The 56,372-nt window shown below is 54.5% G+C and carries 54 protein-coding genes, 1 tRNA gene and 2 pseudogenes (2 of these 57 cut by a window edge); 26 read left to right on the plus strand and 31 right to left on the minus strand.

The genetic code is table 11. The annotated features are described in order from the left end of the window. From ACQG22_RS00270 to ACQG22_RS00280, 3 genes are all read right to left on the minus strand, one after another. On the minus strand, nt 1–292 hold the start of the coding sequence (locus tag ACQG22_RS00270) for an efflux RND transporter permease subunit (protein WP_029881863.1). Its footprint begins 2,819 nt before the window's first position; only the first 292 of its 3,111 coding nucleotides appear in the window; the start codon lies at nt 290–292; its stop codon lies off the left edge, out of view. Next, nucleotides 292–1,413 (minus strand): efflux RND transporter periplasmic adaptor subunit, encoded by a 1,122-nt coding sequence (locus tag ACQG22_RS00275; protein ID WP_058678984.1) that lies wholly within the window; start codon nt 1,411–1,413, stop codon nt 292–294. The genes ACQG22_RS00270 and ACQG22_RS00275 overlap by 1 nt, the downstream gene beginning before the upstream one ends. Before the next feature lie 148 nt (nt 1,414–1,561). Continuing rightward, nucleotides 1,562–2,131 (minus strand): TetR/AcrR family transcriptional regulator, encoded by a 570-nt coding sequence (locus tag ACQG22_RS00280; protein ID WP_013094828.1) that lies wholly within the window; start codon nt 2,129–2,131, stop codon nt 1,562–1,564. 188 nt (nt 2,132–2,319) lie between these two features. On the opposite strand from ACQG22_RS00280, the gene ACQG22_RS00285 reads away from it, so the two are divergent. After that, complete coding sequence (locus ACQG22_RS00285; protein WP_020686446.1) at nt 2,320–2,739, plus strand: GNAT family N-acetyltransferase; 420 nt, start codon at nt 2,320–2,322, stop codon at nt 2,737–2,739. A 205-nt stretch (nt 2,740–2,944) separates the two neighbouring features. Further along, complete coding sequence (nlpA, locus tag ACQG22_RS00290; protein WP_335279076.1) at nt 2,945–3,745, plus strand: lipoprotein NlpA; 801 nt, start codon at nt 2,945–2,947, stop codon at nt 3,743–3,745. 12 nt (nt 3,746–3,757) lie between these two features. Here nlpA and ACQG22_RS00295 read toward each other — a convergent pair whose 3' ends face one another. Both ACQG22_RS00295 and ACQG22_RS00300 read right to left on the minus strand, forming a co-directional pair. Continuing rightward, nucleotides 3,758–4,438 carry an EAL domain-containing protein gene (locus ACQG22_RS00295; protein ID WP_335279077.1) on the minus strand — a complete coding sequence of 227 codons (681 nt, stop codon included), beginning with the start codon at nt 4,436–4,438 and terminating at the stop codon, nt 3,758–3,760. Nucleotides 4,439–4,507: 69 nt separating this feature from the next. After that, entirely contained in the window at nt 4,508–5,119 is a 612-nt protein-coding gene (locus ACQG22_RS00300; RefSeq protein WP_013094832.1) for a helix-turn-helix transcriptional regulator, read from the minus strand. Nucleotides 5,120–5,566: 447 nt separating this feature from the next. Between ACQG22_RS00300 and ACQG22_RS00305 the strand changes: the two genes are divergently transcribed. Then, complete coding sequence (locus ACQG22_RS00305; protein WP_020686451.1) at nt 5,567–6,232, plus strand: LuxR C-terminal-related transcriptional regulator; 666 nt, start codon at nt 5,567–5,569, stop codon at nt 6,230–6,232. A gap of 41 nt (nt 6,233–6,273) precedes the next feature. On the opposite strand, the gene ACQG22_RS00310 is transcribed toward ACQG22_RS00305, so the two are convergent. The 4 genes from ACQG22_RS00310 to ACQG22_RS00325 are packed head-to-tail and all read right to left on the minus strand — an operon-like array spanning nt 6,274 to nt 11,191. Next, nucleotides 6,274–7,338: a fimbrial protein gene (locus ACQG22_RS00310; protein ID WP_013094835.1), complete on the minus strand. Its 1,065-nt coding sequence runs from the start codon at nt 7,336–7,338 to the stop codon at nt 6,274–6,276. Between the two features lie 12 nt (nt 7,339–7,350). Beyond that, on the minus strand, nt 7,351–9,846 hold the full coding sequence (locus tag ACQG22_RS00315; protein WP_108453701.1) for a fimbria/pilus outer membrane usher protein: 2,496 nt from the start codon (nt 9,844–9,846) through the stop codon (nt 7,351–7,353). Nucleotides 9,847–9,861: 15 nt separating this feature from the next. Next, on the minus strand, nt 9,862–10,554 hold the full coding sequence (locus ACQG22_RS00320; RefSeq protein WP_013094837.1) for a fimbrial biogenesis chaperone: 693 nt from the start codon (nt 10,552–10,554) through the stop codon (nt 9,862–9,864). Nucleotides 10,555–10,606: 52 nt separating this feature from the next. Continuing rightward, nucleotides 10,607–11,191 carry a fimbrial protein gene (locus tag ACQG22_RS00325; RefSeq protein ID WP_013094838.1) on the minus strand — a complete coding sequence of 195 codons (585 nt, stop codon included), beginning with the start codon at nt 11,189–11,191 and terminating at the stop codon, nt 10,607–10,609. A gap of 374 nt (nt 11,192–11,565) precedes the next feature. On the opposite strand from ACQG22_RS00325, the gene ACQG22_RS00330 reads away from it, so the two are divergent. The 14 genes from ACQG22_RS00330 (at nt 11,566) to ACQG22_RS00395 (ending at nt 25,780) form a co-directional block, all read left to right on the plus strand. After that, a complete protein-coding gene (locus ACQG22_RS00330) occupies nt 11,566–12,366 on the plus strand; it encodes a winged helix-turn-helix domain-containing protein (protein WP_149896764.1) in 801 nt (266 codons plus the stop codon). 4 nt (nt 12,367–12,370) lie between these two features. Next, a complete protein-coding gene (locus tag ACQG22_RS00335; protein WP_013094840.1) occupies nt 12,371–12,856 on the plus strand; it encodes a hypothetical protein in 486 nt (161 codons plus the stop codon). 229 nt (nt 12,857–13,085) lie between these two features. Beyond that, nucleotides 13,086–13,709, plus strand: coding sequence for a common pilus major fimbrillin subunit EcpA (locus ACQG22_RS00340; RefSeq protein WP_013094841.1), 624 nt, complete (start codon nt 13,086–13,088; stop codon nt 13,707–13,709). Nucleotides 13,710–13,754: 45 nt separating this feature from the next. Next, entirely contained in the window at nt 13,755–14,432 is a 678-nt protein-coding gene (locus tag ACQG22_RS00345; protein WP_020686458.1) for a fimbria/pilus periplasmic chaperone, read from the plus strand. 6 nt (nt 14,433–14,438) lie between these two features. Beyond that, nucleotides 14,439–17,033, plus strand: a complete 2,595-nt coding sequence (locus ACQG22_RS00350; protein WP_369706844.1) for a CS1-pili formation C-terminal domain-containing protein — start codon at nt 14,439–14,441, stop codon at nt 17,031–17,033. Then, entirely contained in the window at nt 17,011–18,609 is a 1,599-nt protein-coding gene (locus ACQG22_RS00355; protein WP_020686459.1) for a hypothetical protein, read from the plus strand. The genes ACQG22_RS00350 and ACQG22_RS00355 overlap by 23 nt, the downstream gene beginning before the upstream one ends. A 6-nt stretch (nt 18,610–18,615) precedes the next feature. After that, entirely contained in the window at nt 18,616–19,269 is a 654-nt protein-coding gene (locus ACQG22_RS00360) for a hypothetical protein (protein WP_013094845.1), read from the plus strand. Between the two features lie 72 nt (nt 19,270–19,341). After that, nucleotides 19,342–19,536 carry a hypothetical protein gene (locus tag ACQG22_RS00365; RefSeq protein ID WP_013094846.1) on the plus strand — a complete coding sequence of 65 codons (195 nt, stop codon included), beginning with the start codon at nt 19,342–19,344 and terminating at the stop codon, nt 19,534–19,536. Between the two features lie 22 nt (nt 19,537–19,558). After that, a complete protein-coding gene (locus tag ACQG22_RS00370; protein ID WP_013094847.1) occupies nt 19,559–19,744 on the plus strand; it encodes a hypothetical protein in 186 nt (61 codons plus the stop codon). A 64-nt stretch (nt 19,745–19,808) separates the two neighbouring features. Then, nucleotides 19,809–21,905: a peptidase domain-containing ABC transporter gene (locus ACQG22_RS00375; protein WP_020686461.1), complete on the plus strand. Its 2,097-nt coding sequence runs from the start codon at nt 19,809–19,811 to the stop codon at nt 21,903–21,905. Continuing rightward, on the plus strand, nt 21,902–22,651 hold the full coding sequence (locus tag ACQG22_RS00380) for a hypothetical protein (protein WP_058678560.1): 750 nt from the start codon (nt 21,902–21,904) through the stop codon (nt 22,649–22,651). Before ACQG22_RS00375 ends, ACQG22_RS00380 begins: the two co-directional genes overlap by 4 nt. A gap of 6 nt (nt 22,652–22,657) precedes the next feature. Next, complete coding sequence (locus tag ACQG22_RS00385; RefSeq protein WP_013094850.1) at nt 22,658–23,908, plus strand: HlyD family secretion protein; 1,251 nt, start codon at nt 22,658–22,660, stop codon at nt 23,906–23,908. Nucleotides 23,909–23,997: 89 nt separating this feature from the next. Next, nucleotides 23,998–24,777 carry an MBL fold metallo-hydrolase gene (locus ACQG22_RS00390; RefSeq protein WP_023621567.1) on the plus strand — a complete coding sequence of 260 codons (780 nt, stop codon included), beginning with the start codon at nt 23,998–24,000 and terminating at the stop codon, nt 24,775–24,777. Between the two features lie 25 nt (nt 24,778–24,802). Beyond that, nucleotides 24,803–25,780 carry a GlxA family transcriptional regulator gene (locus tag ACQG22_RS00395; RefSeq protein WP_369706845.1) on the plus strand — a complete coding sequence of 326 codons (978 nt, stop codon included), beginning with the start codon at nt 24,803–24,805 and terminating at the stop codon, nt 25,778–25,780. Nucleotides 25,781–25,840: 60 nt separating this feature from the next. Here ACQG22_RS00395 and ACQG22_RS00400 read toward each other — a convergent pair whose 3' ends face one another. From ACQG22_RS00400 to ACQG22_RS00420, 5 genes are all read right to left on the minus strand, one after another. After that, on the minus strand, nt 25,841–26,572 hold the full coding sequence (locus ACQG22_RS00400; RefSeq protein WP_369706846.1) for a carbonic anhydrase: 732 nt from the start codon (nt 26,570–26,572) through the stop codon (nt 25,841–25,843). A gap of 115 nt (nt 26,573–26,687) precedes the next feature. Further along, nucleotides 26,688–27,776: an AAA family ATPase gene (locus ACQG22_RS00405; RefSeq protein WP_013094854.1), complete on the minus strand. Its 1,089-nt coding sequence runs from the start codon at nt 27,774–27,776 to the stop codon at nt 26,688–26,690. Between the two features lie 145 nt (nt 27,777–27,921). Then, nucleotides 27,922–28,881 (minus strand): YbgA family protein, encoded by a 960-nt coding sequence (locus tag ACQG22_RS00410; protein WP_369706847.1) that lies wholly within the window; start codon nt 28,879–28,881, stop codon nt 27,922–27,924. Nucleotides 28,882–28,983: 102 nt separating this feature from the next. Beyond that, nucleotides 28,984–29,394: a hydroxyisourate hydrolase gene (uraH, locus tag ACQG22_RS00415; RefSeq protein ID WP_369706848.1), complete on the minus strand. Its 411-nt coding sequence runs from the start codon at nt 29,392–29,394 to the stop codon at nt 28,984–28,986. A gap of 99 nt (nt 29,395–29,493) precedes the next feature. After that, complete coding sequence (locus ACQG22_RS00420; protein ID WP_020686466.1) at nt 29,494–30,219, minus strand: MerR family transcriptional regulator; 726 nt, start codon at nt 30,217–30,219, stop codon at nt 29,494–29,496. Between the two features lie 123 nt (nt 30,220–30,342). Here ACQG22_RS00420 and ACQG22_RS00425 point away from each other — a divergent pair, with 123 nt between their 5' ends. After that, nucleotides 30,343–30,867, plus strand: a complete 525-nt coding sequence (locus tag ACQG22_RS00425; RefSeq protein WP_029881878.1) for a lipocalin family protein — start codon at nt 30,343–30,345, stop codon at nt 30,865–30,867. Between the two features lie 3 nt (nt 30,868–30,870). Here ACQG22_RS00425 and ACQG22_RS00430 read toward each other — a convergent pair whose 3' ends face one another. From ACQG22_RS00430 to ACQG22_RS00455, 6 genes are read right to left on the minus strand one after another with little or no spacing between them, the layout of a single operon-like run. Beyond that, a complete protein-coding gene (locus tag ACQG22_RS00430) occupies nt 30,871–31,881 on the minus strand; it encodes a fimbrial protein (RefSeq protein ID WP_369706850.1) in 1,011 nt (336 codons plus the stop codon). Then, nucleotides 31,881–32,396: a fimbrial protein gene (locus ACQG22_RS00435; protein WP_023621018.1), complete on the minus strand. Its 516-nt coding sequence runs from the start codon at nt 32,394–32,396 to the stop codon at nt 31,881–31,883. Before ACQG22_RS00435 ends, ACQG22_RS00430 begins: the two co-directional genes overlap by 1 nt. Next, the gene (locus ACQG22_RS00440) at nt 32,387–34,909 is read right to left on the minus strand and encodes a fimbria/pilus outer membrane usher protein (RefSeq protein ID WP_369706849.1); all 2,523 of its coding nucleotides are present in this window, start codon (nt 34,907–34,909) and stop codon (nt 32,387–32,389) included. Before ACQG22_RS00440 ends, ACQG22_RS00435 begins: the two co-directional genes overlap by 10 nt. 23 nt (nt 34,910–34,932) lie before the next feature. After that, on the minus strand, nt 34,933–35,610 hold the full coding sequence (locus ACQG22_RS00445; RefSeq protein WP_023621016.1) for a fimbrial biogenesis chaperone: 678 nt from the start codon (nt 35,608–35,610) through the stop codon (nt 34,933–34,935). 53 nt (nt 35,611–35,663) lie between these two features. Further along, entirely contained in the window at nt 35,664–36,248 is a 585-nt protein-coding gene (locus tag ACQG22_RS00450; RefSeq protein WP_161657547.1) for a fimbrial protein, read from the minus strand. Between the two features lie 52 nt (nt 36,249–36,300). Continuing rightward, complete coding sequence (locus ACQG22_RS00455; RefSeq protein WP_048972229.1) at nt 36,301–36,903, minus strand: LuxR C-terminal-related transcriptional regulator; 603 nt, start codon at nt 36,901–36,903, stop codon at nt 36,301–36,303. Between the two features lie 710 nt (nt 36,904–37,613). On the opposite strand from ACQG22_RS00455, the gene ACQG22_RS00460 reads away from it, so the two are divergent. The 5 genes from ACQG22_RS00460 (at nt 37,614) to ACQG22_RS00480 (ending at nt 41,637) form a co-directional block, all read left to right on the plus strand. Next, the gene (locus ACQG22_RS00460) at nt 37,614–38,405 is read left to right on the plus strand and encodes a winged helix-turn-helix domain-containing protein (protein WP_023621014.1); all 792 of its coding nucleotides are present in this window, start codon (nt 37,614–37,616) and stop codon (nt 38,403–38,405) included. A 1-nt stretch (nt 38,406) separates the two neighbouring features. Then, entirely contained in the window at nt 38,407–38,889 is a 483-nt protein-coding gene (locus ACQG22_RS00465; RefSeq protein WP_161657546.1) for a hypothetical protein, read from the plus strand. A 238-nt stretch (nt 38,890–39,127) separates the two neighbouring features. Then, nucleotides 39,128–40,015, plus strand: a complete 888-nt coding sequence (locus tag ACQG22_RS00470; protein WP_038982500.1) for a GlxA family transcriptional regulator — start codon at nt 39,128–39,130, stop codon at nt 40,013–40,015. 85 nt (nt 40,016–40,100) lie between these two features. Next, the gene (locus ACQG22_RS00475; RefSeq protein WP_038982502.1) at nt 40,101–41,099 is read left to right on the plus strand and encodes a class I SAM-dependent methyltransferase; all 999 of its coding nucleotides are present in this window, start codon (nt 40,101–40,103) and stop codon (nt 41,097–41,099) included. Nucleotides 41,100–41,196: 97 nt separating this feature from the next. Continuing rightward, a complete protein-coding gene (locus ACQG22_RS00480; RefSeq protein ID WP_023621008.1) occupies nt 41,197–41,637 on the plus strand; it encodes a GNAT family N-acetyltransferase in 441 nt (146 codons plus the stop codon). Here the strand turns inward: ACQG22_RS00480 and ACQG22_RS00485 are convergent. After that, nucleotides 41,634–42,671 carry a virulence RhuM family protein gene (locus ACQG22_RS00485; RefSeq protein ID WP_250181769.1) on the minus strand — a complete coding sequence of 346 codons (1,038 nt, stop codon included), beginning with the start codon at nt 42,669–42,671 and terminating at the stop codon, nt 41,634–41,636. The genes ACQG22_RS00480 and ACQG22_RS00485 overlap by 4 nt on opposite strands. A 59-nt stretch (nt 42,672–42,730) precedes the next feature. Further along, entirely contained in the window at nt 42,731–43,072 is a 342-nt protein-coding gene (locus ACQG22_RS00490) for a SymE family type I addiction module toxin (RefSeq protein ID WP_347500467.1), read from the minus strand. Between the two features lie 136 nt (nt 43,073–43,208). Here ACQG22_RS00490 and ACQG22_RS00495 point away from each other — a divergent pair, with 136 nt between their 5' ends. Next, nucleotides 43,209–43,382, plus strand: a complete 174-nt coding sequence (locus ACQG22_RS00495) for a toxin-antitoxin system HicB family antitoxin (protein ID WP_347500466.1) — start codon at nt 43,209–43,211, stop codon at nt 43,380–43,382. A gap of 487 nt (nt 43,383–43,869) precedes the next feature. On the opposite strand, the gene ACQG22_RS00500 is transcribed toward ACQG22_RS00495, so the two are convergent. From ACQG22_RS00500 to ACQG22_RS00520, 5 genes and pseudogenes are all read right to left on the minus strand, one after another. Continuing rightward, nucleotides 43,870–44,292, minus strand: a complete 423-nt coding sequence (locus tag ACQG22_RS00500) for a hypothetical protein (RefSeq protein WP_347500465.1) — start codon at nt 44,290–44,292, stop codon at nt 43,870–43,872. Continuing rightward, nucleotides 44,289–46,160 carry a DEAD/DEAH box helicase gene (locus ACQG22_RS00505; protein ID WP_347500464.1) on the minus strand — a complete coding sequence of 624 codons (1,872 nt, stop codon included), beginning with the start codon at nt 46,158–46,160 and terminating at the stop codon, nt 44,289–44,291. Before ACQG22_RS00505 ends, ACQG22_RS00500 begins: the two co-directional genes overlap by 4 nt. A 30-nt stretch (nt 46,161–46,190) precedes the next feature. Further along, nucleotides 46,191–46,359 (minus strand): annotated as a pseudogene (locus tag ACQG22_RS00510) (integrase); the annotation flags it as partial. A gap of 6 nt (nt 46,360–46,365) precedes the next feature. After that, a pseudogene (locus ACQG22_RS00515) lies at nt 46,366–46,546 on the minus strand (Arm DNA-binding domain-containing protein); the annotation flags it as partial. Between the two features lie 151 nt (nt 46,547–46,697). Further along, a tRNA-Sec gene (locus ACQG22_RS00520) sits at nt 46,698–46,792 on the minus strand. A gap of 328 nt (nt 46,793–47,120) precedes the next feature. Between ACQG22_RS00520 and yicI the strand changes: the two genes are divergently transcribed. Next, nucleotides 47,121–49,439 (plus strand): alpha-xylosidase, encoded by a 2,319-nt coding sequence (gene yicI / locus ACQG22_RS00525; protein WP_369706812.1) that lies wholly within the window; start codon nt 47,121–47,123, stop codon nt 49,437–49,439. 60 nt (nt 49,440–49,499) lie between these two features. On the opposite strand, the gene ACQG22_RS00530 is transcribed toward yicI, so the two are convergent. Both ACQG22_RS00530 and ACQG22_RS00535 read right to left on the minus strand, forming a co-directional pair. After that, nucleotides 49,500–51,203 carry an AsmA family protein gene (locus tag ACQG22_RS00530; RefSeq protein WP_369706813.1) on the minus strand — a complete coding sequence of 568 codons (1,704 nt, stop codon included), beginning with the start codon at nt 51,201–51,203 and terminating at the stop codon, nt 49,500–49,502. 119 nt (nt 51,204–51,322) lie between these two features. Then, the gene (locus ACQG22_RS00535; RefSeq protein ID WP_369706814.1) at nt 51,323–52,714 is read right to left on the minus strand and encodes a nucleobase:cation symporter-2 family protein; all 1,392 of its coding nucleotides are present in this window, start codon (nt 52,712–52,714) and stop codon (nt 51,323–51,325) included. A gap of 225 nt (nt 52,715–52,939) precedes the next feature. Between ACQG22_RS00535 and gltS the strand changes: the two genes are divergently transcribed. Beyond that, nucleotides 52,940–54,142, plus strand: a complete 1,203-nt coding sequence (gene gltS / locus ACQG22_RS00540; RefSeq protein ID WP_013094878.1) for a sodium/glutamate symporter — start codon at nt 52,940–52,942, stop codon at nt 54,140–54,142. 2 nt (nt 54,143–54,144) lie between these two features. On the opposite strand, the gene recG is transcribed toward gltS, so the two are convergent. Together recG and trmH are read right to left on the minus strand one after the other, a co-directional pair. Next, complete coding sequence (gene recG / locus ACQG22_RS00545) at nt 54,145–56,226, minus strand: ATP-dependent DNA helicase RecG (RefSeq protein ID WP_014830141.1); 2,082 nt, start codon at nt 56,224–56,226, stop codon at nt 54,145–54,147. 3 nt (nt 56,227–56,229) lie between these two features. Beyond that, nucleotides 56,230–56,372: the 3' end of a tRNA (guanosine(18)-2'-O)-methyltransferase TrmH gene (gene trmH, locus ACQG22_RS00550; protein WP_369706815.1), read on the minus strand. The gene runs 547 nt beyond the window's last position; 143 of the gene's 690 nt are visible here — the last part of the coding sequence; the start codon falls outside the window, past its right edge; its stop codon occupies nt 56,230–56,232.

Genomic DNA, 56,372 nt, shown 5'->3' on the forward strand with positions numbered 1-56,372 from the left:
CCTGTTCAAAGGTGACGGTAATGCTCACCGAGCCGTCCGAACTGCTGGTGGAGGTGAAGTAGAGCAGGTTATCCAGCCCGGTGAGCTGCTGCTCAATCACCTGCGTCACGCTGTTTTCCAGCGTCTGCGCGGAGGCACCGGTGTAGGTGGCGGAGATCTTGATCGACGGCGGGGCGACGTCCGGGTACTGCGCAACCGGCAGCGTGCGGATCGCCAGTATCCCGGCGAGCATGATGAGGATGGCGATCACCCAGGCAAAGACCGGGCGACGCACGAAGAAACGGGAAAACATCAGGCATTTCCTCCGTTGGATTTCATCTCTTCGGCCTTCACCTGTTGGCCGGCGGTGACTTTGTCAGTGCCTTCCACAATCAGCCTGTCACCCGCCTTCAGACCGCTCAGCACCAGCCATTTATCGCCGTAGGTGTCACCCGTTTCCAGCTGACGTAGCTCCACCTTGTTGCTGGCGTTCACCACCAGCGCAGTGGCTTTGCCTTTGGCATCACGGGTAATGCCCTGCTGAGGGGCCAGGATCGCGTCATTCATGATGCCCTCGTCCACGCTGGCGCGGACAAACATTCCCGGCAAAAGCTGATGCTGTGGGTTCGGGAAGACGGCGCGCAGGGTGACCGAGCCGGTCGATTCATCCACCGCCACTTCGGTCAGCGCCAGACGACCCTTTTCGCTGTAGGTGCTGCCGTCTTCTAGCTGCAACGTGACGCTGAGCGTATCGCTGTTCGAGGCGAGGGTTTGTTTGCGTAATCGCAGCAGATCGGCACTCGAACGCGTTAAATCGACATACATGGTGTCCAGCCCGCGAATGGTGGCCAGCGCGGTGTCCTGCTGAGCGGTCACCAGCGCGCCGGGCGTGACGGAGGAGATGCCGATGCGTCCGGCAATCGGCGCGGTGACGGTAGTCCAGTTGAGGTTAATGCGCGCGCTCTCCTGCGCGGCTTTCTTTGACTCGACGCTGGCCTTGTCCTGCGCGCAGGTGGATTTCGCGTCTTCCGCATCCTGGCGCGACACGCCGTCGTCTTTCACCAGCTGCGCATAGCGCCGGGCTTTCTGGCAGTCGGCCTGCACCAGCGCTTGCGCCTGTTTCAGCGCCGCGGCGGCTTCATCAAACGCGGCGCGGTAGCTGGAGGGATCGATCTGATACAGCGCTTGTCCGGCTTTCACGGTATCGCCTTCGGTGAACAGCCGTTTCTGGATAATGCCGCCCACCTGTGGGCGAACTTCGGCGCTCATTGCGGCGGTGGTACGCCCGGTCAGTTCACTGACGACGGACACCGGCTGGCTCATGAGTGTGACAATCCCCACTTCCGGAAGAGGACGTTGGGGAGCAGATGTTTGCGCATTATCACACCCTGTCAGGAGGAGTAATGCGGCGATGGAGGTTGTTATCTTTTTCATCATCTTTTTCCAGGGTGAACGATGCCCGCCCTGTTAATGGCTTAACAAGGAGGAGGGCGTTTTAAAGGCACAGCGATACCGTATCTCTGGCAGAACCAGAAATGGTAAACCGGGAAATTACCTGTTCCCGTTAATTATTCACATGCGATTACTTCGCAGTGAAAAGCATATTTAAAATATTCTGATAAATCGGCTCTAATTGTTCTGACGGCACGTTTAAAGGCGTAAGCCGACGGTAAATTGTGCCTTCGATCATCACGGCGGTAATCTCCACGCAGCAGCGAATATGTTCATCACTTAAATGAGGAAACTGCTTTTTCAGGTGCGCACAGGCGTTGCTAAACATGCGGGCCTCGGCTGCGGTTAACATGGCGGCCACCTGCGGATTACGCGTCGCCTCGGCGGACATTTCGAGCATCAGCGCATCGTCGTCTTCGTTAATCGTCTGACGCCAGGCGAGCGCCTGCGGCATGCCTTCCACCACCGTTTTGTCCTGCATTCCCTCGATACGGGAATCGATAATACGGCGGATCATCTCTTCAATAATCGCGTCTTTGTTACTGAAATAACGGTAAATTTGCCCGACGCTGAGTTTCGCCTCGCTGGCGATTTGCGACATACTGGCCGCATGAAATCCACTGGCGCGAAAGCAGCGGCGCGCGGCGGTGATGATCTCGTCCTGACGTTGTTTCTGCCGTTCTTCCAGTTTTGTGCTCATCGTCGATTACCGGGTAAAAAAGTGAGAATGATCGTTCTCATTATACGTTTTGGGTGCGTATTGGAAAGGCTTTTTTTATTTACATATTGAATGAATATTTCAGGATTTAAAAAATGGAGGAAATAAGGAGTTTTTATGAAGGTTAACCTGTGAGATATTCAGATTGCGTGGAAAATAAGGAGAAGAATATGCACCTGAGCATAACAGAAAAAGTCACACCCGCAGAAAAAGAAGAGTTATTTGTGGGATTAAGAGCTTACAACGCCCAGTTTTTAGATATGACGAACTTTAGTGGTGATATTGGCGTTTACATGCGAGACGAAAAGGGCGTCATGCTGGGTGGATTAATCGGCGTGCGAAAAGGTGAATGGCTGAATATTGATTATCTCTGGGTGAGCGATACCGTGCGGGGAACCGGCGTGGGCAGCCAGCTTATCAAAACGGCGGAAGAAGAAGCCAGACGTAAAGGCTGCACACATGCCCTGGTCGACACGGTCAGCTTCCAGGCGCGTCCGTTTTATGAAAAACAGGGGTACCAGCTGCAGATGTCTTTGCAGGATTACCCGTATCCAGGCATGCAGCGTCATTATCTGACGAAAGCGCTTTAGGCCCGGCAAGCATCGAGATTCATCGCCCGGTGGCGCTACGCTTACCGGGCCTACACATCCTCCGCCAGGTAGGCCGGGTAAGCGCAGCGTCACCCGGCAATAGACCGCATATAACCTATCCTTCTTATTGATTCCTTTTCGGTTTTTATTTCACCGCCTCGTTGCCGATATAGTCACTGAAACGTTCATCAAAAGGATAGGTCTTGTGAAACTTCGATTGGGTGCTCTGGTTCTCGCGGGTCTGCTGCTGGCAGGATGCGATCAAAGTGGCAGCGATGCCAAACACATTAAAGTCGGCGTAATCAACGGCGCGGAGCAGGATGTGGCTGAAGTCGCCAAAAAAGTGGCAAAAGAGAAATACGGTCTGGATGTGGAGCTGGTCGGGTTTAGCGGTTCGCTGCTGCCCAACGATGCCACCAACCAGGGAGAACTGGATGCTAACGTCTTCCAGCATCGTCCGTTCCTTGCAGAAGATAACAAGGCGCATAACTACAAACTGGTTGCCGTAGCGAATACCTTCGTCTTCCCGATGGCCGGTTATGCCCGCAAAATCAAATCCGTGTCTGACCTGAAAGACGGGGCGACCATTGCCATCCCTAATGACCCCACCAACCTCGGTCGCGCGCTGCTCCTGCTGCAAAAAGAGAAGCTGATTACCCTGAAACCGGACGTGGGCCTGCTGCCAACCGCGCTGGATATCACCGCTAACCCGAAAAAACTGAACATTATGGAGCTGGAAGGGGCGCAACTGCCGCGCGTGCTGGATGACCCGAAAGTGGATGTTGCCATCATCAGCACCACCTATATCCAGCAAACCGGGCTTTCCCCGGTGCATGACAGCGTCTTTATCGAAGATAAAAACTCGCCGTACGTGAACATCGTGGTGACGCGCGAAGACAATAAAGACGCAGAGAACGTAAAGGAATTTATCCAGTCCTATCAGTCACCGGAGGTAGCGAAGGCGGCGGAGACCATTTTTAACGGCGGAGCGGTGCCGGGCTGGTAATGCCCACGGAGTTTACACCGTCACGCTGGCATCTATCCGGCTTTCCGGCCAGAGGAAACCCTGGCCAAACCGTGCCCCTGAGGCGCAGGCTCGCTGTAAGTCCTGCGCGGTTTCAATGCCTTCGACGACAACAGCCCGGGCAATCTTCTCTCTGACGAAGTGAACCAGTGTGTCAAAGCGGGCGGGAGAGCTCAGCTCTGAGCGGTCCAGCTTGATGCCATCTACCGGCAGAGCAAGACGCGCATAGTCGTCTGCCAGTTCCTGAGTCAGATCATCCAGCCAGACTTTCCAGCCCGCCGCCTTAAGCTGAAGCAGGGCGTGATGGATGCCGCGTTGATCTGCGGCACTCATGCGGGTCACGGTTAACGGATCCTGAATTTCTATCGTTAAGCGCTGCTGGTGACGTAGCGCAAGCAACAGGTCGATGGCTTTAGCATCAAGCAGCTGGTCTGCCGGGAGATTAAGCCAGTACTGGCCTTTGTCCGGCATCTGCAGCAGCGTATTGGCCTGCCAGAAAAAAATTTGCAGCGCGCTGCGGGTGGGCAGTGAGGCGAAGAGTGCGTCAAGATTTACGTTGTGGATCTCCACCAGAACCTCATGCGCCACCGCCTGGCCGGAATGCAAATCGACTAAAGGCTGAAACCGCAATCCGGTGATGGCATGCAGCAGGGGAGAGGGAAGCACGGTGTACATGACAAGACCTGCAGAAAAAAAGGTTCCCGCGGACACGGGAACAAAGGCAAACGACACACGGTCGGGAAGTTAATTCAGGATCCAGCGAATGCTCTGATAGAACGAGGGGCCCCGCACGGCCTTCAGCTTATTCATGGCATTGTTTTTGTAGAAATAAACCAGCCTGACGTTGCAGCCGAGCTGACGGGCAATTTGCTTGGTTTTCAGGTTACATGAATAGCCCCGCAGCACGCTCGCTTCCTCGTTGGAGAGCCTTGCAGGGCGCTGCCGCGTCGTAATGCTCACGTTGTAATGGTTTAACGCTTTTGGCGTCTGGCTCATCAGGATTTGCCACATCGCCTTGATATCCCCCAGCGACACGCGCTTATTGATGACCCCATCCACATGCTTAAATTTCAGAAAACCGACGGATAACGAATAGATATAGATCCTCGCCGCTGGCTGTTTTTCTTTAATGCGCAGAATATCTTCATTGGGCGTAATCATAAAACTGCCGATATTCAGTGGATCATAAATGACGATGTCCCAGGTTCGTTCGCTGAGGAGAAAATCTTCAATATTGCTGAACCCATGGAAAATAACATCCCGATGCGCGTCAGGTTCACGGTTGCCAAGATATTGCAGGCCAATCATTGTGAACTCACAACTATCAATAACGGCCACATGTATTGTTTCTTTCATGGTCATTCTCCTTTAGTTGGGCACCCGGTCCGTGTAAGAGAAACAGTAATTTGAATCGTGCGGTCACCCATGCCTTTGTCGCGAGACATGGCATAAAATGTATGCCAGGAGAATGTATTGCGTAAAGCCAATCCCTTTTATTATCGAAAGATAAAATTCAAAAAATATTTTAAGGTGAGATCTAATATTTTTAATCTTCTTATAATATTAGAGATAGATTTTTATCCTGAGAAATGGCGTTTGTTAAGGTTTGATATGGATAAAGCACTCTTTTTATGGGGTTTTCAGGCGGGGTTTTAGCACGTTTTGGGTGTTGGTTCGCCACTTGTGTTGCTTCGCCAGGAATTTTAGCCACCCGGGCGTTAAAATCCTGGTGGGAATAAGTTGTGAGCATGGGCTTATTACACTACTATCAGTCTCCTTTTATCGTGTTAATAATGAAATAATATGATTTTTTCTGAATTCACTCTCAGGATTATTGTGTTTTATCGGGTCAATATTCTGCAGGAGATGATAAGCGATGCGCTGCGTAAATTACTGCCTGAATATTCTCTGCAAATATCAATAGTGGAATCAACAGAACAGCTCTTTGATGCCATTAGCGACGGTCAGGTCGATATTGTTATGGCCGAGTTCAGTTATCTGTTTAACCATAAATCGTGGAGCGTACAGACCAGTAACCGGCTCAATATGTTATGTCATACGCACCACGTTAAGCGTGTACTTTTTGTGCCTGAATTACAGTACGGATTATTAAAAAGGGTGCTGGAGATGAAATACGAGCTGACCCTTTCCCTGCAGGACGAGCCCGGCGAGCTGAAAAGAGAATTACAGGCGCTGCTCAGAGCAGAAGAGGCCAGGCCGCGTGTCTCATCGTATCTGAAGGGAATGATGCGCGCCGGCGCGCGCTCGCGTTCGGTGCTTTCTGCCCGGGAGTGGGAGGTGCTGCATCTTCTGGTGGAAGGCTACACCGTGACCGAAATTGCCCAGCTGCGAAGCCGCTCGGCCAGTACCATCGCCACCCAAAAGCACAATGCGATGAAAAAACTCAACCTCACCAACCACAGCGAACTCATCAAATACCTGCAGATGGCGGGCCGGATCGGGAGTTAAGCATCGATTCGCCGGAACGACAGCGTCCCGGCAGATGCGCATCAGGGGTAGATAATATTCAGCGTCGCCGTCGTATTGAGTTTGCCCTGACTGACCTTCGCCGGTGCCCAGACATAATAGGACGCCGCCATGGGCAGGGTGAACGTCTTGCTCAGTGCCCCGCCCGCCGCCACGTTGAACAGCAGCGTGGCATTTCCGCGGCTGGTGGTAGAGGTCGAGAAGATGACCGGCTGTTGCGGGTTATTCCGCTGAATCAGCCGCAGCCCCACGCCCTGTGCGGCACCGCTGCTGGTATCAACCAGTACGGAACTGTCGGTCGACAGCAGTTGCGTGCTGGAGAGGAACATCTCAATCGCCCGGTCAGACGTCCCGTTTGTCCCCAGATTCTGACAGCTCATATTGAGCGTAAAGGGCGTCAGCCCTGGCTGGGCAGAGGCACTCAACTGTGGGATACCCAACGTAGGTAAATGAACCGTCAGCCCCGCGTTGTCGAAAGAGCAGGTGGTCAGCTTCGGCGCATATTTGATGGTCATCGGCTGGCCAAACATATCCCGGTTATCGTATGGCCACTTAAAGCCGTTAAACAGCCACTGCACGATTTTCACCAGCTGATTGATCGGCCAGGTAATGATCTCCCAGAACGACATGCCGCTCATATCGCTGACGAACAAGACATCGCTCATGGTCGCCGTGTCCCCCGAGAGGGTCGTACCACTCTGATCAACCAGCGTAAAGCGCACGGTAAACGGCGTATTCAGTTCTGAAGCCGTATGGTTACCGCTCGCGCTCAGCGTCTTGTTGGGATGCGTGCTGGTGATCTCCGCCCGCACCCTGTATTTGTCATTGCTGAAGCCCAGAATGGTGGCGTACTTACTGTCGGTCGAGAGGATCGGCGTGTAAGAAAACTCGCTGTTGCCGGTTGAGCAGTTAAACGAGCCGCTGTACTGGGTGCTGAAGCTCCCGGTCCAGGTCGGCGTGGCGGGCGTCAGCTTATCCGACAGATCGACGCTGATCGGCGGGCCATAGGAAATACTGCCCCCGGAACAGGTGGCATAGCTTGCCCCGCTGACGCAGGCGAGAAACAGAAAGGTCAGTAACCGTATCATGTTGATGTTCCGTTAGTAATGGCAAACAGAGGACGGGCTTTCCAGTCCCCACGCCGGTGCGGCGATAGTGCAATTTCCGCCACGCAAATGAACGCTAAGCTCACGTGGTGGTTGTTCCGCGCGAATGTAGAGCACGCTGGCCTGGCCGACATAACCCACCGACTCGCCGCGCTCGTTCAGCACTTCGGTACCAAACGGCAACGGTGCCCCGTCCGGGCGGGTGGCGCGCAGCATCCAGGACTGGCGCTGGTCGGTATCGAAGCGGATATAGTTCACCGCGCCATCGTAAGGGGCGACGTTAGCGATGTTGCCCAGCACTTCTGCCCCGCGGCTGTTCGCCGTTTCGGACAGGGTGATGGCATTTTTACGGTACGGCGTGGCGTAAGGGACTAGCGCCACGCCATCACGGTTGGTCACGATACTTTCGTCGCCGTTAACCATCAGCCCTTCCGCCTGCGGCGCATCGACAATGGTCATGGTGGAGCCGGTTTCGTTGGAGGCAAGCAGATGCCACGGCACGGCCACCAGGCTGCCGCGCCCGTTCAGCCCCATCTGGCGGTAGTCGGAAGATTCACTGTAGGAGCCACCAAGCGTCGCGAAGTTTGCCCGGTATGCGGTGTTCACGCTGGCGGTGTTGTTCCCGCCCCGCGCATTGCTGCCGGAGAGCGTATAGCTCAGGCGGTTCGACGCCAGCGCGTTGCCGCTCATGCTGATATTGCTCTGTTCATAATGCGAGTCGCTGGCCGTCAGGCTGGAGGTGACCCACGCGTTGTTATCAAACAGCGAGAAGGGCAGGCTGAGGGAGAGGTAAAAACGCGTCTCTTCTTCACGCTCGCTGTTGCGCACCCGGCTGGCGGAGACGGTATAGCTTGCCCGGCCGATGGCGTTGGAGTAGCCGGCCTGATATTCGCGCGAGGTTTGGCGGGAATTCCAGTAGTCGCGCTGTGTACCAGAGACAAACACCGTGCCCCAGTTATCGGGCAGACGCTGGTTCAGGTTAAGCGTGAAGGTGTTTTTAGGCTGTGCGGCGCGCAGTGCATCCCAGGTGCTCATCGTCATCTCCGGGGCGACCCCGAAGCGATCTTCATACTCGTCATACTGTGCTTTCAGGCGTTGATACCCTTCCCGGGAGTAAAGCGCGTCGCTAAAGCTGTAATACCCTTTCGTGGAGTAGCGGTAGGCCGCCAGCGTGAAGTTGGTGGCTGTGGTATCGATAAATTTACTGTACGACACGCGAAAGCTTTGGCCGCTGTCGGTTCTGTCCTGCAGCGTGGTTTTGGCGTGGGTGACATCCACGGATACCGCGCCAAAGGGCAAATTCCAGCCGGTGCCGATAAGCCCCGCCTGATAATTATCGCTCACGATCGTGCCCGTATAGCCGGTCATCAGGTTATTAAAGCCATAGCGCAGCGTGGCCTGCAGGAACGCCGGGTCCGCCTCAAGGGTGTTTTGATGAACCTTTCCCGCCACCACGCTGTACTCGCTCACACCCTCTTTGAGCATGCCGGGCACGGCAGAGAAAGGCACCGTGAATGATTGCTGGGAACCGTCCGCTTCGCGCACGACCACCAGCAGGTCGCCCGCTGAACCGGTCGGCTGAATGCTGTCGAGGGTGAACTGGCCCGGCGGAACGTTCTCCTGATAGATGACGTTACCGTTCTGCATTACCTTCACCAGGGCGTTAGTGCGCGCCACGCCGTGTACCACCGGTGAAAAGCCCTGCTGCGAGTTAGGGCGCATTTTCATATCGGAGGCCAGCGACACGCCGCGCACACGAAGGGAATCAAACAGATCGCCGGGAATATAAAAGTCGCCCAGCGTCAGGTTGGATTTCAGCGCCGCCAGCGGGCGGCGAAGGTAGCGGGTGTTATTCTGCCAGCTGCTGTCACCGCTGGCGGATTTGCGCCAGGTACTGCTGTCGCGAAACTGCCAGCCGAGCAGGTTGGCCCCGGAATCCAGCCCGGCGTAAAAATCATCGTTGGTCTCTTTGGCGGAGCCTTTTGTTCGCGTGTTGTACCAGGTGGTGTTCCAGGAGAGCATCAGCGCCGGGATCCCTTCGTCCCAGAACTGAGGGGCAACATAGCCCTCTTCGGTACGTAAGACGGCCGCCTGTGGCACGGTGAGTGCCAGACTCAGCGTGCTGGTGTCCGTTTTTACCTCGCCGCCCTGAACCAGATCGTGCAGCTGCACCTGGCCGTCAGTAATGGCGGGGGCCGGAATCGCTTTGGTGTTGATCCCCAGCATAAGCGCGTCTTTCCAGGCAAGGCGAACGTCATCCTGTTGCTCGCCGTAGGTCACCGTATAGCGCCCCTTCCAGTCTCCGTTGACGTAAATATCCATCTCCTGGGGACCGGCTGGCATGGCGTTGTTTTCGTAAAAGCGTGACAGATCGGACTCACCGGATGCGCCAGCAAGCAGGGAGGTATCAAACGTTACCGCACCTGATTTATGCGAAAGCAGAAGCGAGCAGACAGCCAGCATGCAGAGCCTGTTTTGTTTCATTTTCATGGTGAGTCTTTCCGATCACTGGCTGGTGAGCGTGCGGGTTTTATACGCACCCAAATCATCCACATACATCAGCTGGTAGGTTTGGCCGCGTTTCACCGCGTTTTTTGTTGCGACGGTGAGTTGACCAAATGGCGCGACCATCGGTGATTCCTGCAGTAATTTGGTTTTGCCCTCGGAAATATTGGCAACCGTAATATGGAAAGGGCTGTCATTAACGATGCGGAACTGTTTACCGCTGGCAATCAGCGTCAGTTTCCCCGTTGCGTTATCCAGCGTGCCGGTTAACGAGGCCGGGCGATAAAACATTTTGATGCGTGATTTAATCGCCAGCTGAACGGTATTCTGGTTTTGTATATTTTCCGGCTTTGGCGGAATGTCGAGCACGTTCAGGAAAAAGACCGATTCGCGATCGCCCGGTAAATTCGCAGGCAACTTTTTTATCCGCAATTGCTGACCATTATGTTCGCTGACCTTCACCACCGGTGGCGATAACAGAAAAGGAACGTTTGCCGTTTCCGGGGTGGAGTTAATATCGCCGTCATCAATCCAGGATTGCACCAGCGCAGGGGCATCACCCGTATTGATTAACTGAACAATGACCTCTTTGTTATTCTCAGGATAAAGAACACGCGTGCCATTAATCACAATATTGGCCCATGCGTTGCCCGCGCTGAGCAGCAGAGATGCCAGCATAATAATCTTACGCATATTGGTAACCTTAAATACAGGCTTCGCCGGGACGAAGCCTGATTAACTGAAATTACAGGTAGGAAATGGTGTAGGTCACGTTAGAGCTCAACGCACCGACCGTTGCAGCAGCGGCGTTGGTTTTATAGTAATAAACGTCCAGCGTCAGCGTTTCTGAATCTGGCGCCGCTGAGGTACCCATAATGCTGGTGGTGTAAGCCTGGTTCAGCGTAACCGGCGTAGATTTACCTGGTTCAACTAAGGCGAAACCGACATTACGCGCCACGCTGGCGTCGTTTTCATTAACGCTGTTATTCAGCAGGTATTTGCCGTCGGTAGAAATATTATCGGCGCTGGAGAAATACACTTTCAGCGGCGTACCGGTCGTACCTGCTGCTGGCGTACAGCCAGAGAAGGTTAACGAAATGGATTTTTTATTTTTTGTAATCAGGCCAACCGTTGTTCCGGCATCCTTAACCGAAATGGGGGAGAGGGCGACGGTCATATCCGCGCTTTTCCCGCCATTAATCGTACAGGTGGTATCGGTAATAGCACCGGTAAAGTTAATTACGCCACCCGCTGAGTTATCTGCGGCAATGGCGTGAGTAGAGGCAATGGCTGCGCCAAGCACAGATACGGTCATGATCGTTTTGAACATGATAAACTCCATAATATTTTGTTTTATCTAAGAAAGAATGTTTCCCGGCTGCGCAACACACTGTGACAGGCTTACGCGCATCGCGACCTGAGTACGAGCCTTGACGATATTATGTTGCATCAAAAAGATACATAACAAAACATTATTCCGTTAATATTAAAATAATGAGATTATAATCTTGCTATAACGTTCTTTTAAGGATCATAACCTAAATGCCTTCATTCGAAGGTCTTAATTAATGAATTAATAATTGTTAATTTATGAAGTTTTCTATGCGGCGTGCTCAAATAATATTTGATGACTTGACCACACCCTCTTTAGACCTATTATTGCGAGGGAAATACAGTCGTTTATAACAGTGGTGTAACAATCATATGAAGTATCTTATTGATCTCGCAATGCTTTATGAAGTGGACTCCGGTGTGATCATGATAAATGGAGAAGAGGAATCTTCCATTAAGTTATCAAATCAGGCGGCACGTTTGTTATATGAACTCATCATTAATAATGGTAAAACCCTCGACAGGGACGACCTGATTAAGAAAGTCTGGGAAGACCGGGGTTTTTCCGGCTCCTCGGTCAGTCTTAATGTTGCCATAAGTGAAATTAGAAAAGCTTTTCGGAGTTTAGGACGTGACCCGCTACTGATTAAGACCATTCGTGGAAAAGGTTTTAGTCTGGCCGCGCATATTGAACATCACACTGTCAGGCCGCCCGTGGCCGCTCCGGAAAAAATGGTGGCGGAAACCGTCGATATTGTGACGCAGCAGCGAGACCCGCCTGAAGGTTTGCGTCGTCGGGACAGCGGCTTTACCACCCTGTTCGTGATGGCGTTGGTGGCAATAATGGGTATTGCCGCGCTGCTGTTCTATCAAAATATGCGCGTCGCCGATCGTCCGAAGGAGTCCGATATCTATCGGCTGGGCAAAATTGACCGCTGTACGGTTTATCTTATCGATAAGAACATGTATCAGCCGCTGCAGGTCTATCTTAACCGCGCTAAAGAGGCGATCGTCCGTCAACATATCGACTGCGAACATCAGGCTGCTGATGCCTATTATTCAAAATTTAAAAAGTCACAGCTGGAAAATGATTTTTTGGCCGTCTGTTATCTGCAGGATGGCGCCGATAGCTATAAAAATTGTATCTCTTACAGAAGCCTGACAGGGAGTTAAGATCATGTCGAAGAGACAGATGGGTATATTATTGGGCGTGGTACTGCTGCTTTCCGTTATCGTCATTGCCGTGCTTTACCCGAAAAGAACTCAGGAAGTGGGATTTGGCTGTCAGTCTGATACGGTTTCCAGGAAAAACTATTCCACGGGAGAGTCGACCGCCCTGTCGTTAACCACGCTGTTTCTTTTTAATGGCAGCGATATTGTCACGGTGATCCATAAAGGGGTATTCACCCGCGGCGACAAACGTTATTTGATTGACCGAAACTATGTCCTTAACGTTGAGAAAGTTGCTGGCAGTGATATTTACTATATTAAAGGAAAAAAACTGCAGAAATCTGATGATGACATTGCCCCGGATGGAATTGTCAATGAGCTGCTAATGGACAGTATCGACTTCTTTTATGTTACCCGGGTTAAAGGTCATGCCTGGCTAATTAAAGGGCTGGTATTACCAATAATGATGTGCGTGGCTGTACCCACATCCTGATATTCTGCAGAATGACCAGAATAGATGTTTATCTATTCATCAAAAAGTCTCAATTTTATTCATTATGTAACAACAAGATGCAAAAGCAGGCGGATATTTTTCATCTTTTGCTTTAAAGGGAATGAAATTTTCTGTATTGCCTCGTTATTTTTCGGGTGACTATACTTCGCCCCGAAAAAGGGGCTCCCCTTTTTTAAACATCTGGATTCTTTTTTGAAGGACTAAATAAATGAATAAACTGAACGCTATCGTTCTGGGCTCACTGCTGTCTCTTTCTGCCCTGAGCGTTGCTCATGCAGCGGAAACTACCGCTTCTGCAACCTGGCAAGCTTCTGCAACGAAAGACAGCGATTCCGATCTGGTTGTCACCCCAACACGCGCACTGAACTTCGTTTATAGCGCAAACACGAAAGCCTTTAACACCGACACCGGTCTGTTTGATGTGGCTATTCGTGGCGATCACTCTTCTGCAACCAGCTTCAAACTGGAAGCTATCGTTGATGACTCTGACAACACCCTGTTCAGCGTTGGCGGCGAAGCAACCAAACTGAAAGTGGGCGCGCGCTTTGGCGGGACCGATCTGGGCTCCATCGGTGGCACAGTGGGTACGAAGTCAACGGCATGGACTACCCTGGTTGACTCTTCAAACAACACCGGCGTCTCTTCTGGCCTGTGGAACCTGACCACCAGCGCAGGCGCGACGGCAAACACCGAAGTGACCGGCCAGGACAAGTTTGTGTTCTACGTCGATTCTGCACAGGACAGCACCGGTGCGGCGAAAGAGTTCAAAGACCTGACCAACAGCCTGTGGGAAGGTACTGTCTCCGTTGCGTTCCGCGCAACCTGGGGCTAAGAGCTGACAGTTACAGGGGCGTAAGCCCCTGTTTAGGGAAATATCATGTTTAGCCTCAAACCCATCTTCTTCTCTTTATTATTTATTTCCTCCTCCGCGCTGGCGATTAATGTTGGCAAAGTCACCACCATTATTCCTGCCGATGCGGATTCCACCGCCAAGGAATTAAAAAACGAAGCGGACAGCGTGCGCATTATTTCCATCAGCGCCCAGCGTATCAGCAGCCCGATGGATGAAGGCGTGGTGATTAATCCAGAGCAAACCGACGAGCTGCTGCTGACGCCCACGCGCATGGTCATGCCCGCCGGAACCAGCAATATCGTCAAATTTTACTATCACGGTAAGGCCGACGATCGGGAGCGCTATTACCGCATTACCTTCATTGATGAAGGGGTCAGCGAAGATCTCGACAACGGCACGCAAAAGAATGGCAAAGGGATGACCCGCGCCGTGGTGAGCACCATTCTGGTGGTCCAGCCCCGGAAGAAGAACGTCGATTTCGTCTACGTGGCCGGGAAGATCACCAATAAGGGCAATACCGCGTTTCGCGTGAACGCGAGCGGAACTTGCCTGAAACCCAACCCGGAATCGCCGACCACGCCGTGCGTCAAAAACTTTTACCTGATGCCGGGCACTTCCCGCGCGATCGACGATATCAACGTAACGGACAGCCATTTTCATCTCGGAATTTGGGACCTGAAACAGTTCATTCCTGTTAAGTAAGGATGCATGGTGAAAAATAAATTAGTGTTGCCGGTGATGATGGCGTGCACATCCGGCCTCTTGCCCGCGTATGCGCATGCGGCCTCCAGCTCCGTGGTTATCGCTAATTACCGTTTTCCCGACTCGCTCTATGCCCTGCTGGAGCAGGGGATCAAAATCCCCGTTTATCTGGTCAATACCCGCCCGGGTGCAGCGCAACAGGCGAGCAGCACCGGTGACGTGAGCGAGTATGTCCGTATTGGCGACGTAACGATCTACGCAGAAGACCGGCAGCTCGGGCTGCGCGATGTCCAGGTCCAGGAGTCAGACAACGGTATTCGCCTGTCAAAAGAGATGCGGACGCTGCTGCAAAGCATCAACGGCAAGCAGTTTGACGACCATATGCGTATTCCGGTGAGCGCCGGGTCGGCGTTCGAGTTGGATCAGAAAAAAATGCGCCTGCTGCTGAACCTCTCCCAACGTGACTACGGGGTCAATATTCGTCCGCGTGAAGTGGATATCGATGCCCCTGAATCAGACGATCTGAGCGGCACGCTCTCCTATAACCTGGGGGCGTATCACACCGAGAGCGGCTACGGCGACAGCTGGTCATCCGGCTATCTCAACGCCAAAAGCTGGGTCTCGATGGGGGTCGATCACCTGCTGGTCGATGGCTCGGGCTACGTTAACGAGAACAGCAGCGACACCCAGATGAACGCGGTGATGTGGGAACGTGACTATCAGGGCATGCGCTACGCCGCCGGGATGTTGAACGGCTGGGCGATGCAGTCTCTTGCCAGCGTCAGCGGGATCTCCGGCGGAGAGGTGTACGGCGTCTCCGTGGGGAACCAGGCCAACTCGCGTAAGCGGGACAATACCCTCTCCCTGACACCGATCGTGGTCTATTTCCCGACCGCCGGAGAAGCCCGCATTCGTCGTGACGGCCAGCTTATTGGTATTCAGCGCTTTGACGTGGGTAACCACGAAATCGACACCAGCGCGCTGCCCTACGGGATTTACAGCGTGGAAGTCGAGGTGGTCAGCGGCAGCCGCACCGTGTCACGGAGCATGTACACGGTGAACAAACCTTTCACTAACAACGTGTCGGAATCGCTGCGCTGGCAGACGTGGGGCGGGATTTATAGCCGCGACAAATCCGTCGTCAATTATAAGAAGTACGCCAAACGGAAAAACGAGCAGGACAACAGCTACTACTACGATTACGACACCAAACATAAAGACACCATGTCGCTGGTCGGCGCCTCCTTCAGCAAGCGCAGCGGGATGGTCGACTGGAACGCCTCCGGCTATATGATGCGCGAACACGTGGTCAGTGAACTGTGGGCCTCCCTGAACCTGACCGGGTACTTCTCGGTGAATACCCAGACGATGGCCGCCTCTGACGGAACGTACCGCGCCAACTACGGGGCTAACGTCAGTCTGCCGTGGAATATCGGTTCGGTCTGGTACTCGCATGAGCAGCTCTCCAGCGGCAAGTTCCTTGATATCTATGAAAACAAAGGCAACACGTGGGGGGCATCGTTCAGCCTGCCGTCGTTTGGCCTGCCGTCCGCCGGCAACCTGAGCCTGATGCGACAGGAAGACGACGTATACCGCTATAAACGCTATCAGGTTGACTACTCCCAGGGGCTTTATGCCGGTCGTTACGGTACGGCGCGCCTGCGGGTGGGGATGTCGCGCAATAAATACGAAGGCTATTACGAAGAGAAAGACCGCTACGTGATGCTCGATTTCTCGATCCCGCTGGGTAACACCGTCTCGGTGGGCGTTTCCCATAACCGCGATACCGGCACGGCGCTTAACGTCAGCGCCAGCCGCCAGTTCGAAGGGGATTACCTGAAGTCGGTTACCGCCAACGTTTCACGAGCCTTCAGCAGCAACCAGGATCGCACCGTGAGCGGCGGGGGCAGCGTGAGCTTTGACACGCCGTGGAACAGCAACATTCTGAGCGTGCAGAGCGGCACCAGCAAAGGCTGGAACTCCACGCTGACCAGCGACGGCAGCGTGGGCTGGTCGAAAGAGGCGGTTGCGGCCGGTAAAGGCACCCACAGCGCAGGGGTGATCGTCAGTACCGGGCTTAAGTCCGACGAGTCGCTCACGCTGAAGCTCAACGGCCGCACGGAGCGCATCAAGGGCGATAAAACCTGGCTGTCGTTACCGGCCTATCAGGCTTATGACCTGGAGGTCATGAACAGTGAAACCGGCACCGAAAGCTATGACATTGGCGCAAATGCCCGTCGTCATATCACGGTTTACCCGGGGAACACGGTGGTGATGAAGCCGCAGGTGAAAAAAATCGTCACCCTGTTTGGCCGCCTTGTTGATGCCAACGGTAATCCGGTGAGCGCCACGCAAATCAAAAACCACGTGGGTCTGACCCGCACCGAAAACGACGGTCGCTTCGTGATTGACGTGGACAAGAACAATCCGGTGCTCAGCATTGCCACGCCGGACGACAGCGTCTGCGAGGTGCGTCTGGATATTGCGTCCAACCGTGGCGCGCTGTGGCTTGGGGACATCTCCTGCGATAAAGGCGATTTCGTCTGGCAGGAAGCAAAAGGAACACGGGAACGTGACGATGAAAAAAATATTCGCTCTTAATCTGCTGCTGATAAGCGCGGCGGCGCAGGCGCAGCAGATGCCCTATTTCGCGATCAACAACCCGGACAACAACGGGACGGGCAACACGGCGGCGCTGTTCAGTCTGAACAGCACCTCCACCGCGTTTTTACACGGCTCGCGGGAGTGGCCCACCCTGAGTGCGAAAACCAACAACGGGATTGCCACCTATATTCCGGACAACAGTTTTAACGGCCCGGCAGGCAGCCCGCTGACCATCAACTTCAGCGTCACAGGCTCCAGCGCCTCGCCGTTCTTTAAGGGCACCGCGTGTTCGTCAAGCTGTGGTACCACGGGCTATACCGCGACGACCAGCTATTCCGACACGTCCATGGTGGTGAAACCGCCGGTCATTGAGCCGGGCACCGCTTATGGCCGCTGGGTGCTGGGGGATCCGTTCTTTGATTATCTGCTCAATGCTGCACCTGGCAACGAGGTGACGATTACCTCCACGCCGCAGATCTCCTCTATCGGCAAGGTCACCACCACCAACACGCTGCATAAAGTCGGCACATTGACCATGACCAACTCGCGGGCGCTGGATCTGGGCATTGACCCGATCAGCGGCGAGGTGACCATTGTGGATGGTTCAACCGGGGCGACGTGTACTAAATACACCCGCAATACGGTGTCGGGTGTGCTTTGCGAACTGCTGGAATACACCTTTGTCGGGGAAGATATCACCGGCTACAACCCGGGGCTGGCGCTGACCTCGTCCCGCGTGAACGGCGTGCTGCAATCGCACATGAACGGGGGGACGGGGCTGGCGGCGGAAATCACCTTCGATGAGAGCAACTGGTACAGCATCTCCGGCGGCATCCTGAGCGACACGCGCGTGCTGGCGAATACCTTCCTCGCGGCGCCGCAAAAAAACGGCGGCAAGGCGTACCTGAAAATCTTCCTCCCGAAGGCGCTGATTTTGAGCGTGGCGCAGGCGGGGGATGGCAACAACATCGGCAATATCGTCAGCCTGTGCCTGACGCCGGGTAACAGCTCGCTGGCGGCGGATTTCTGCTTCCAGCCGGGGGGCGGGCTGGTGATTGACCCTATCCAGCCAGGCCTTGCGATCGTGCCGGATAACCCGGATTACACGCTCGACCCTAACGGCTTGGGCGGTTCCGGGAAAGGCACGATTGGCGAGGGGCCGATAGAGATCCCCTACACCATTACCTACAGCGGCGCGCAAAAAGATGCCGCGATTGCGGTCACGGTGAAGGTCACCGGGCCGACGCAGAGTCTGAACGGCGTGGACTACTGTGCCTTTAGCGGTAACGGCTTCACGGTGCCTGTCCCCGGTAACGTGCTGCTGGGCAAAAGCCAAACGCTGAAGGCGCATAACTGCAAAGGCGAGGCGCTGTCCATTCCCGCACCCGCCACCCATGCGGAAGAGTGGGACAAGATAAGCTCAGGCGTGACGGACATGTGGCTGTGGAAAACCCCGCTGGTATTGCAGTTTGTGATGAATAACCCGGTATCGAAAACCACCTATGACGGTAATACGTGGTTTGGTGAAGTGACGGCTCAGGGTCGAATTGATGTCAGTGCATCCTGGAATTAAACGTGTATGACTGGAAAATTCCTGGCTATTTTCGCAATAAATTGCTTCATTTCCGCAAGCGCAAATGCTTTAATTATTGAAAATCTAAATATTGATTTTCTACCTGAAAAAGAAGTTGTTTTTCAGCCAATAAAAAACGATACCAGCGTACGACAGAATTATACTGTTTCGCTTATTCAGGTTGATGTCCCAAAAGAACACGGGAAAGAGACTGAAATAAAAGATGGCGAGGTGATGTTCTCGCCAAAACAGTTAACTCTGGAGAGCGGCGAGCGGGCCGGATTTAAGTTTTATTATACCGGCCCGCACGACAGCAAAGAACGCTATTATCGCGTTAAATTCACCGAGACGCCGCTTCAGGCGCGGGTTGTGATGAGCAAAGGCCAACGCATTCAGTCGGATGTGGTGGTTTCGCTTGAGGCTATTTTAATTGTCCGACCATGGACAAGGCATTTTGATTATACGTTTAGTAACGGGGTGGTGAGTAATACCGGGAATACCTGGTTTAAATATGTCTCTTCTCAGGGATGTAGCTCACAATATAATGACTCAAAATATCTTCCACCGGGTCAACGGCTGGAAATAGATAATTACGCGCAGCCCGCAAGGCGGATGATTATTTATGGAAATAAAATCATCCCGCTTACGCGCTGCCCGTAACAACCGCTTTCCTTCATAAAAGGAAATTATCCTTTGGCGCAAGCTGAAGATTTACAACTACAGGAGAATAAAATGAAAGCGATTTCATTCGTAGAAGCGAAAGATATTATCGGTGGTGCATTAAACCCATTCGCTGGCCTCGTTAAAGGTGCACAGCTGGGTTATGACACCGGTGCAAGCATCATGGGCATGGTAGGCGGCGTGGTTGGCGGAATTCTGGGTGGCGCAATGGGCTTCCTGGGTGCGCTGGTTGGCAGCTACAACTAATTCAACGAACAGGAAGACAATCATGCAAGTTATCGATTTCAAAAAAGCACAGGCCATCATCGGTGGCTGGGATCCGTTTGCTGCTGCCCTTCAGGGCGCGAGCGCAGGCTATAACGCAGGCAGCCAGATGTTAGGCGCGCTGGGCGGCACCATCGGTGGTGTGTTTGGCCTGGTGGGCGGCTTCATCGGCGGCTTCTTCAGCGCATAAGTTATCGACCTATGCTTATGGCCCGCTTTGCCGGGCCATTTTTTTATTTCAGCCACGGATAATTATGTTTTCGCTTTTTCAGTATAAAAAAAAGGGTAAGACACCCGTTATTCGCCAGCATGAATATACCGAATGTGGGCTGGCCTGCCTGGCGATGGTGCTGGGGCACTATGAACACCACGTCTCCGTCAGCCAGCTGCGCAGGGAGCTTACCGTCTCTGCCGACGCGGGCACTTCGATGGCGGAACTCATGACCCTCGCCAGCGATAAAAATATGACGGGCCGGGTGCTCAAGGGCGAAATCACTGAAATTGAAAGTGCCGAACTGCCGCTCATCGCCTTCTGGCGCGGCAATCATTTCGTGGTGATCGTGAAGGTTGACGGGCGCAGCGTAACGGTCCACGACCCGGCCAGCGGCGTGCGTCGCTACAGCCTCAAGGAGGCGCAAAAACTCTTTTCCGGCTACGTGCTAGAGCTGAAGCCGACGCCGCGCTTCGACAAAAAATCCCCTGACGAGACGCTCACGCTGGGGCGGCTGGCCAATAAATCCCCGAGCTTGTTTCAGCGGCAGGTGCTGCTGTTTGTGCTCTCGATTTTTACCCTCATCACCATGCTGGCCAGCCCCACTTACGTGCAGCTGATCATGGATGAGGCCATCTCGCGCAACGACAACGATCTGGTGATCTTACTCACCGCCATTTTCGCTATCGTCTTTATTTTTGAAGTCATAGGTAAGTTCCTCAAGCAACTGCTTGAGATCCTGATGCGTAACATCGCCTATGACGACCTCAGCCAGTCGGTTCGCCGCTATATGCTGCGTACCCAGACCGGCTGGTTCCGCAGCCGTCCGCCGGGCATTGTGCTGGCGATTGAAAAATCGCTGCATGCCTGTGCGGAGTTCATCAGCAATGGCTATGTGCAGATCCTCTTTTCCAGCCTGATCGCCTTCACCAGCCTGCTGTTTATGCTGCTGTATAACGTGAAAATCGCCGTGCTGACGATGCTGCTGATGGGGGTGTTCTTCCTGATCCGCTTTTCGCTGATCGGCCCTTACCAGCGCGCGGTGGACGACTCCATCGAGCGCACCGCAAAGTATGAATCGCTGCTGGTGGAGACGCAGAAGGGGATCATCACCCTGAAGGCCAACAACATGGAGCAGGCCCGGGACGCGGTGATGGACAAATCCCAGCGTGAGCACATAGCCGGGCTGATGCGCAAAGAGCGCCTGCTGGCCCGCTTTGATGTTGCCTCGCTGCTGGTGATCAACGCCGAGCAGCTGCTGGTGGTCTGCTTCGGCGCGTGGCTTATTCTGGAAGGGCAGATGAGTATCGGGATGCTCTATGCCTACATCAGCTACAAACGCTATTTCTCCGACGCGATGGTACAGGTGGCGCAAAAGCTGCTGGACAAAAATGCGCTGAAAGGGCCGCTGGATCGCGTGGGCGACCTGCTGTTTGCCCCCTCTGAAGCCAGCCAGTTTGGCCGTAAGATTGTGACCTCACCCGTCAGTCTGGCCTTTGAGGATGTCTCTTTTGCTTATCCGGGACGTGAGGCGACCCTGCAGCACATCAACATGACGCTGAAGCAGGGCGAAGAGGCGGTGATTGTCGGCCAGAGCGGCTCCGGGAAAACCACGCTGCTGCGTCTGATCTCCGGGATGTTGCTCTCCACATCGGGCAGTTTGCGGATCAATGCGATCCCGATCACCGAGTGCGATCTCTCCTCTTTGCGCCAGCATATTCGCATTGTGCATGCGGACGATATTCTCTTTACCGGCTCCATTCTGGATAACCTTTCCTGCTTTGATAGCGCGCCGGACAAGGAGCGGGTGATTGCTGCCTGCCGCCTGGCGGAGATTGACCACGTGGTCGCGCGTCTGCCGCACGGATACGAAACGGAGCTGCTGCCGGGAAATACCTTTTTCTCCGCCGGCGAGATGCAGCGTCTGGTGCTGGCGCGCGCCCTGTACAGCCAGCCGAAGCTGCTGCTGTGCGATGAAGTGACGGCAAACCTCGATAAAACCACGGCGCAGAAGGTGCTGGCGAACCTGCGTGGTCTGGGGATTGGCCTGGTATTTGTCACCCACTCGCCGGAGGTGGTGGGCTGTCACGGACGGCTCTACACCATGGAAAACGGCACGCTGCGGGAGAGTGAGCAATGATGTTTCTGCCCCGTCTCTACGCCCGACTTTGCGCCCGGCAGGCCGGACGCACGCTGCTCGCAAGCCGGATCACGCAAAACTACAGCCAGTTTATGCGCTGCCCGGAGACTGACGTCCCGCCCGATTTTCTGCGCCAGAACGCCCTGGAGATGAGCGGCTTTCATTTTGTCGAGCAGATCTTCCCGCCCGCGCTGTGGCGGCGCAACGTGCGTTTCGATCTCCACGCCCGGGTGGCGGCATTTACCCGCGAGCAGGATTTCTATTATCAGCCCCGCACCCTGCTGCTGGGCATGCGCTGGGCCGGATTTGGCCTGATCGCGGATGCGCTGCTCGCCACCGCGCCAGACGACGTGCGCTTTCAGTTTGTTACCCGCCTTCCCGCGCTGCACAAGCTGATGGCGGCACACGAGGAGCGGCGGGCAGGGGCGTTTTTCGCCCCGCACCGGCTGGTGACCGTGCTGCTGGTGGATGAGCGCCTCCCGGATGCGCCGCTGTTCATGACCCAGGCGGGCGACCAGAAAGCGTGGTTAACGGACGTGTCGACGCGCTTTTTAACGCGCTACGGATACGTGATTCGTACGCTGCTGCCCGGCTGTTCGCTGCACTCGGCGGAATTTGCGCTGGAGAGCCAGACCTATGCCCCTGCGGAGTACCGTCAGGCCGCCACCGCCACGCTGAACGCGTTGCGTAAAACCCCCACGCTCTGGAGTGCATGGGACGATCTTTCAGTGATTTATCATGGATGACATGTCGTGAAATTAAGAAACCGAAACCGACAACGTCGGGCGCTGATCCCGCACCATTTTTCAAAGAGCTACGAGATCAACGCCCCGCGGCTGAAAGGCGTGTTAACGCTGTTTATCTCCTTTTTTCTCTGTCTGCTGGTCTTTTCGATCGTATTTAACTTTTCGGAAACCACGCTGGCGCGCGGGGTGCTGATCCCGGCCCAGGGGGATGTGGAAGTGCGTGCCAGAGAGTCCGGCACCATCGTGGATTTTGCCGTACGTCCAGGCCAGTACGTGAAAGAGAATGACCCGCTTTTTACCGTGTCGCAGGACTACGGCGGCAAGCAGGGCTCGGTGGTGCAGTTCGATCGCCAGCAGATGGAGGCGGAGAAAAAGCGCAGCGAGCAGCGCGTGCAGACCATTGAAGATTCTATCGCTACGTACCGGAAAAACCTGGCGCAGCAGCTGGATATTGCTGACCGGCAGATTGTGGTATCCCGCGACAAAGTGAAAAAGCTGCGTGCGTTGCTCAAAAACAGCACCGATACCTATGAGGCGTGGAAAGCGATATCCGGGAAAGGCTATGTGTCGAAGGTCGATCTGGATAAAAGCCACAACGACGTGCTCAACGCGCAGCTTAACCTGACGCTGGAGGAGAGCAGTATCCTCGATCTGGAGGCGCGCAAAACCAGCCTGACCGACAGCACTCAGTCGCAAATCGACTCCCTGAGCCAGGAGCTGCTGTACGTGAAAAACCGGATCAGCGAAATTGACCGCAACCTTTCCAGCCGAGGCAGCTCTACGATGGCCATGCTGGCCCCTGCCGATGGCTACGTGGTAGCGATCAACTTCCCGCCGGGCCGGGCCATTACGCAAAACAGCGAGGTGGTGGTGGTGATCCGTAAAAACACCGCCGCGTCGATGGAGGGGTACCTCTATGTGCCAGCTACGGGCGTGGGCCGGGTGGCGAAAGGGGATAAGGTGAAGCTGCGCTTTGACTCCTGGCCGGTGGATAAATATGGCTCGGTGGAGGCCACCCTGTCTGATTTTTACGAGGTGAATATTGATGCGCATTCGGCGCTTATCCCGCTCCAGGAGGGGCAGAACTACTATCTTGCCAAGGTGCGGGTGCCTTCCTGGTTTACCGATCCGGACAACAAAAAGCGTCTGCTGATGGGCGGGATGACGGTTAACGCCGATATCGTTATCGATCGCAAACCGCTTATCAATCTGCTGATTGCGCCGCTGGAGCGGGTGCGTAAACGGTTTATCGATTGACCCGATTTCATCGTTCATCGCCCATTAGCCCACAGGCTAACGCCGGGTCGCGGGCTATTCTCCTTATCACACGCACAGGAGAATAGCCCATGAACATCACTCATATTCGCAATGCCACCCAACTGATCACGTATGCCGGTAAACGCTTTTTGATCGACCCGATGCTGGCCGCAAAAGACGCTTATCCCGGTTTCCCCGGCACGGCGCGGGCCGAGATCCGTAACCCAATGGTTGAACTGCCCGTTGATGTCAGCACGCTGCTGGACGCTGATGCGGTGATCGTCACCCACACCCATGACGATCACTGGGATCGCGCGGCGGTGGAACTGATCGCCAAAGACAAACCGATCTATGTGCAAAACGATCGTGATGCCGCGCTGCTGCGAAGCCAGGGTTTTCATAACCTCACGGTCATGACCGACGAGTCCACCTTTGGTGATATCCGCATCGCGAAAACCCACGGCGGCCAGCACGGTACCGATCGCGCGTACGCGGTGCCGGAGCTGGCAGAGCGTCTGGGCGAAGCCTGCGGTGTGGTTCTGCGCCACCCCGACGAGAAAACGCTCTACATCGCGGGCGATACCGTCTGGCGTGATGCGGTGGCGGCCGATCTGCAAAAACACCAGCCGGATGTGGTGGTGCTTAATGCCGGATACGCGCATGTGATCGGTTTCGGGCCCATCATTATGGGGGAACAGGATCTGCTCAACGTTCACTTCCTGCTGCCGCAGGCAAAAATTGTGGCGGTCCATATGGAAGCCATTAACCACTGCCTGCTGAGCCGCCGCGCGCTGCGGGAATACGTGGAAGCGAACCAGATCGGTGATGCGGTGAGCATTCCCCAGGACGGCGAAACCGTTATATTCTGAGCACCAAAAAGGGAAGGAGAGACAGATGCCACTTATCAACGTCGCGATTGTCGCGGTGGACGGGTTTAGCCCGTTCCACTACTCCGTTCCCTGTATTCTGTTTGGCGACGCGGTTTCCGGCGAAAAGCGCTTTAACGTGACGATCTGCGCCGAAAAACCCGGCGTTCTCACCTCAAAAGAGGGCTTTGCCCTTAACGCGACGCAGGATTTTTCAGCCATCGCGCAGGCGGATATTGTGGTGGTGCCCTACTGGCAGCACGTGCTCGATCGCCCGCCTCAGGCGCTGCTCGACAGCCTGGTGCAGGCAAGAGACAACGGCGCGGAAATCGTCGGGCTGTGTCTGGGGTCGTTTGTGCTGGCGTATGCGGGCATTCTCGACGGCAAGCGCGCGGCCACCCACTGGGAGTTTGAACATCACTTCCAGTCGCTTTTTCCGCGCGTCCAGCTTGATATCAACGCCCTCTATGTGGATGACGACAATATTATTACCTCCGCCGGGACCGCCGCCGCGCTGGACTGCTGCCTGTATATCATCCGTCAGCGCTTTGGCAGCGTGGTTGCCAACCAGATCGCCCGTCGGATGATTGTGCCGCCGCACCGCGAAGGCGGTCAGGCGCAGTTTATTGCCCAGCCGGTGCCGAAGGACACCCGCGACGCGCGGATTAACTGCCTGATCGACTACCTGCAGCAACACATTACCGAGCCGCATAATCTCGACTCGCTGGCGAAGGTGGTCTCGATGAGCCGCCGCACGCTGACCCGCCATTTTGTCAACGCCACCGGCATGACCGTGGCCGACTGGCTCACCGCCGAGCGCCTGCGGCGCAGCCAGATCTTACTGGAAGCCAGCAATATGCCGGTTGAACGCGTGGCCGAGCTGGTGGGGTTTAACTCTGCGGTGACCTGGCGACAACAGTTTAAGGCGCGTTTTGGCGTCAGCCCGACGGAGTGGCGCAAGACGTTTCGTATTCAGCCGTCTGCAGCCAGGCATGATGCGACATGAAGTAACACCGTCTTTTAGGCCGGGAGACCCGGCCTGCGGATGCTTTTAACTCACAACACCTTACTGAACAATCACGCGGCCGTTCAGAGGCTGAAGCGGACGGTTATTGCTGTGCTCAAGCGCTTGCTTAAACATCTCCAGCTGCTTTTCTGACAGGGTGACGGTGTTTTTCATCACCAGCCAGCGCAGCCCTTCGGTGCACGGTGGGGTGGTCAGCGAGCCGCTGAAGCGATAGTAGTGCAGGTCAGCCGGGAACAGCGGACGAAGATCGAGGTGTTTATCAATCGAGATTTCGTGGTCCTTTTCCTTTGGAAGGCGCGCCAGCAGCGGGTTGAGTGCGCTGTTTTCCGGGCCGACCTCAAACATAACGGCAAGCACTGCGACGTCGCCCTCTTTGCTGGCATGAACAAAGTGCGCTTCCAGCGGGAAGGATTTGCCGTTGATCCGGTTTTCGCTCGGGGTATGGAAATGGTACTGGCGCAGGGTAAAGGTCTGACCGTCCAGACGGAATTCATCTTCGTCGCTGGCGGTCACCTGCAGGGTATGGCCGTTGTTCACCAGCTTTTCGGCGGCGGTATGGAAATTCATCTCCAGTGGCGGCAGCGTGGCGTTATAGGCGTTACGGATATCGATGGGCGACTGGAATTTCCCGGTCTTGCAGGTGGCAAACTCGTCGCTGAGCTCGCCCCAGTTTTCCGGACCACTCTTGCCTTCATACGTCCAGTGTGGGGCAGACCCCGCAAAGACAGAGGCAGATAAGGCGAATAAGGATGCGGTCAGAATGTGTTTCATGTTGTGTCTCTCAGAATAAGAAATGCGCGTTAAAATACTGATGGTATTGTACTCTTTTCCAAAAGACCCGTCTTATATTGTGGTTATTTGCGTTAAAGAAAATGAAAGCCCCTTCTTACCCCAGCTTCTCCATCTTCGTCTCTCCCTCCGTCATTGACAGCTGATACAGCGAAAACGATCGGTGCTTCTCAATCAACGTCGCCAGCTCCGGCGAGTGGCTGGTGAGCCAGATCTGCGAGTAGCGGCTGGCCTCGGCAATCAGGCTTGCCAGCGCGGGCAGCATCTGCGGATGCAGGCTGTTTTCCGGTTCGTTGAGGGCGATAAACGCCGGTGGGCGCGGGCTTAACAGTGCCACCGCCAGGCATAAAAAGCGCAGTGTGCCGTCAGAGAACTCCGCCGGTTCCAGCGGGCGGCTTAAGCCCTCGCGCTGCATCATCATGCGAAAACGTCCGCCGGTGTTGTCGCTGTAAAACACGCAGCCGGGGAAAGCCTGATCAAGAATGCGCATCAGCAGCAGTTCATCGCCAATCTCGACAATGGTCTGAAACGCCGCCGCGAGGTTGGCGCCGTCGCTCGCCAGCACCGGAGAGCGGAAACCCACCTGCGGGGCACGCATCATGGAGCCGCTTGCAACGGAAAACTCATGATAAAAGCGCCAGTTACGCAGGGACTCGCGCATCTGCGACACTTCCGGGTAAAGGTGCGGTTCGCCGAGCTGGCCGAATACCGATTCGTTCTCGTACAGCGTGCCGCTGTGGGTCACTTTCTCGTGATGGACGTTATTCAGGAAAACCGCCTGATTTCTGCGCTTCATCAGCTGTGCCGACGGGCGGCGGTGCTGCCCGCTCAGCCAGAGCGACTCTTCCTTGATCACCGGATCGAGCTGAAACTGCGAGGGATAGGGCAGCTTCTCAACAAAGCCTACCTGCAGCTCGTATTCGTAGGTTTCGGTTTCTACCGCCAGGTTCATCCGTCGCAGCTGGTCGCTGCGGGTTTTACCCGCCCAGAACACTTTCAAAATCCCGCCTTCATTCGCCAGAGCCTGAGAAAACTGCCCCTGCGCGGCGCTGTGCATCAGGTGTATCGCCTTGTAAATATTTGATTTTCCGGTGCCATTCGGGCCGAAGACAATGTTGAGCTGTTCCAGCTCCAGCGACATATCGCGAATTGAGCGGTAGTTTTGAATGTGCAGGGTGTTAATCACAGGCTGATCCCTTTTTTGCGTTATAACCTGTATATATTTACAGCCTTTCAGGCGAAATGCAAAAAAGAGACGACAGTGAGGATGTCGTCTAAACGGGCTACTGCTTCGGGCCCCTGAGGGTCAATGGGGGCCTTCGCCTTATTGATTATTTAACGGCCAGACGCAGACCCAAATCATCAGGATAGGGATCAAAGTAGTTTTGCGTCATCAGATACTGATCCGGGTATTCGGCAAGGTAATGTTTTAGCAGCGTGATCGGCGCAAGAATGGGCAGAAGCCCTTCGCGGTAATGCAGGATCACGTCACGAAGCTCACCCCGCTGGCGGCTGTTAAGCTGATTACGGAAATAGCCCTGAATATGCATCAGCACGTTGGTGTGATTTTTCCGCGAGGCGGGCTTTTTCAGGATGGTCATCAGTTTTTCGCGGTACGCCTCGAAGAACGCGTCCAGATCGTCCCATTCATGCAGCGAGGCGACAAACGGACCAATCTCACGGTAACCCGCCTGATGGTGTGCCAGCAGCTGCAGTTTGTAGCGGCTGTGAAAATCCAGCAGCGCGCGGCGCGTCAGGCCGTTTTTACGCAGCGTGTTCAGTTCGTGTAGCGCAAAAACGCGCTCGACGAAGTTTTCCCGCAGCACCGGGTCGTGCAGACGGCCATCCTCTTCTACGGGCAGCCACGGCCAGGTTTCAAGGAGCGCGGCGGTGAACAGCCCGACGCCCTCCTTGCGGCCCCGGTTGCCGTTTTCATCGTACATGCGCACGCGTTCCATGCCACAGCTGGGGGATTTTGCACAGACGATAAACCCGGCGAGATCGCCGATCTTTGGCAGATAACTAGCCGTAAAGTCGGCCATTTTCTGCGTGACGTCATCATGCGGCGGATGGCTAAAACGCATCTGCGTGTCGCCGCCGGTCGTCATGATCAAACGCAGCGCAGGGCGTGGCGTGGGCAAGCCGATGGCCATTTCGGGGCAAACGGGTCGGAAATTCACCCACTGGGCCAGCTCATCCATGACGAAACCCATACGCTTATGCCCGCCGTCAAAGCGAACGGCGGACCCGGTCAAGCAGCCGCTAATACCCAGCACAGGTTTCGTTGTCATGGTATGTTCCTCCAGAGCCAATACTTAAAACTTACACAATCTTGCTTATTTGTCCAAGTATTGGCGGAGGTATTTTTTATTGCCGTTTAAAATCAACAGGTTTTAACTGCCCTTGTAGGTTGAATAACCGTACTGGCTCAGCAGAAGCGGAATGTGCAGTTTCTCGTTGGTCCGGGTGACGGTAAACAGCACCGGCACTTCCGGGAAGAATGTCTCCAGCTTTTTAGCGTGGAAATAGTCTGCGGTTTTGAAGGTCACTTTATACACGCCAGCCTGCATGTCCTGTTCCTGGGGATAGAGCGATTTGATACGTCCGTCATGGTCGGTTTTGCCGCTGGCAACCGGGATCCATTTGTCCTGCTGCTGCTTTTCCAGGGTAACGGTGACATCCGAAGGCGGCATGCCGGTTTGCTGGTCGAGAACGTGTACGCTCAGCGTGCCGGCAGGGGCACTGAAGGCGGCAGGGGCAAAAGCCATGGAGGCCAGGATCAGCAGAGGGGCAGTTTTTTTCATGTTGTTTTCCTGTGAAGTTGTCAGTCACAGGAAAACGTTAGCATCTGCGGCGCGGAAAAATATTCAACTTTTCGTGAAGATTCCCGCAGGAGAAAATCATTAGAGGATAATGACCTCAAGGGAAAGCTGCTGCTGCCACTGCGCCACCTGTTTTTTCCGCGCGGCGGTCAGTTTACCGCTGGTGACCAGCAGCCATTTGCGATCGGGAAATATCTCCGGTGCCAGCGTGGCAGGGGGCGTGGGTAACACGTCGATGCGGTGACCCTGACCGGTCCGCGACAAGGCTTCGAGCCAGATTTCACACGGGTCGTTCAGATACCAGCCGCTGAGCAGAATGTTATCGCCCGGCGCTTTTTTATCGCCTTCGAGGCAAAACGAGGTGTAGGCGATGAGGATGCCGTCAAGGATCGCGCGCAGGGTCATGGCGGCGGCGACGTTGGCGGACACCTGGCTGCGCAGCGGACGCAGCACGTTGGTCACCAGCTCAGGTCTGGGGTATTCGCGGCCCGCGTCGTAAATCATCTGGCGCAGGGACTCGATTTTGCCCCCCTGCAGGCGTTCCAGCATGTTCTGCTGTAGCGTTTGCCAGTTGTTGGTCCGGCGGGGTACAGGGCGCTCAAGCAGGGGTTTTACCTGGCCAATGGGCACGCCTTTTTTCACCCAGTCGAGGATTTTCAGCGCCTGCTGAACGTCTTCATCGCTGTACTGGCGGTGGCCGCCCTCCGTGCGCTGTGGCTTGAGTAAACCATAACGACGCTGCCACGCCCGCAGCGTGGTGGCGGTGATGCCGCTAAGTCTGGCGAATTCGCCGATGGAGTAAGCCATGTCCATGTCCATGTCCAGAGTGGAGGAATACTCTCAATATACTACGAATTTTTCAGAACGGGATGAAGCGCCGAAAGGGTGCACTACACTTAACATCCAACCGTGCAAATGAAAGGAATTCTCATGAAGCTATGGCCTGTTGTCACCGGGGTTGCCATTGCGCTGACCCTTGTAGCCTGTAAATCCCCCACGCCGCCGAAAGGCGTGCAGCCTATTTCCGGTTTTGATGCCAGCCGCTATCTCGGCAAGTGGTATGAAGTCGCCCGCCTGGAGAACCGCTTTGAACGCGGGCTGGAGCAGGTGACGGCCACCTACGGCCAACGGAGCGATGGCGGAATCAGCGTGCTTAACCGGGGTTACGACCCGGTGAAGAACAAATGGAACGAGAGTGAAGGCAAAGCGTACTTTACCGGCGCGCCAACCACCGCCGCGCTGAAGGTTTCGTTCTTCGGCCCGTTCTACGGCGGCTATAACGTCATCAAGCTGGACGATAAGTACCAGTACGCGCTGGTCAGCGGCCCGAACCGCGACTACCTGTGGATTTTGTCGCGCACGCCAACCGTGCCGGACGCGGTGAAGCAGGATTACCTGAACACCGCGCGCAGTCTGGGCTTCCGGGTCGATCAGCTGGTGTGGGTAAAACATTAACCCCTACTGGTACGAGAACGTAATGCTTGCCAGCGCGTTCGCCGAGCCGGGGACCAGTTCGCCGGTTCGGATGTATTGCGCCTGGAACGGCAGCGACAGGGTTTGTGCCGCAGTGGTGCTCTGGATAAAGAACTGATTAGTTGTGCCCGCCGCCGAGCTGTCCGGCCCCATCATCAGCGGGCCGGTGCCGTTATAGAAAAACTGCACCCCTACGCCGGACGCGGTGGAGTCGCCGGTCAGCGTCACCACCGACGAGGTGTTTGACGGCGTGGTCTGATCGGTCATCACCGCGCTCACCGCGACGTTCGCGTCACAGGTCAGGCTGACGTTAAACGCACCCGAAGGCGATGTACTGCCCACGGTGGCCAACGTGCGGATATCGATCGTACCCAGATCGACGTTCGCGCTTTTGGTGCCCACCGTACAGCCGCTCGCCGTCACGGTGATGGTGGTGGGGTTAATGATGACCTTTGCCGTTTTGACCTCGTTGTTATAGGCGGTCACCACCGCAGCTTCGAGGGTGGGGATCTGGTAAACCCCTGACTTCAGTGCTGTCGCGGTCTTAATAAAGGTTACCTTGGCAGACCAGCCTAAACTGGTTGCATAACCGCTGGTGCCCTCTGCAGGATAGCTTTGGGTAATACCGCTTTGCAGGGGTATCCAGGCCGAGCCGTTAAAATCTTTTAGCCCGATGATATACCCCACCCCCGGCACGCCGGTTTCAAAAATGGTGTAGTTCACCCCGTCGACGGTGACCGTTGTGCCGCTGGAGATCGCGCTGCTGCTCGGCTCCAGCGTGCCTTTGGAGCAGGTAAAGACCCAGCCGCACCAGAACACTTCCTGTACGCTGACGGAGGCGCTCCAGGTGGAGCCGATAATGCTCCCCGGCACCACCGAATCTGCCGGGCCGCTGTAGGTCATCGGCTGCGGGGAGAGGGTGATATCTGATTTCCATTCCATCGCCTGTGCGCTGGCGCAGAGCAGTAATCCGCTAATAAACAAGAATAAACGCATCATTGATACTCCGTGGTCCAGGTGGCAAAAGCGGAGACGTCTCCGGCATTCACCGGCGCGCCCGTGGCGGCCAGCCGAGCGTAGAAGGTCATCTCTACGCTGTCATCGCCCGGCGTGCCCCGGGCGGTGGTTTGCGTGTCGAGGGGGATCAGCCCGCCGTCTTTATCGAGGATCTGCACCGCCACGCCGGTGGCGCCGCCGTCGGCAATTTTCACCAGCTGCGGGTTGTCGTTATCCGGCGTGCCGCTGAAGCGGATTTTGACCCCGGCAAAGGTTGGCCCGCACGCTTCAAGCCTGATCGTGAAGGGCGTTTTGATATTGCTGACCGCGCCTGCACGGGGGAATTGTTTAATCCCGATGGTGCCCAGCGGAACGTCCTGCTCTTTAGAGTCCGCCGCAACAACGCAGGTGTTGCCGATCAAATTCCCGGTGACGGAAACCAGCACGTCATAGCCGCGAACCGGGAACGTGAAGATCAGCAAAGCGATGCTGAACGTCCGAAGCGTTACTGACATACCACCTCCTGTGAATAGAGCCCGGTACGGGCGTTATAGCTCTGCTTGTTCAACGCGTAGTTGATGGTGCAGCGCTGGTCGCTGTTGCGCCCCCATACGGCACTCAACGTGCCCCGCTCGGTTAACCCCGACAGATACAGGCTGCCGCCGTCGCCGACGATGCCGCTGGTTTTGTCATCGTTCAGTGAGACCAGCGTGCCGAAGGGCAGCACGTCGTTGCCGCGGCGCACGACAAACATCGCTTTTTTCCCCTGGCGTGTGACAAGGGTGGCGCGAACCAGCGCACCGTCGGTCGGCGTTTTGTTGACGATGGCATTCTCCAGCTCCACGTCATTACCTGCGGTTGTGACATCCAGCGCGACCTGGTTCACGCGGTACGGCGTGGCGTAGGGGATCACCGCGTAGCCCCGGCTGTCGGTTTTGATACCCTTGTGGTTAAGCACGGCAACGTCACTGGCGCCCGGGGCTTTCACCAGAATGTTGGTGTTGCCGAGCGGCTGGCTCAGCGTCAGACCATCTTCATGCAGCACCGCCCCGCCGCTCATCCCGTAGCTGAGGTTGCGGGATGAGCGGGTGTAGCTGTAGCCCAGGTTGTAGTCTCCTTTTGCGCCTTCGTATTGCAGCGTGGCGTCGCCGCCGTAGTGCTGCTGCGCGCTATAGCGCTGGTTGACGCTGTAAAACAGGTTCTCCTGGCCCGGCAGATAACCGCTCACGCCGGTACTGGCCGTAGTGCCGGTTGAATCCGCATGGGTGGTGGTAAAGCGGGCGCGGGTCGACAGCGCCGGGTTGCCCAGCGGCACCGAAAGTGACATCGCCAGCACGTTATCTTTTTTGTCGTCATACAGGCTAGAGCTGCGCTGAACGCTGACGCCAAGCGACACGTTACGAAACGTGGCATTCCACGCGAACTGCAAACTTTGCGTGGTTTTCGACGTGTTCCAGTAGGTTTGCTGATCCCACGACAGCGACAGCGAACCGTATTGCCCCATCGGCTGTGACAGCAGCAGCTGGTTTTTGGCCTTACGCGACATGCGCAGGTTATATACCGTGTCGTAGTGGGTGGTAACGGTGCCATCGTCTTCCACAATCTGCTTTGGGGATCCGCCCGCCATGCCCTTGTACGTGGTATCGCTCAGGGTATAAAACCCTTTCGTTGAGTAGCGCAGCGAGAAAAAATTAACCCGCGTGCCGATATCATTCAGCAGCTTGCTGTAACGCAGGCGCACGGAATCGCCGGTGTAGTGCTGGTCGTCCGCCAGCTGGCTGCGGGCGTGGGTCAGGTCGATGGAATACGCGCCAAAGCGCCCCAGGTTCTGCCCAATCCCGAAGGCCAGACCGTTATAGCGATCGGCAAACTGCGCCCCACCGTAAAATGTCAGGCCATAACGCCAGCCGTAGAACAGCTCGCCCTGCGCGAAAGAGGGCGTATCCTGATGGCCCATCGGACGATATTTCCCTGCCCCCAGGGCATATTTCAGCTGTCCGTTACGCACCAGGTTTGGCACGCTGGCATACGGAAGCGTGTACTGCGTCTGGCTGCCGTCGTTCTCCTGGATCGTGACCGCGAGATCGCCCCCGGAAGAGGTCGGGTAGAGATCTTTCAGCACAAACGCCCCCGGCGGCACTGAGGTTTGATAAATGATGTTACCGTTCTGGCGAACCGTCACCGTGGCGTTGCTGCGGGCGATGCCGCGCACTTCCGGCGCATAGCCGCTCAGGCTGGCAGGCAGCATATTGTCATCGGTTTTCAGGGCAATGCCGCGCAGGCCCACGGCGTCGAACACCTGGGCGGAGGTATACGTTTCCCCGGCGTAAACCTGCGCGTTCAGGGTGGGAATATCCCGCTGCAGCCAGGTCTGCACGTGGGTGAGTTCGTTAGTATCTTTGGTCCACGTGGTGAAATCACGCAGCCGCCACGCGCCGAGATTGATGCCGCTGTTCAGGCTCGCAAACAGCTGCTGGTCGCGCGTGCGCGTCTCGCCCTGATAGTCATTGTTCGAGCCGTTTACCACATAGTTCAGCCACGCGGCAGGAATGCCCGCTTCCCAGCTTTCCGGGCTGACATACCCGCGCGGCAAATTGCGCATCGCGCTCTGCGGTACGGTGAAGCTGAGGGAGAGCGTCTGCTGGTCAAAATCAAACCGGGTATCGGCAAACGCCTCCGTCAGAAAAATGCAGCGCTGCGCGAGCGGCAGTGCGCCGCCTTTCGCCTGCTGGCTGTCGATGCCCAGCGCCGCGATCTGTTCAGGCGTGAGGCATGGCAGGGCTTCCCCTGTATTTTCAGCGGTGCGGAACGTGACATTGCCGGTGAACGCATAGTTGTTATTGATATACACGTTGAGGTTGTGATCGCCTGGCGGTAATGCGCTCCCGGCGTTGACCCAGGCGAGATCGGCGCTGTTGGCGCTCTCACCGTTGAGGAACGCAGGGTTAAATTGCAACGCGCTTTCAGCCGCCATGGCCTGCCGAATTACCAGGGAGATCACCGTGGCACACAGGATTTTTCTTTTCACGTGGTCACGCCTCACAGTCGGGATTATTGGGACAATGCCGCGCGTGTCGCGGGCGTCCATGCGCCGTAATCGTTAATGGTCTGGTAGCTCACGCTGCTGGCGTGGCTGAAGGTTTCGCCCAGCGTTACGCTGGATTTCGGCGGCACCATCACCGGCTGTACCGGCATGCCATCGATTTTCAGGTTGATGGTGGTGAGGTAGTACGGCGTTGGGTTGCTGAGCGTGACCTTTCCGCCGCGATAGGCTCCGGTCAGGCTTTTCCAGGCGTCCCCTGCGCCTTGCCCAAGGCTCTCCGGGCGATAAAACACCTTGATGCGGTTTGCCGAAGCAAACTGCAGCGAATTGCCGGAACCGCTTTTGGTCTGCTGTGGAATGGCTTTCACCGTCATCCAGTAGAGCGTTTCGCGATCCTCTGGCAGGGCTTTACCGTTAAACATGATTTTCACCGCGCTTTCGCTGGCCGGTTTCATGACGAACAGTGGCGGCGTAATAACGAAGTCGTTGGTTTTTTGCCCTTTTTCGTTTTCCATCCATGACTGGATCAGGAACGTGGCGTCGGGATGCGTGTTCCTGACCTGCAGCATGGACTGGTTGGTAGTGCTGGAGTAAACCATTCGCGTGGCGCCCAGCCCTACGCCGCCTGCATATGCGGCGGATGAACATAATGAAATAGCCAGACAGATCCCTGCTTTTGCGCGCATGGTGCGTCTCCTTAAAGCTGAGTCAGGCCCGGCCAGAGAACCGGGCCTGAAAATTACGAGTAGGTAACGGTGTAGGTTGCAACCGCGCTGGCATCACCCGCCGTGGCGTTGCCCTGCGGTGAGTAATATTTCGCGCTGAAGTTCAGGGTGTTGGCCCCCGCACGCAGAGGAATGGCGGCGGCAGGTTCACCCAGCTTCACCACCTTGCCCTGCTCGTCGTACAGGCGAATCGCAACGTGCTGCGCCGAGTTAGCGCCGCCGTTTGCGCCAACGGCCAGGCTGTTGGCATCGGCCGCATCCGGCGTACCGGTGAAGGTCACGGCCACGGTGGTGGCGGCAATCGGATTGTCTTCCGTTGAGGCGGAGGTATCGGCGATTTCGCAATCTTCCAGGGTGATGGAGAAGGCTTTCGCGGTGCTGGCTTCACTGCCTGCCGCGGCCAGCGTGGCGGTACGCACTTCGCCCATGTCGACATCAATGTTGGCGCTGCCAGCACTGATGGCGCAGGCCGACGTCACCACCTTGCCGCTGAAGTTCACCGTACCGCCGCTGGTGGTTGCAGCGAACGCCGACCCTGCTGGCAGTACTGCCGCAATGGCGACGGCAAGCAGTGTTTTCGTTTTAAATTGAGCTTTCATTGTCCTGATTCCATGTTGTCGTTATGTCGGGTTGTGCTCTTGGTCGACAGATCTAACTGGTTAAAAAGACCAGCAAATCTGTCTTATTTCTGAGCCCAAGTTTTCTTATCGCTGAGCTTTTTAACGCGCTGACGCGGCGGTAAGAAAGCTGCTCTGTTTCGGCGATATAACGCATATCCAGACCTTTTCGCAGATCCTTCAATACTCGCCATTCGCCCGGCGTCAGCGATAACGCCGTGGGTTTCTTTTTTGGGCGATATCGGCTATCGACCATTTTTAATAAGCTGGCTCGCCAGTGATAAAGTGGCTCCTGCAGCGAGATATAGGCATCTATATCGCCGCGTATCCACAGCCAGGAATTGGCTGGCGCGGAATACATACAAATAAGGACGTCAGGCTGGCGGGATTTGATGTTTTTTATATATTTCAGGCAATCAAATCCCGCGTGATACTTTTCCGTGCCGGATAAAAAAATGACATCAACGGGGGTGGTTAAACACACGGTTTCCATTAATGAATAATCATCGCTTGATGCTATTATCTGTATTTCAGGAACCATGTTTTTTAATACCGCGGCGATCCCCTGACGTGAAAAGTGATCGCCTCCCAACAGTGCGGTTGTTAAATGACGTTTATTTCCGGTTTTATTCGCCATGTTATTCCCTCGATTTATAATTGTAATGAGGCTCGCCCGTCTGGCAGAACGATGCCTGTATTTTCGAAGCAATTAAGCATTGCACGGTATGGAGTCACTATACGGATAGTGCGAAACAGGTAATCTGAATTAATCTTAATTTGTATTAAGTTGAGCTAAACGGATTTCTTCATTATCTCCCTGCCGTACCGGCTGCCTCATATTTGCCTGTAATTAATCATACCGACACTTTTTAATGAAAAGTTGGCTTTACTAAATGTTTTGTAAGGAAATTGTCTGGTGATGTCAGGTATTCCGCCTTGTTACTTACTTCTGCTAACAATTTCAGGGTGAAACTGTTAATTATGACGGGGCTTTTAGACGAGTTTGAGATGACTGAAATTGCCGACAGGCCGCGTTTTGTCTGGTTTCCTCGGAAAAAGTGAATAAAGGTCTCTGAATAATTCAGACACGGATGGCCGAAGCGTTCAATTCGCCGTTTTGTCGAGTTTTGTCAGTGTCAAGTCCGCGTGGGGAAAGGTAGCATGAGGCATTTTCAGGTGCTTTGCCAGATCTCATATGGCCAAAAAGGCGGTTAAGAGAACTTCAGATAAGCGGTTAAGAAAAAATAAAAATAAGATTTTTCGCCAGGCGCCAGGATATACAGACGCGGGTTTATCGGTCACATTAATCCTTAAACCGGCGTTTACAGGAGGTATTTAACGAGTCTTATGCATAAGTATTATATCATTAATGGCATCGTCGAGTTTCATCCTGCGGCCAGCACATTACGCGACCTCAATAATCCTGAACAGGTGGTGGTATTAAACTCGCCTGCCGGACGTTGTTTGCTGTTATTGATTGAAAGAGCCGGGAGTATTGTCACTCAACAGGAGTGTATGGACATTGTCTGGCAACGTCGGGGAATGATGGTGTCGCCGAATACCTATTACCAGAATATCTCTATTCTGCGTAAGGGGCTGAAAAAAGCCGGGTTTGAAACCGATCCAATCGTCACGATCCCCCGTATTGGCCTGACGCTGGCAAGCGATACGCAAATTACGATTAAAGAGGCGCAGTTGCCCTCGGCAGAGCCAGAAGCACCGGTCCAGACCGTTCAGGAAGAGGATGGCGTGCCGCAGCCCGTGGCTCCTGTCACTCCCGTTGCTCCGGTTGCGAAACGACGCTTCTGGCTGGGGGGCGCACTGCTGGCGCTGCTGTTAATCATTAGCGTGAGCGTCATCAGCTATAGCCGGCCGCATGACAACTATTTTGTGGACGGTTACCGCTTCACGACAATGATGGGAGAGTGTCGGCTCTATTTTGCCCGCGATATCGAGACGCCGCAGGACAGGGAAAAAGCGCTGGCCTATGCTGCGCCATTTAAAGATGAATGCAGCAGTTATCCCTGGATCTATATCAGTGGATATAGCCTGTTGCCGCGTGCTTCGGTGATCCGCTGCGACCGGGCAATGACGGAACCAAACCGTTGTATGTCAGATTACTTTATTCAGGATCATTAATATGGCTCGTTACCGTCAAACGCTGTTAACGCTCTGTTTGTGCCTGCTGGTGGGGGCGTTAGCCGCTGGCTATTATCTGTGGCAGCGTTATTACATTCACCCTTTTGCCTGTCAGGTGAACTTTATTCAGCACCATCCTGAAGATACACTGACCCTGTGGCTAAATTATACGGTGGACGGTAACAACGGCACGCTCAGCATGAACGGTCGGGTGAAGAGCGATCCGGGTAAGACCTTTAATCGTAAAATATTCTTTCAGGTAGAGCGCAAAGATAATGTCTATTACATGCGATCTGTCCGCAATATCAAATTCCCCGATGATGACGTGAGCGACAGCTGGCTGGAGAAGTACGAACCGTTATTTTTCATCTACCCCAACGAGAGTATTTATATGCGAATTAAGAAACAGCAGAATGATAATTATTTATTCATTCTGGGGACGTTACCGACCTATGTGTGCCACCCCTCAAAAACGGAGGGCTGAACGGGAAAAGCGTTGCTGTTTTGTGGTCATCATTTATACTTTATTGAACCGCTAAGAAATATCTTAGAGTAATATAAGAGCAACACAATATGTTGCGATAATGTAATTAATATTTTTTGGCAAGGTAATGAAAACTTTAACTGATGACTCATGCAGGCGTGGTTCTGCACGAAATAAACCCCTGCATATCGGTTTATTTCTGTGGCCCCATTTTTCGTTATTAGCCTTATCGGGGTTAATGGAGGCGTTGCGTACGGCGTCCTGTGTACAAAAATCCAGACAGAAAATCGCGTTCAAACTCAGTCTGATAAGCACCCGGGCGGAATTGCCCATCACCAGCAGCGCCGGTATTAGCGTGCAGCCTGAAGCCGCGCATCTTACTCCGGGGGAATACGACTATATTGCCGTGATTGGCGGAAGCCTGGAGGATCTGGATAAGGGGCTCCCGGACGACCGGGCATTTCTTGCAGAGGCGCATCACAACGCCATTCCGCTGATCGGTATTGGCACCGGGAGCTTTATCCTGGCGGAAGAGGGGATCCTCAATGAACGGCGCGCCTCGATCCATCCTTATCATCATGACGTCTTCACGCAACGGTTTCCGCAGGTTTATGCCGAGCAGGGGCTGGATTTTATCGATGAAGGCGATGTGCTGACCTGCCCGGGCGGGATCTCGACGCTGACGCTAACCACGGCGCTGATTCGCGCCCATGCGGGCGACGATATTGCCGCCACCACGTCACGGCGTTTATCGCTCTCACCGCACGCTGTTACTACCCCACGGCCTGCCAATATTGCGCTGATCCCGGACTCGCGACTGCGCAGAGCGGTGATGATCATCGAACAGTACCTGACACGCCCGCTTAGCGCCGCCGGACTGGCCCAGGACGTCAAGCTGAGCGAGCGTCAGCTTAATCGCCTGTTTCACGCCGAGTTTGGTAAAACGGCACGTGAATTTATCCGCAGCGCCAGACTGCGCTATGCCTGCTGGCTGTTGAAGAACTCGCAGCAAAGCGTCACGGACATTGCGCGGCGGATGGGCTTTAGCGACTGCGCCCATTTTATTCGTCATTTCCAGCTTGAGTACGGCTGTACGCCTGGGGTATGGCGCACGTCGCAGAGCTAATGCCCCGATTTCGTGCTTTCTTCGTAGGGTATTACTGGTTTGCCTGGATACACTTCCGTTAAAAGCCCAACGGGGGGACGATGACATGAACTGGCAGCCTTTTCGCGGCAGCGCACCGGGAAATATGACCATTTTCAGCGCCTCATTTCCTGATGTCAGCGACCAGTGGCCGATGAAAGACGAGACTGCCCGGGAGATCAACGCGCTTAACCGGGCGCTGAAAGCCGACCCGGCGCTTCGCCCTCCGCTGATTGAATACGAAGAGGGCGGGCAGGCGGTGCTTGTCCCGCAGAACCGTTACTCCGAACAGGCTTTTCGCAACCGGCCTGCGCTTCTCGCGTGGCGCGCCCGGCTGGTTCCCACCGCGCTGGCGCTGTTTGTGGTGCAAAATCCGCTGGAGGAGCGCCTCCCCGAAGGCACGAAAATGGACAGCGACAGCCGCCAGTGGTTTATTCACGCTAACGACGCCATCGGCGTGCGCTCCCGCGCAAAAGTGCTGGCTGCGCTGGTAGAGAAGTACATCCATAACGAGAGCGAGAACAACTGGGTGAGCCTGGCCAGCGGGGCGGCCATTCCCGTGCTGGAGGCGCTGCGCAACGCAAAGCTCGACGGTCAGCAGGTGTACCTGACGCTGGTAGATAAAGACCCCGTCGCGCTGAGCTGGGCCGAAACCATGGCCGCGCAGGAGGGGCTTGTTGTGGGCGAACAGCTGACGCTGCTCAGGCGCAACCTGCTACATACGCTGGTGCGTAACGACGATTTACTGCTGGAGCTGGGTGAGCATCAGGCCGAACTGGTCGACGCGCTGGGCATATTTGAGTACTTCAACGATACCGATGCGGTGACTTTCCTGCAGCGCGCGCTGCGGCTGGTGAAGCCCGGCGGGGCGGTGATTGTGTCGAATATGCTGACCAGCAGCCCGCAGATCGACTTTGTGCTGCGCGGTATTGGTTGGGAGGACATCCATCCCAGGTCGTTGCAGCAGTTGCAGGATATCCACCTCGCGGCGGGCGTGCCGGTGGAGAATGTCACCGTGGTGGTGCCAAAGGATGGGGTATACGCGGTGATGGAGGTGAAGGTTTAGCGCGATCGGTTCCCTCTCCCTGTGGGTTGAGGGTGAGGGGGGAGCAGCACGCATAGCGTGACTTGCATTAGTTCGGTTTTCCAAACATGATCCCCTCATGAAAATAGAAACCGCACATCCCTCACACTTCGAACGCCTGGTCGCAATCTGGGAATCCTCCGTTCGCGCTACCCATCACTTTTTACAGGAAAGCGATATCGCGGCTCTGCGCCCGCTATTGCTCAACGCGTATCTGCCAAACCTCACCGTCGTGATGGCCCGCGATGATGCAGGTGTTATCCACGGCTTTTTAGGCGTGGATGAAAACCGCATTGAAATGCTGTTTGTTGATGATGCGAGCCGGGGAAAGGGCGTGGGGAAATTACTGCTGCACTATGCCATCGCAGAGTTTGGCGTAAACGAAGTGGATGTGAATGAGCAAAACCCGCAGGGCGTCGCGTTTTATCGCCATATGGGGTTTGTGCAGGTCGGCCGCTCAGAGGTTGATGGGCAGGGGAATCCGTTTCCGTTGCTGCATATGCGGTTGAATCGGGATTAGCGCTTAGCCTGCTTATCCCATTTTAATAAGCCGACAATATCTTTCTCTCCCTCGGCTTCTTTCAGCAGGCGCAGCTTCTTTTCATACTCAATGTATTCTGAACACGCCTTTTCATCCGCCGCTTTTTTGCTGATTTTGCCTGCGCCTTCTAAAACGTCCCGGTCGTTAAATTGCAGGAACTGATCGAGTTTGGTTTGCCAGTCTCGTAAAAATACCTGCTTGCGGCGTTTGGCCTGATCTTCAGCAAAGTCGAGCCACATATTAACGACACGATTTAGTTCGCTGACTTCATCCTGAGACAGATAATTTTTTGCTGTGGTGACATCGCTTTTACGGACTTCTTCGCCTTTATAGCTGGTCAGCCCCATATACGGTTGCGTGGCGTCCGCACGCTGGTGAATCAACTCAGCGGCGGTAAGGCCGGTGCAGGCAAAATGCAGTTTATTCTGGATGGTCTGGAAGAATTGCGTGGTTTCTTTGAGTGACGGCTGATAGTCAGCGGCTAATGCAAAAATCTCCCTCACACGGAGATAAACCCGGCGTTCGCTGGCCCGTATATCGCGAATGCGTTCCAGCATTTCATCGAAATAGTCAGGTACGGCGGATGATCCCACAGGCGGGTTTTTCAGGCGCTCGTCGTCCATAACGAAGCCTTTTACCAGATATTCCTGCAGCGTTTGGGTGGCCCACTGGCGGAACTGTGTCCCTCGTGTGGAGCGGACGCGATAGCCGATGGCGAGAATGACGGGCAGGCTATAGTGAAGTGTGTTGCGATTAACCTTGCGCTGACCTTCTTGCTGAACTTGTAAGTAAGCCTTACAAGTTGCTTTTTGTTCAAGCTCACCCTCTTCGTAAATAGCTTTAATATGCTGTGTAATGGCTTGAGGAGTGACCTGATAAAGAGCCGCTATGGCTGCTTGCGACAGCCAGAGCGTTTCATGTTCAAAGCGACATGTGATGCGAACAGTTCCATCATCGCTGGCAAACATAATAAATTCGCCAGCCGGAGAGTGGATTACGTTTTGATCTGCCATGTCGCCTCCCTCTTTTGAGTAATTAACCTTACCAGCGTGTAGTATGCCAGAAACAGCCGCTAAGCCAGGTGGTTTGTATTTGACTTTGCGAGGCGCTTTCCATGATGCTGAGCTTGGATCGCCGCAAGCGCGTCCTCTATCTCAGTGAGCTTTGCTTTCGTCTGTTTATAATCATCCTGCAACTTCTGCTCCTGCTCGTTATATGCCACCAGAACGATGCACCCTTTCATCACCTTTACGGTCACCTGATGTCCGGTTTCAAACCCTGCCGCGCGAAGCCATTTGCCAGACAGAATGATATTGGGTGTGGATTTGTCGAAAACATTCGGGCGGTATCCCACAATTAACGAACGCTCGGTTCCGGATTGGTCGGTGTCTGGGGTAGAATGCGAATCAGCCATAATCAACTCCTTGATAGTTGGTGAGGTTAGCTCTCGTCCGGTATTGCGAGTACCTGGCGAGGGCGTTTCAATCTGAGGTTGTCGTATGTTAAGGTACGTACCTCAATGAAGATATACTGCTCTTGTAGGTACGTACATGTCAACAGTTAAACGCGACCCTAACAAATCTAAATCCGGAAAAGCACCGACGTTTCAGATTCGTATTACGCCGGAGTTGAAGGCACAGTTTGAGGAGGCTGCGAAGGCTGAAGGGATGAGTTTAGGGAATTGGCTTAAAACACTTGGCAGAAGAGAAATTGCGAAGAAATAAAAAAAGAAATGCTTAGTAGCTTTCGTATGTTTTTAATCATTGCTTTAGATTGACCAGATAACTACTTGTGTGAGGCGCTAAAGGTCTGGCTGGTCGTCGGTGAAAAATATAAGTATTCGGTGTAGGATAATGTCATTTTAGCGGTCATCAGATTCTGACCTGACTTTGATTCGCGCGATAATAATCTTGAAAATCACATTCGCATGTAATCTGAATTACACTTGCTAAGGTGAAGAACTCGTCGCGCAGCATGCTTTCAAAAATCCTCGAAAATCCCGTCATTTTTCCGTTAAAAAGTCATGCGTAAGGTGCATGGTTTTGCAAGCGATTTACCGGAAATGAGTTTCCCGCTACTGCATGCACTAGCACAAAAGCATCCCTAAAGCGGGCAGAAGGAAAAGGTTTATAGATTACGTTGAGTACTTGATTGTTTTGAATATTAGTATAGAAAAAGGCACCCAAGGGTGCCTTTAGAGGAATTATTAACTTAGCTGACAAGTTTTAGGTTCGGCGGCAAGGAATAACCTGCATCTTTGGGTAGGTTTCCTATAATCAATTGATAGACATCTTCTCTTTTCTGATACGGGAGATCAGAAAGTTGTTTCATAATGTATTTTTTCAGTGCGTCATTTCTATCCCATTGGAGAGAGTAACGTCCATTATTTATCTTTTGCTCTATTTTTAAAAGCGATTTATTTTCGTCATAAATGTAACGCATGGAAATAATATTTTCTTCATCATCAATGTGTTCGCAATAATTTATAATGAAATAAATATAAGAATTCACTTTATAAGTTTCGATTTTCTTATATTCTTTCTCAAATATAGCTGTTATGAGTTCATCAGGTTGCACACCCTTTACTGAACAAAAGGCAGCTAAATTTTTCAAAATTTGAGCTACATTAATCATTTTAACATCCTCGATACTTCAACTAAGATTTCAGGTATTGCGTTAATGGAGTTCTGTAAAGTTTGGTTGTCTCGTTCTTTTACAGGACCAAATTGTCTGTACAGTTTACCTAAAATGAATTTTACAATAATAGCATCATTTGCATCAGTTGTCTGTAAATTCCTGAGGTGCGGTGAAAAAATAGGTTGTAGCTCTCTCCCTTTCTCATCAAGTCCATTTATTATCAGAAGGTTAGAAGCTTCCTCTTTAATCTTGGCGGTTAAGATTTCTCTCATTTTTTTGCGAGCAAGATGGGGCCTTTTTTCTAATAGGTCTTGGTCTATTACCCCTGCAGCTTTTCTGGATTCTTGTTCTACTAAGTTTCTTTTAAATAACTCCAGTGTGTCATCAGGTAACGTTAGCCCTGCATCAAGGCTTGCCTTCTTGAACTTCTCTAACTGTTCATCAACTGATTTATTAATCTCAGCTCTTTTTTCTTCGAATAAAGAATTAAAATCAATATCTTCCAAATAAGAGTCTTGATCACTGATATAGGCGCCTTCACTTGCTACACCAGCCAAGAAATTTTCTCTTTCTCTATAATCATCATCAGTAAATGTATATTCACGATTGATGGTTCTACGGGCTCTGTCTACCTCGCTCTGGAAGTTTTCCCACATCGAATTTAATCCTATTTCTTCATGAAAAATCACGACCCCGTTATTATCTATTTCAAATGCCGTAATCTCATTGTCAGGAATTGCACGTAGAATCCTACCTACAACTTGAGCAAAAGCGTTAAGACTTCTATAAGGTCTGAATATTGCCAGTATGCTTAGATATTTATGATCGTAACCCTCCATTAACATATTTACTGAAATAACAACGTCAGCGTTATGATTTTCAATGTTTAGAAAAGCATCTTCTTTTATTTCATCATCCATTTCACTATGGATAATAATAACACGCAGACCTTTTGCCTCATACCATTTAGCTAAATCTTCGGCATGTGTAATACTGCATCCTACAGCGAGGATTTTATGTGGGACATGAGGAGATGCTTCTTTAAGTATATTCAACTTCAAAATACTATGTTCAATTACATCATTTGAACATTCAGGTGAGAGAGCTACACTTTTTTCTATCCATTCTTTATCTTTGAACTCTAAAATGTCTTCTTTAGTAAGTTTTTTATTAGGTATGTCTGGAGTCGTAAAATACAATTCATGAGCATTAACAGTTTCTTTTCTTAACCATTTGACATACTTTGCTCTCATTACTTCTGATAAAGGTGTTTCATGAATTTTTTCTCCGGGAACTTCTTGAGCATCGCCACGATAAGGAGTTCCAGTAACATGTAAAACTCTTGCATTAGAGAAATACTTAAGTGCGTCACGCCAGCTTTGAGCTGGAGCATGATGTGCTTCATCAACAATGATGAAATCGAAAAAGTCTTCTGGAACTCGATTAATGAGTGCGCTTTTTCTATTTCCAGATATTCTTTGTATATTGGAAAATATAATATGACTTTTCTCTAAATGTTCAGAGGATATGTCTGGTAAATATTCACTGACTACTGGAATATCTTTGCTGCTGAAGACAATATCATAATTTATCCAAAAGTTGTCTTCTAACACTTCTTGCGTCTTTCGAATACTATCTTTAGTAACAAGGCCTGGAGTAATAATCAAAACTCTTTTTTGAGATACACCGTATGGTGCTATAGAGATTAATCCACTCTTACCTGTACCTGTAGGTAGAACCACAAGAGCTTCACGTTGAACGGGGTTGCTGAAAAACTCCCTTATTTTTATATAGGCCTCAATTTGTGGGGTTCTTAACTTTCTGTTACCTTCGATATTTACAGCTGTGTTAGTAAAATAAGACATATGGGTTCCTTACATTAAAAAATCAGCATATCACTGAAGCATTTCTTTCCGTTGTAAGAGGTTTACGCGTAATGGTAAGCGCCTCTTATGCTGTTTTTAACAACATGTGCCAGTGCAGCTCTATCCAATTACTGTTATAGCCTTTCTCATGCAATATTGTCGATGAACTATGTCTAAAATCGTGTGCTGAAGCTCTTCCTTACGTTTTTACCAGCGCACCAGCAAGGCTCATCAAGTCGTAGCTTCCCAATGAAATTGACCGCGCTTTTCCAGCAAAGCGGAAACGCCAGCCCTTCGAGCCATCGGGGTTTATACGGCCCATGTTTTAATGTATTGGGCTTGTCTTAGGGATTAGCTCGTTTGGTTTGTATGACTGTAAGTGCCATGTTTATATGTAAAGAATATGTATAAAAAGCCTATACCTATTTTTTCTTGGATTCAGGGAGATTCCGTCGGACTGTCACGAATGATTAAACCAAAGTGTTTATTGAAAAAAGATTTTTTTTTGACTTTCTTGGATAGTTGCGGACGAACTTTTGGCGGAAGATCACAGGAGTCGAACCTGCCCGGGAACGCTGGCGTCCCCAACTGGATTTGAAGTCCAGCCACCTCACCGGAGATGACGATCTTCCGCGCCTGCATTGCTACATGGAGGCGGGGCGCATTATAGCTACTTTCAGACATTTACCACATACCCCGACACATTTTTTTCACCTCTCTTTTGACCTGAACACCCCCATTTCAGTTAATTCTTAAGAAAATCCTCAGGTTAGCATTTCGTGCTCCGCGACATTTACCCCGATCACAAAAAACAAGAAACGTAATTTGCTAACCAGAAAACGCAATACTCGCTGCTGAAACAATGGTTTAAAACCTCTGTAACCGGTCTCAGTGCCCGTATCGCCACACGGCAGGCATCTGGCGGCCAGCAAAGGATTACAGAACCAGGAGGACGAAAGTATGAAAATCAGTGATGGAAACTGGCTTATTCAACCTGGCCTGACCGTGACGTATCCGGTCCAGGTGTTCGATGTGGAGCAGCAGGGCAATGACCTGGTGGTGTATGTGGCACCGCGCGACGTCCGCGAACGCGCGTGGCAGCTCGATACGTTAATGTTCACCGTCCGGCTCTTCGCACCGCAGGAAGGGATTGTCGGGGTGCGCATCGAGCACTTCCAGGGGGCGCAGGACAAAGGCCCGCACTATCCGCTCAACGTGCTGAAGGACGTAAGGGTCGAGACGGTAAATAACGCCGAATACACCGAGCTGAAAAGCGGTAATCTCAGCGTGCGCGTCACCAAAGGCGAGTTCTGGGCGCTCGATTTTCTGCGTAACGGCCAGCGGATCACCGGCAGTGAACTGAAAAACAACGGCTACGTGCAGGACAGCAACACGAATCGCAACTATCTGTTCGAACGTCTGGATCTGGGCGTCGGGGAAACAGTTTATGGCCTCGGTGAGCGCTTTACCGCCCTGGTGCGCAACGGTCAGCAGGTCGATACCTGGAACCGCGACGGCGGTACCAGCACCGAGCAGTCCTACAAAAATATTCCGTTCTATCTCACTAACCGCGGCTACGGCGTGCTGGTCAACCATCCGGAAAATGTGTCGTTTGAAATCGGCTCGGAGAAGGTCTCCAAAGTACAGTTCAGCGTCGAGGGCGAATATCTGGAGTATTTTGTGATCGACGGCCCGACGCCGAAAGCGGTCCTGGACCGCTACACGCAGTTCACCGGTCGTCCGGCGCTGCCGCCGGCGTGGTCCTTCGGCCTGTGGCTCACCACCTCGTTTACCACTAACTACGACGAAGCGACGGTGAACAGCTTCATCGACGGCATGGCCGAACGCGACCTGCCGCTGCACGTCTTCCATTTTGACTGCTTCTGGATGAAGGCCTTCCAGTGGTGTGATTTTGAGTGGGACCCGATGACCTTCCCCGATCCAGAAGGGATGATCCGCCGCCTGAAAGAGAAAGGGCTGAAGGTCTGCGTGTGGATCAACCCGTACATCGGCCAGAAATCGCCGGTATTTAACGAGCTGAAAGAGAAAGGTTATCTGCTGAAGCGCCCGGATGGCAGCGTGTGGCAGTGGGACAAATGGCAGCCCGGGCTGGCGATTTACGACTTCACTAATCCGGACGCGTGCCGGTGGTACGCCGACAAGCTGAAGGGCCTGGTGGAGATTGGCGTGGACTGCTTCAAAACCGATTTCGGCGAGCGTATCCCGACGGATGTGCAGTGGTTTGACGGTTCCGATCCGCAGAAGATGCACAACCATTACGCCTTCATCTATAACGCGCTGGTGTGGAACGTGCTGAAAGAGACGGTAGGCGAGGAGGAGGCGGTGCTGTTTGCGCGCTCGGCGTCCGTCGGCGCACAGCAGTTCCCGGTGCACTGGGGCGGCGACTGCTATGCCAACTATGAATCCATGGCGGAAAGCCTGCGCGGTGGGCTGTCGATTGGTCTGTCCGGCTTCGGATTCTGGAGCCACGATATCGGCGGGTTCGAAAACACCGCCCCGGCGCACGTCTACAAACGCTGGTGCGCGTTCGGGCTGTTCTCCAGCCACAGCCGCCTGCATGGCAGCAAATCCTACCGGGTGCCGTGGGCGTACGATGATGAGTCCTGTGACGTGGTGCGTCACTTTACGCAGCTGAAATGCCAGCTGATGCCGTACCTCTATCGTCAGGCGGCGCTGGCACGGGAGTGCGGCACGCCGATGCTGCGGGCGATGATGCTGGAATTCCCGGACGATCCGGCATGTGACTATCTCGACCGTCAGTACATGCTGGGGGATGCCTTGATGGTAGCACCGGTGTTCTCCGAGGCGGGTGAGGTGCAGTTTTACCTGCCGGAAGGTCGCTGGACGCACTTGTGGCACAACGATGAGGTTCAGGGCTGCCGCTGGCATAAGCAGCAGCACGATTTCATGAGCCTGCCGGTTTATGTGCGCGACAATACCCTGCTGGCGCTGGGTAACAACAAGCACAAACCGGACTACGCCTGGAATGAGGGCACGGCCTTCCAGCTGTTTAACCTGGATGAGGGCGCAACGGCAGTGAGTGAAGTGCCTGCGGCTGACGGTTCGGTGGTATTTACGCTGAAGGCGTCACGCAAGGGCGACACCGTGACCCTTACCGGCGCGGGTGACGCGCGGAACTGGTCGGTATGCTTGCGCAACGTGCAGAAGGTGACTGGTGTGAAAGGTGGCTCATACGCGGGCAGCGAGTGGGGCGTGGTGGTGAACTCGGAGGGGGATGAGGTGGTGGTTCACCTTTAATTCCCCTCACCCTAACCCTCTCCCCAAAGGGGCGAGGGAATGGTTTACTCCCTCTCCCTTTCAGGGAGAGGGCTGGGGTGAGGGTGGTGTTGAAACTACACCACCGGTCATGGTCTGCTGAACCTGCTGTTTATCCATATTTACCGCGCTCAGCTTGCCATTTACCGTTGGCTTCAGCGGGGCATTCGCCTGCACACTCCCGCTGGCAGTCAGCTGAATATTGCCATCGCCGCTCACCGGCAGTGCGGGCCAGCCCCACTGCTGCAGGATGTTGAGCGGCACGCCGCGCCCGTTCAGGCTCACCGTGGTCTGTCGTTGCGCAAGCTGAGAAACCGTCGCGGTGGCTTCCAGAATGCCTTTCTCGGTAAAGGCGCTCAGATCGGTGATATTGACCGTGGCGGCGTTAGCGTTCAGTGCCAGCGACGGGCGTCGCACGTCCACGCGGTTAAAAGTGGCTGCTGCGCCGTTTAGCGTGGCGCTGCCGCCCCATACGCCCCATTTGTGGTCCTGCGCCAGCTGCAGGTTAGCCCCATAGCCATCAAGAGAGGTGATCTGCCACGGGAATGCGGGATCAATGTCGATCACCAGGTTGCGGCTCAGGCCGAATTTCTTCAGCGTCACGCTGTTCAGCCATTCCGGCAGCGGCTCCATCCACAGCGTTTTCCAGTTCTGCGGCAGGGTGTACTCCAGCCCGGCGACGGCGACATCGTCCAGTACCAGCGCTTTACCGTCGCGCAGCCAGTTGCCGGAGGTGCGCACCATGCCCCCTTCCCAGCGGGAGGTGAACTGGCGCAGCGCCACGCCCTGCGGAGAGAATTCCGCATTCAGGATCGGGTCGAACAGATGCAGCGAGCCGTAAATAAATTCGCTGGCATTCATGGATAAACGCCCGTCCTGGCTCTGCCAGTCTCCTTTGCTCAGCGTCAGGTTACGCAGGCTGAGATCCAAATCGGTTACGGCCCAGTCTGGCCCCTGCAGGCGCGCATCGATGACTTCCAGGCGGCCAATCTGCAAGGAGGGGATGGTATTGAGCGGCGCGAAGAAATCCAGCAGCGATTTATCGCTCTGCAGGCGGATCTCGTTCAGGCGCATAGTGTCGATGACCCAGCTTCCGTCGGCGTTGCGCAGGGCGGAGCCGGTAAGCGAGCCGCGCGCCATATCGGCGCCGATGGTGTTTAGCACCACCTCCTTGCCGTTCAGCTGGCCCTGGATCAGCACGTTAGTGGCCGGTACCCCGTTCAGGGTGAGCGAACCCGCGCTCATCTGGATCTGCGCATTTTTGCCCAGCACGTTACCCGCTTCTGGCTGCCACGGACTGACGCCGCCCGTCACTTTTTGCGCGCTTAAATCCCACTCCGTGTTGGGGCTGTTGAAGGCCATGTTGTTTAGCTGCAGACGGTCTGCCTGGAAGGGCATCGGCGCGGTCTGCGGAGAGAGGTTCAGCGTGCCATCGACCAGGGTGATGGTGTCCATATGCAGTGGATCGGTGAGCTGTCGGCTGCCAAGACCAATATCGACTTTTTTAGCCACCAGCGTGGCGGGCTGACCGTCGCGGCCAAAGGTGACGTTTTCCAGAAGGATGTGGGAAGGCGACGAAAAGCGGTGGTCCATCAGGTCGAAACTGAGTTCGTAATCGGTGTTCACCGTTACCCAACTGCTGACCTGTGACGCACCCCAGCGGGTCTGAAGCAGAAAATAGAGTGCCAGCAGCACAAGGAGCAGGGCTACCAGAAGATAGACGAGCAGCTTTCCAATAAATTTCATGGTCTTCCTTCCCGCGAAACGTACATAAAGGAGTTATGCACGATTTATGCGCAATGCTCAAGGCGGGAATGGTGTAAAGAGATGTCACGGCAGGCATTGACAGCCTGCCGTGAGGACAATCATTTTTTCTCTGGCGGGAAAACGAGGTTCAGCACGATAGCGGTGATACCGCCAGCGGCGATGCCGGAAGAGAGCAGGTTTTTCACCCAGTCCGGGGCAAACTGCAGGATCAGCGGCTGCTGAGAAACGCCCAGACCCACGGCCAGCGACAGGGCAATAATCATGATCGCGCGGCGGTTCAGTGGCTCGCGGGAGACGATTCGCACGCCCGAGGCCGCGATAGTACCGAACATCACCAGCGTTGCTCCGCCCAGAACCGGCTCAGGGATGTGCTGCACAAAACCACTCACGGCCGGGAACAGGCCAAGGACAATCAGCATCAGCGCCACCACAAACCCGACATAACGGCTGGCCACGCCGGTCAGCTGGATCACGCCGTTGTTCTGCCCGAAGCAGGAGTTCGGGAATGTATTAAACACGGCAGAGACAAAGGAGTTCAGACCGTTTGCCAGCACGCCGCCTTTCAGACGCTTCATGTACAGCGGGCCGGACACCGGCTGCTCCGAGACATCGGAGGTGGCGGTGATATCGCCGATGGTCTCCAGGGAGGTGATCATAAAGACCAGCATCAGCGGCAGCAGCAGACCCCAGTCAATGCCCAGGCCGTAGTACAGTGGAGTAGGAACGGTGATCAGCGCGCTGTTGGTCGGCGCGGTGTTTTCCGGCAACATGCCCAGCGCCCATGCCAGCAGGTAACCGGCCGCCATGGCGATCACCAGCGAGGCCACGCGCAGGTACGGGTTACGCTGACGGTTGAGCAGAATAATGATGGCCAGCACCACGCCAGCCAGCAGCAGGTTTTTTGGTGCGCCAAAGGTGTGGTCGCTCATTGCGGCATAGCCCCCGCCGATGGAGGTCAGCCCCACTTGGATCAGCGACAAACCGATAATCATCACCACCACGCCCGAGACCAGCGGGGTGATTACGCGGCGAGCCAGATGCAGAACACGGGAGATCACCATCTCCGTGCAGCTGGCCAGCATCAGCGTGCCGAACAGCGCCGCCATCATGGTCGGGACATCCGCCCCGCCGGTTTTTAACGCCGTACCGCCCATGATCAGCGGTGCCACAAAGTTAAAACTGGTACCCTGAATCGACAGCAAACCAGACCCCACCGGACCCCAGGCTTTAATTTGAATAATTGAGGCCACGCCGGAGGCGAAGAGGGACATGCTGATGATGTGCTGCGTATCCTGAGCCGGTAAACCCAGCGCCTGACAGATCAACAGCGCCGGGGTGATCACCGCAACAAACATGGCCAGAAGATGCTGGCAGGCAGCGAAGAGCGTCTGCGGAAGCGGTGGGCGGTCTTCAAGACGGTAAATCAGTTCGCTATTTTGCTTCTGCGCAATCGGTTGCGCATCAGGAGACTCTATGCTGTTAACGGACATCGACGGTAATCCCACGGTGGAAAAGCGGGCATTTTATCTGACCACCTGGTAAAAGCAAACGATTGCCAGCAAAAAAAAGAGAGAAAATCTGCCGGTATGAGCAGGTTTTCTACAACGTGGAGGAAAAAAAAATTACACTTTTCGCGCCGGTGGCTCATGACGAGCATAAGCCGGCCCAGGATAACGCCGCGTGTGTATGGAACACGCGCATAACAGGAGCCTCTTATGATTCATCTCGATACGTTGTCGACCCTTGTTGCCGCAACGCTGGTTCTTCTGCTTGGTCGCAAGCTGGTACACAGTGTTTCCTTTCTGAAAAAGTACACCATTCCTGAACCTGTTGCCGGTGGGTTGCTGGTGGCGCTGGCCCTGCTGGTGCTGAAAAAAAGCATGGGCTGGGAAATCGATTTCGATATGTCCCTCAAAGATCCGCTGATGCTGGCCTTCTTTGCCACTATCGGCCTGAATGCCAACCTGGCGAGCCTTCGGTCGGGCGGTAAGGTGCTGGGCGTGTTTCTGATTGTCGTGGTTGGTCTGCTGCTGATGCAAAACGCCATCGGCATCGGTATGGCGTCTCTGCTGGGGCTGGATCCGCTGATGGGTCTGCTGGCTGGCTCCATCACTCTGTCCGGCGGGCACGGTACCGGGGCGGCGTGGAGTAAGCTGTTTATCGAGCGCTATGGCTTTGAAAACGCAACGGAAGTGGCGATGGCCTGCGCGACCTTTGGTCTGGTGCTTGGCGGTCTGATTGGCGGCCCGGTAGCGCGCTACCTGGTGAAGCACTCCACCACGCCGGACGGCAGACCGGACGATGAACTGGTCCCCACCGCGTTCGAAAAGCCGGACGTTGGCCGCACCATCACCTCGCTGGTGATGATTGAAACCATCGCCATGATCGCCATCTGTCTGACGCTGGGTAAAGTGGTTGCGCAATGGCTGGCGGGCACGGCCTTTGAACTGCCGACCTTTGTTTGTGTGCTGTTTATCGGGGTGATCCTGAGCAACGGTCTGGCCCTGATGGGCTTCTATCGCGTGTTTGAACGTGCGGTCTCGGTGCTGGGTAACGTCTGCCTGTCGCTGTTCCTGGCGATGGCCCTGATGAGCCTTAAGCTGTGGGAGCTGGCGTCGCTGGCGCTGCCGATGGTAGCCATTCTGGCGGTGCAGGCGCTGTTTATGGCGCTCTATGCCATGTTCGTTACCTGGCGCATGATGGGCAAAAACTACGATGCCGCGGTGCTGGCGGCGGGGCACTGTGGGTTTGGTCTGGGGGCCACGCCAACGGCAATCGCCAATATGCAGGCAATCACCGAACGTTTCGGGCCTTCGCACATGGCGTTTCTGGTGGTACCGATGGTTGGGGCATTCTTTATTGATATCGTCAACGCGCTGGTGATCAAGCTGTACCTGATGCTGCCGATGTTCGCCTGAGATCAGGCGTTGGAGTAGCGCTCAGTTTCCGGCATCCAGCGCTCAATTAACGCTGCCGCCTGTTCGGGGTAGCGTTCATGAATATGGCGGGCAAGGCGCTGAACTTCAGGGATCATGGCCTGATCGCGCAGCAAATCTGCCACTTTGAATTCAGCGTTCCCGGTCTGACGTGTGCCCAGGAGCTCGCCCGGGCCACGGATCTCCAGGTCTTTTTGCGCAATGACGAATCCGTCGTTGCTGTCACGCAGTACCTGCAAACGCATCTGCGCGGTTTTTGAGAGCGGGGCTTTGTAGAGCAGAACGCAATGTGAGGCCACCGCACCACGGCCCACGCGGCCACGCAACTGGTGTAACTGCGCAAGCCCCAGACGCTCCGGGTTTTCGATGATCATCAGACTGGAGTTTGGCACATCCACGCCCACTTCAATCACCGTTGTGGCGACCAGCAAATGCAGCTCGCCCTGTTTGAAGGATTGCATGACGGCCTGTTTTTCTGCGGGCTTCATGCGCCCGTGCACCAGGCCCACCTTCAGTTCCGGTAGCGCCAGCTTCAGCTCTTCCCACGTTGCTTCTGCGGCCTGCGCTTCAAGCAGGTCAGACTCCTCAATCAGCGTGCAGACCCAGTACGCCTGACGTCCTTCATGGGTGCAGGCGTTGCGCACGCGATCGATGATGTCGCTGCGGCGGGTATCCGGGATGGCCACCGTCGTGACCGGCGTACGGCCCGGCGGTAGCTCGTCAATGGTGGAGGTGTCCAGATCGGCATAGGCAGTCATCGCCAGGGTTCGCGGAATAGGCGTGGCGGTCATGATCAGCTGGTGCGGATGGAAGCCCTGCTGCAGCCCTTTTTCCCACAGCGCCAGGCGCTGATGCACGCCAAAGCGGTGCTGTTCATCGATGATCACCAGCGCGAGGCCGTTAAACTGCACCTGCTCCTGGAAGATGGCATGGGTGCCGACAATCATCTGCACCTCACCGCGAGCGATGGCGTCCTGTTGCGCAAGACGCGCTTTGCCCTTTTGTTTTCCGGCAAGCCAGCCCACCTCAATGCCCAGCGGGGCGAACCAGGCGCGGAAGTTATTCGCGTGCTGCTCCGCCAGCAGTTCCGTCGGCGCCATCAGCGCCACCTGCTTGCCGTGGGCAATGGCGCGCAGGGCTGCCAGGGCAGCAACCAGCGTTTTACCAGAGCCTACATCGCCCTGCACCAGGCGCATCATGGGCACATCAAGCGCCATATCGCGTTCGATCTCGGCGGTGACGCGCGCCTGGGCACCGGTAGGTTTAAACGGCAGGGAGGCCAGCAGCTTATCCTTGAGCTCATCACGCGGGCTTAAGGGCTGGGCATGAAAACGCTGCGCACCGGCGCGCAGCGCCAGCATGCTCAGGTTATGCGCCAGTAATTCCTCAAGGATAAGACGCCGTTGGGCGGGGTGTTTGCCGCTTTCTAAATCGCTGAGCTGCAGCGTGGGCGGCGGGCGATGCAGCGTACGCAGCGCTTCCGGCAGGCTCATCATTCCCTGCGCCAGCTCAGGCGGCAGCAGCTCGGTGATGGCGCAGGTATCGAGTAACTCCAGGGCCTGGTCGGTGAGCTTACGCAGCGTCGCCTGTTTGATACCTTCCGTTGTCGGGTAGACCGGAGTGAGCGTCTCCTGCAGCTCCGGCGTGCTGAGATCGCCCTGCACGCGGTACTCCGGGTGGATCATCTCTGCGCCATATTTCCCGCGTTTGGCTTCGCCATACGCCAGCACCCGGCGGCCTGTTGCAAGGCTGTTTTTCATCGCCGCGTTGAAGTTGAAAAAGCGCATGGTGAGAATGCCGGTGCCGTCGCTGATTTGACAGGTCATCATCCGGCGGCCGCCAAAGGTGATGTTGCAGTTCAGCACCTCGCCCTCAACGGTGGCGTAAATCGCGGGCAGCAGATCGCCAATCTTATAAAGTTGCGTGCGGTCTTCATAACGCAGGGGGAGGTGGAGCAGGAGATCCTGCACGGTGTGCAGGCCAATTTTGCCCAGTTTACTGCTTTGTGCCGCGCCCACGCCCGTCAGGCTATTGAGCGGGATGGCATCCAGCAGGCGGCCTTTCATCGGTTACCCTGCGTACTGCATGGTGGCCCACCACCCGGCATCGGCTTCAATTTCGCCCTGCGCGTTGACGTGGGGGTAAGGCAATTTTTTCTGCTTCGCAACACGAGCCAGCACCGGATAACCGCCTTCAAACAGCAGGCGCTGCT

It is taken from the genome of Enterobacter cloacae complex sp. 309I3 (assembly GCF_050031595.1).
Taxonomy (GTDB): Bacteria; Pseudomonadota; Gammaproteobacteria; order Enterobacterales; family Enterobacteriaceae; genus Enterobacter; species Enterobacter cloacae.

What these genes read in the sequence shown, in the direction of transcription:
- ACQG22_RS00460 (WP_023621014.1), top strand. Translation starts at nt 37,614, where the DNA reads ATGCATAAGTATTATATCATTAATGGCATCGTCGAGTTTCATCCTGCG.
- ACQG22_RS00475 (WP_038982502.1), top strand. Translation starts at nt 40,101, where the DNA reads ATGAACTGGCAGCCTTTTCGCGGCAGCGCACCGGGAAATATGACCATT.
- ACQG22_RS00480 (WP_023621008.1), top strand. Translation starts at nt 41,197, where the DNA reads ATGAAAATAGAAACCGCACATCCCTCACACTTCGAACGCCTGGTCGCA.
- ACQG22_RS00530 (WP_369706813.1), bottom strand. Translation starts at nt 51,203, where the DNA reads ATGAAATTTATTGGAAAGCTGCTCGTCTATCTTCTGGTAGCCCTGCTC.
- ACQG22_RS00380 (WP_058678560.1), top strand. Translation starts at nt 21,902, where the DNA reads ATGATGTTTCTGCCCCGTCTCTACGCCCGACTTTGCGCCCGGCAGGCC.
- ACQG22_RS00535 (WP_369706814.1), bottom strand. Translation starts at nt 52,714, where the DNA reads ATGTCCGTTAACAGCATAGAGTCTCCTGATGCGCAACCGATTGCGCAG.
- ACQG22_RS00410 (WP_369706847.1), bottom strand. Translation starts at nt 28,881, where the DNA reads ATGACAACGAAACCTGTGCTGGGTATTAGCGGCTGCTTGACCGGGTCC.
- ACQG22_RS00500 (WP_347500465.1), bottom strand. Translation starts at nt 44,292, where the DNA reads ATGATTAATGTAGCTCAAATTTTGAAAAATTTAGCTGCCTTTTGTTCA.
- ACQG22_RS00490 (WP_347500467.1), bottom strand. Translation starts at nt 43,072, where the DNA reads ATGGCTGATTCGCATTCTACCCCAGACACCGACCAATCCGGAACCGAG.
- ACQG22_RS00300 (WP_013094832.1), bottom strand. Translation starts at nt 5,119, where the DNA reads ATGAAAGAAACAATACATGTGGCCGTTATTGATAGTTGTGAGTTCACA.
- ACQG22_RS00325 (WP_013094838.1), bottom strand. Translation starts at nt 11,191, where the DNA reads ATGTTCAAAACGATCATGACCGTATCTGTGCTTGGCGCAGCCATTGCC.
- recG (WP_014830141.1), bottom strand. Translation starts at nt 56,226, where the DNA reads ATGAAAGGCCGCCTGCTGGATGCCATCCCGCTCAATAGCCTGACGGGC.
- ACQG22_RS00330 (WP_149896764.1), top strand. Translation starts at nt 11,566, where the DNA reads ATGAAGTATCTTATTGATCTCGCAATGCTTTATGAAGTGGACTCCGGT.
- ACQG22_RS00350 (WP_369706844.1), top strand. Translation starts at nt 14,439, where the DNA reads ATGGTGAAAAATAAATTAGTGTTGCCGGTGATGATGGCGTGCACATCC.
- yicI (WP_369706812.1), top strand. Translation starts at nt 47,121, where the DNA reads ATGAAAATCAGTGATGGAAACTGGCTTATTCAACCTGGCCTGACCGTG.
- gltS (WP_013094878.1), top strand. Translation starts at nt 52,940, where the DNA reads ATGATTCATCTCGATACGTTGTCGACCCTTGTTGCCGCAACGCTGGTT.
- ACQG22_RS00280 (WP_013094828.1), bottom strand. Translation starts at nt 2,131, where the DNA reads ATGAGCACAAAACTGGAAGAACGGCAGAAACAACGTCAGGACGAGATC.
- ACQG22_RS00305 (WP_020686451.1), top strand. Translation starts at nt 5,567, where the DNA reads ATGATTTTTTCTGAATTCACTCTCAGGATTATTGTGTTTTATCGGGTC.
- ACQG22_RS00355 (WP_020686459.1), top strand. Translation starts at nt 17,011, where the DNA reads ATGAAAAAAATATTCGCTCTTAATCTGCTGCTGATAAGCGCGGCGGCG.
- ACQG22_RS00455 (WP_048972229.1), bottom strand. Translation starts at nt 36,903, where the DNA reads ATGGCGAATAAAACCGGAAATAAACGTCATTTAACAACCGCACTGTTG.
- ACQG22_RS00465 (WP_161657546.1), top strand. Translation starts at nt 38,407, where the DNA reads ATGGCTCGTTACCGTCAAACGCTGTTAACGCTCTGTTTGTGCCTGCTG.
- ACQG22_RS00375 (WP_020686461.1), top strand. Translation starts at nt 19,809, where the DNA reads ATGTTTTCGCTTTTTCAGTATAAAAAAAAGGGTAAGACACCCGTTATT.
- ACQG22_RS00420 (WP_020686466.1), bottom strand. Translation starts at nt 30,219, where the DNA reads ATGGCTTACTCCATCGGCGAATTCGCCAGACTTAGCGGCATCACCGCC.
- ACQG22_RS00335 (WP_013094840.1), top strand. Translation starts at nt 12,371, where the DNA reads ATGTCGAAGAGACAGATGGGTATATTATTGGGCGTGGTACTGCTGCTT.
- ACQG22_RS00395 (WP_369706845.1), top strand. Translation starts at nt 24,803, where the DNA reads ATGCCACTTATCAACGTCGCGATTGTCGCGGTGGACGGGTTTAGCCCG.
- ACQG22_RS00425 (WP_029881878.1), top strand. Translation starts at nt 30,343, where the DNA reads ATGAAGCTATGGCCTGTTGTCACCGGGGTTGCCATTGCGCTGACCCTT.
- ACQG22_RS00495 (WP_347500466.1), top strand. Translation starts at nt 43,209, where the DNA reads ATGTCAACAGTTAAACGCGACCCTAACAAATCTAAATCCGGAAAAGCA.
- ACQG22_RS00430 (WP_369706850.1), bottom strand. Translation starts at nt 31,881, where the DNA reads ATGCGTTTATTCTTGTTTATTAGCGGATTACTGCTCTGCGCCAGCGCA.
- ACQG22_RS00370 (WP_013094847.1), top strand. Translation starts at nt 19,559, where the DNA reads ATGCAAGTTATCGATTTCAAAAAAGCACAGGCCATCATCGGTGGCTGG.
- ACQG22_RS00275 (WP_058678984.1), bottom strand. Translation starts at nt 1,413, where the DNA reads ATGAAAAAGATAACAACCTCCATCGCCGCATTACTCCTCCTGACAGGG.
- ACQG22_RS00505 (WP_347500464.1), bottom strand. Translation starts at nt 46,160, where the DNA reads ATGTCTTATTTTACTAACACAGCTGTAAATATCGAAGGTAACAGAAAG.
- ACQG22_RS00295 (WP_335279077.1), bottom strand. Translation starts at nt 4,438, where the DNA reads ATGTACACCGTGCTTCCCTCTCCCCTGCTGCATGCCATCACCGGATTG.
- ACQG22_RS00390 (WP_023621567.1), top strand. Translation starts at nt 23,998, where the DNA reads ATGAACATCACTCATATTCGCAATGCCACCCAACTGATCACGTATGCC.
- ACQG22_RS00400 (WP_369706846.1), bottom strand. Translation starts at nt 26,572, where the DNA reads ATGAAACACATTCTGACCGCATCCTTATTCGCCTTATCTGCCTCTGTC.
- ACQG22_RS00345 (WP_020686458.1), top strand. Translation starts at nt 13,755, where the DNA reads ATGTTTAGCCTCAAACCCATCTTCTTCTCTTTATTATTTATTTCCTCC.
- ACQG22_RS00285 (WP_020686446.1), top strand. Translation starts at nt 2,320, where the DNA reads ATGCACCTGAGCATAACAGAAAAAGTCACACCCGCAGAAAAAGAAGAG.
- ACQG22_RS00310 (WP_013094835.1), bottom strand. Translation starts at nt 7,338, where the DNA reads ATGATACGGTTACTGACCTTTCTGTTTCTCGCCTGCGTCAGCGGGGCA.
- ACQG22_RS00340 (WP_013094841.1), top strand. Translation starts at nt 13,086, where the DNA reads ATGAATAAACTGAACGCTATCGTTCTGGGCTCACTGCTGTCTCTTTCT.
- ACQG22_RS00315 (WP_108453701.1), bottom strand. Translation starts at nt 9,846, where the DNA reads ATGAAAATGAAACAAAACAGGCTCTGCATGCTGGCTGTCTGCTCGCTT.
- ACQG22_RS00445 (WP_023621016.1), bottom strand. Translation starts at nt 35,610, where the DNA reads ATGCGCGCAAAAGCAGGGATCTGTCTGGCTATTTCATTATGTTCATCC.
- ACQG22_RS00320 (WP_013094837.1), bottom strand. Translation starts at nt 10,554, where the DNA reads ATGCGTAAGATTATTATGCTGGCATCTCTGCTGCTCAGCGCGGGCAAC.
- ACQG22_RS00435 (WP_023621018.1), bottom strand. Translation starts at nt 32,396, where the DNA reads ATGTCAGTAACGCTTCGGACGTTCAGCATCGCTTTGCTGATCTTCACG.
- ACQG22_RS00450 (WP_161657547.1), bottom strand. Translation starts at nt 36,248, where the DNA reads ATGAAAGCTCAATTTAAAACGAAAACACTGCTTGCCGTCGCCATTGCG.
- ACQG22_RS00365 (WP_013094846.1), top strand. Translation starts at nt 19,342, where the DNA reads ATGAAAGCGATTTCATTCGTAGAAGCGAAAGATATTATCGGTGGTGCA.
- ACQG22_RS00360 (WP_013094845.1), top strand. Translation starts at nt 18,616, where the DNA reads ATGACTGGAAAATTCCTGGCTATTTTCGCAATAAATTGCTTCATTTCC.
- uraH (WP_369706848.1), bottom strand. Translation starts at nt 29,394, where the DNA reads ATGAAAAAAACTGCCCCTCTGCTGATCCTGGCCTCCATGGCTTTTGCC.
- ACQG22_RS00485 (WP_250181769.1), bottom strand. Translation starts at nt 42,671, where the DNA reads ATGGCAGATCAAAACGTAATCCACTCTCCGGCTGGCGAATTTATTATG.
- ACQG22_RS00470 (WP_038982500.1), top strand. Translation starts at nt 39,128, where the DNA reads ATGGAGGCGTTGCGTACGGCGTCCTGTGTACAAAAATCCAGACAGAAA.